This is a genomic window from Nocardioides ultimimeridianus, from assembly GCF_054777895.1.
The window spans coordinates 54620-110435 of record NZ_BAAHAB010000010.1 but is presented as its reverse complement, the minus strand read 5'-3'; the positions used below and the strand labels follow the sequence as shown (position 1 = coordinate 110435).

Genomic DNA, 55816 nt, shown 5'->3' with positions numbered 1-55816 from the left:
TCGTCATGACGCCCATGACGTCGTCGAGCGAGTCGTCGGGGGTGCAGGTGCGCACGACCTCGGTCATGATCGCGCCCACCGTGTTGTTGACGACCGTGCCGTCGGCGTGGAGGTGCCGCACGACGTCGCGCTCGCTCACGATCCCGTCCAGGGACGTGCCGTCGCTGCTGACGATCACGGCGCCGATGTTGCGCTCCGACAGCACCGCCAGGAGCTCGCGGACACCCGCGTCCGGCCGGATCGTCACGACCTCGGGGAAGGGCTTGGCGTGGAGGACGTCACCGATGCGCATGGGGACGACGTTACTCCGCCGGGGTTCCGGTGTCGCCGGAATCGGGGCGGCGGCGCGACCGCAGGTCGGACACCGACCCCGGCCCGTGCTGCGGCCAGTCCGGGTCGTCGTCGGTGCCCGCCACGCTCCCGACGAACGCCAGCGCGGCGTCGTGCAGATGCCCGTTGGAGGCCAGCGCGTTGCCGCCCCAGGGGCCGTCCTCGCCGGCGAGCGAGGTGAACCGGCCGCCGGCCTCGCGCACGATGATGTCGAGGGCGGCCATGTCGTAGACCTCGAGCTCGGGCTCCACCGCCAGGTCGACGGCGCCCTCGGCGAGGAGCATGTAGGACCAGAAGTCGCCGTACGCCCGGGTGCGCCAGCAGCGGCGCATCAGCGCCAGGAAGTCGTCGCCGAGCCCGGCGTCCTCCCAGCCGCCCAGCGAGGCGTAGGACAGCGAGGCGTCCTGGAGGCGGCGTACGTCGGAGACCTCGCAGCGGGTCGGCTTGATCAGCTTGCCCGTCCACGCGCCGCCGTCCTTGACCGCCCACCAGCGCCGCTGCAGGGCGGGCGCCGACACGACGCCCAGCACGACCTCGCCGTCGACGGCGAGCGCGATCAGGGTCGCCCACACGGGGACGCCGCGGACGAAGTTCTTGGTGCCGTCGATCGGGTCGACGATCCAGCGCCGCTGGGAGTGGCCGGAGGTGCCCTGCTCCTCACCGGTGACCGCGTCGCGGCTGCGTGCCTTGGCGAGGGTACGCCGGATCGACTCCTCCACGGCGCGGTCGGCATCGGTGACCGGCGTGAGGTCGGGCTTGCTCATCACGTGCAGGTCCAGCGCCTTGAACCGCGTCATCGTCAGGGAGTCCGCGTCGTCGGCGAGCAGGTGCGCGAGCCGAAGGTCGTCGGTGTAGTCGGTGCCAGCCACGGGCCCACCCTAGTAGTGGCGAAGTCCCGCAGGAGCGGGCCCGCGACGGGCATGCTGTGCCCATGACCGCCGACGGCCTGCCGCTGCACCCGCTGATCGTCCACCTGACGGTGGTCGCGCTGCCGGTGACGGCGGTGGTGGCGCTCATCTACGTCTTCCGGGTCAACACCGGCCGGCGGTTGCAGCAGCGCGACGAGAGCAAGCTGCGACTGGCGCTGATGGTCCTCGGCCTGGTGTGTGCCGCCCTGGTCTGGCTGACCAGCCGCAGCGGCCAGGACCTGCGCTCCGAGCGGGGGTTCCCCACCTCCTTCGTGCACGACCACGAGCGGTGGGCGAGCCTGCTGTCGCTGGCGACGTACTGCTTCGCCGTCCTCGCCGTCGTGGTCGGCCTCCGTGACCAGCGGGCCGACTGGCTCCGGGGCCTGCTGCACGCGCTGCTCATCGTCGGAGCGCTCGCGATCGTCGTGCTCTGCTACCTCACCGGCGAGGCCGGCGCCCGGATGGTCTGGGCTCAGTAGTCCGTGACCGAGCGGGCGGCCAGCAGCCGCCGGAAGGACGAGACGCGGTCGGCGTCGGCGTCGCCGCGCTCGATCGCCTCGTCCAGGCCGCACTCGGGCTCGTCCTCTCCGTGGGTGCAGCCGCGCGGGCAGTCCTCGGTCATCTCGTCGAGGTCGGGGAACGCCTCGATGAGCTGCTCGGGCTGCACGTGCGCGAGCCCGAAGGACCGGATGCCGGGGGTGTCGATGATCTGGCCGGCGCCGTCGGGCAGCTCCAGCAGGTACGCCGAGGTCGAGGTGTGCCGTCCGCGTCCGGTGACCGCGTTGACGTGGCCGGTCTCGCGGCGGGCCTCGGGCACCAGCGCGTTGACCAGGGTCGACTTCCCGACGCCGCTGTGCCCGACCAGCACGCTGGTGTGGCCCTCGAGCACCTCGCGGATCGCGGCCAGCTCGGCGCCGCGCTGCGTGACGACGTACGGGACCCCCAGCGCGCGGTACGTCGCCAGCAGCGACTCGGGGTCCTTCAGGTCGGCCTTGGTCAGGCACAGCACCGGCTTCATGCCCGAGGCGTACGCCGCCACCAGGGCCCGGTCGATCAGCCGCGGCCGCGGCTCGGGATCCGCGAGCGCGGCCACCACGACGAGCTGGTCGGCGTTGGCGACGATGATCCGCTCGACCGGGTCGTCGTCGTCCGCCGTACGCCGCAGCGTGGTGGTGCGGGGCTTCACCTCGACGATGCGCGCCATCGTGCCGTCGTTGCCCGACACGTCGCCGACGACGCGCACGTGGTCACCGACCACGACCCCCTTGCGGCCCAGCGGCCGCGCCTTCATCGCGTAGACGGACCGGCCGTCGATGAGCAGCGTGAAGCGGCCGCGGTCGACGGTGATGACCAGCCCGTCGACGGCGTCGTCGTGGCTGGGGCGGTCCTTGGTCCGGGGGCGGGTACGCCGGCGCGGTCGGTCGTAGTGCTCGACGTCGTGCTCGTCGTACCGCGCCATCAGAAGAGCCCGGCCCAGAAGGTCGCGAAGTCGGGGAAGGTCTTGCCGGTGGTGGCGATGTCCTCGACCTCGACGCCGGCCACCGCCGCGCCGATGATCACGCCCGCCTGGGCCATCCGGTGGTCGGCGTAGGTGTGGAAGACCCCGCCGTGCAGCGGCGCGGGGCGGATCTCCAGGCCGTCGTCGAGCTCGGTGACGTCGGCGCCGAGGGCGCCCAGCTCGCGCGCCAGCGCGGCCAGCCGGTCGGTCTCGTGGCCGCGGATGTGGGCGATGCCGGTGAGCCGCGAGGGGGTGGTGGCCAGCGCGCAGAGGGCGGCGACCGCGGGCGCGAGCTCGCCGACGTCGTGCAGGTCCAGGTCGACGCCCTCGAGCGTCGCCGGGCCGGTCACCGTCAGGCCGTCGGCGGACAGCGAGACCGAGCAGCCCATGTCGGCGAGGATCTGGCGCAGCGCGTCGCCGGCCTGGGTGGTGTGCCAGGGCCAGTCGCGGACCGTCACGGTGCCGCCGGAGACGGCGGCGAGGGCCAGGAAGGGCGCGGCGTTGGAGAGGTCGGGCTCGATCGTCTCGTCGTGCGCCTTGATCGGGCCGGGCGCGACCGCCCACCGGTTCGCGTCGGCGTCGTCGACCTCGACCCCACGGTCGCGCAGCATCGCGACGGTCATCTCGATGTGGGGCAGCGACGGGATCGGCTTGCCGTCGTGGCGTACGTCGACGCCCTCGTCGAACCGCGCCCCGGCCAGCAGCAGCGCCGACACGAACTGCGAGGACGCGCTCGCGTCGATCACCACGGTGCCGCCCCGGACCGAGCCGGTGCCGGTGATCGTGAAGGGGAGCCGGTCGCCCTCGGAGATGTCGATGCCCAGGCCGCGCAGGGCGGTGAGGATCTCGCCCACGGGCCGGTTGCGCATGTGCTCGTCGCCGTCGAAGGCCACCGCGCCGCTCACCAGCCCCGCGACCGGCGGCACGAACCGCATCACGGTGCCCGCCAGGCCACAGTCCACGCTCGTGCCGGTCGGGGTCCCGGACAGCGGCGTCACCGACCAGTCCACGCCCTCGGTGTCGACCGTCGCGCCCAGCGCGGTCAGCGCCCGCGCCATCAGCATCGTGTCGCGCGACCGCAGCGCCCGTCGTACGACGGAGGGCCCGTCGGCCAGCGCCGCCAGGACCAGCGCGCGGTTGGTGAGCGACTTGCTGCCCGGCAGCCGCACCACGGCCTCGAGTCCGGGGGTGGCGACGGGAGCGGGCCAGAGGTCGGTAGTCATGTCCCGCGAGAGTCTACGGTTGGTCTCATGTGCGGTCGCTACGCATCCAGCCGCTCCCCGGAGGACCTGGTCGAGGAGTTCGACGTCCTGGACCCGCGGATCGAGGCGCCGCTGGCGCCGTCGTACAACGTGGCGCCCACCGACAAGGTCTATGCGGTGATGGAGCGAGCGCGGACCGAGGAGGACGGCACGAAGGGCGACCCCGTCCGGCAGCTCCGCGAGCTGCGCTGGGGCCTGGTGCCGTCGTGGGCGAAGGACGCGAGCATCGGCAGCCGGATGATCAACGCCCGGCTGGAGACGGCCGCGGAGAAGCCGGCCTTCCGCAAGGCCTGGGCGAGCCGGCGCTGCCTGCTGCCGGCCGACGGCTACTTCGAGTGGTACGACACCCAGCAGACCACCGCGAAGGGCAAGCCGGTCAAGCAGCCCTTCTTCATCACCCCGGCCGACGGGTCGGTGCTCGCCATGGCCGGTCTCTACGAGATCTGGCGCGACCGCAGCCTGCCCGACGACGATCCCGAGGCGTTCCGCTGGAGCTGCACGATCCTCACCACCGAGGCCGAGGACGAGATCGGGCGGATCCACGACCGGATGCCGCTGATCGTGCCCCGTGACCGGCGCTCCGACTGGCTCTCGCCGGCCACGACGCCCGACCACCTGACGGAGCTGGTGGTGCCGGCCCAGCAGAGCGGGCTGCACGCCTTCCCGGTCTCGCCGGCGGTGGGCAACGTCCGCAACAACAGCCCCGAGCTGGTCGAGCCGCTGGCGGCCGAGGGCGTCGAGGATGACGACGAGGGAGGCCTGTGGTGACCGAGAGGCTCATCGACACCGAGTACGGCGAGGGCCGGCTGGTCACCCACCGCGCGACCCGCCCGATCGCGACCCTGCTGCTCAGCCACGGCGCCGGCCGCGGCATCGACGCACCCGACCTCGAGGCGCTCGCCATCGCGCTGCCGCGGCTCGGGGTCAGCGTGCTGCTTTGGGAGCAGCCCTGGGTCCGCGCGGGCCGGAAGGTCGCCAGCCCGCCGGCCACCCTCGACGCCGGGCTGCGGGCGGCCGCCGCGACCCTGCGACCGAAGACCCCGCTGGTCGTGGGCGGCCGCAGCGCCGGCGCCCGCTCGGCCCTGCGCTGCGCGGCCTCCCTCGGCGCACGAGCCTGCCTGGCCATCTCCTTCCCGCTGCACCCGCCCGGCAAGCCGGAGCGCAGCCGTCTCGACGAGCTGGTCGCCGGCGGCGTACCCACGCTGGTGGTGCAGGGGGAGCGCGATCCGATGGGGCGGCCCGAGGAGTTCCCCGACCCGCTCCCGGCGGGGGTCGCGATGGCCGTCGTACCGGCCGCGGACCACGGCCTGAAGGTTCCCAGGGCCGCACCGCTGAGCCAGGAGGACGCCTTCGACCTGGTGGTCGAGTCGGTGGCCGAGTGGCTGATCCGCGACGTCATCGGGAATGACAGCGACCGATGAGGCGTTCCGGTTCACATGATGGCGACGTTGGAGCGGCCCGCGACGGGTGGAGCCGTAGGCTTGGGCACGATGCCCGATACTCCTGACCTCACCTCGCTGGACCTCGACCTCGACGACCTCTCCGCCCTCGAGGCCGAGGAGATCGACGTCGCGACCGAGACCCCCGAGGCCCGCGCCGCGCGGTTCGAGCGCGACGCCCTGCCCTACCTGGACCAGCTCTACTCCGCGGCGATGCGCATGACGCGCAACCCCGCCGACGCCGAGGACCTGGTGCAGGAGACCTTCGCGAAGGCGTTCTCCGCGTTCCACCAGTTCCGCCCGGGCACCAACCTCAAGGCGTGGCTGTACCGGATCCTGACCAACACCTTCATCAACTCCTACCGCAAGAAGCAGCGCCAGCCGCAGCAGTCGCTGACCGGCGACAGCGGTGACGTGGAGGACTGGCAGCTCGCGCGCGCCGAGGCGCACACCTCCGGCGGCCTGAAGTCCGCCGAGATGGAGGCGCTCGAGCACCTGCCCGACAGCCAGGTCAAGGACGCCCTGCAGCGCCTGCCCGAGGAGTTCCGGCTCGCGGTCTACCTGGCGGACGTGGAGGGCTTCGCGTACAAGGAGATCGCCGAGATCATGGACACCCCGATCGGGACGGTCATGTCCCGCCTGCACCGCGGTCGCCGCCAGCTGCGCGACATGCTCTCGGACTACGTCAGCTCCGGCGGAGACGCCCCGCTCGATGGAGATGCCCGATGAGCACCCACGGCCACGACCACCCCAGCGCTGCCGAGGAGGCCGACTGCGTCGACTTCCTGGACCGCATCGTCCGGCTGATCGACAACGAGCTGCAGGAGGGCGACTGCGCGATCGTGCGCGCCCACATCGACAGCTGCAACCCGTGCCTGGAGCGCTACAACCTGCAGCGCACCGTCAAGGCCATGGTGGCGCGGTCCTGCTCGGAGCAGGCGCCCGCCGACCTGCGGGAGCGGGTCCGGATCCAGATCTCGCAGATCAAGGTCCAGATCACCGAGTCCTAGTCGGGGGCACCGCGCCTGCGCGAGGATGAGCGCCATGAAGACCGTCCTCATCACCGGCTGCTCCTCGGGCATCGGCGCCGCGACCGCGTCCCTCCTCGCCGAGTCCGGCTGGGAGGTCTGGGCCAGCGCCCGCCGTCCCGAGACGCTCGCCGACCTCGAGGCCGCGGGCTGCCGCACGGTCGCCCTCGACGTCACCGACGAGGACTCGATGACCGCCGCCGTACAGACGGTGCTGGACGGCTCGGGCCGCATCGACGCCCTGGTGAACAACGCCGGCTACTCCCAGTCGGGCGCGCTGGAGTCGGTGGACGTCGCCGACGTACGCCGCCAGTTCGAGACCAACGTGTTCGGCCTGCTGCGCCTGACCCAGCTGGTGCTGCCGACGATGCGCAAGCAGCGCTCGGGCCGGATCGTCAACATCGGCTCGATGGGCGGCAAGATGACGTTCCCGGGCGGCGGCGCCTACCACGCCAGCAAGTACGCCATCGAGGCCATCTCCGACGCGCTGCGCTTCGAGGTCGGCGGCTTCGGCATCCAGGTCGTGCTCGTCGAGCCGGGCCTGATCACCACCGAGTTCGACGCCAAGGTCGCCGCCGGCATGCCCGAGGGCGAGGGTCCGTACGTCGCTTTCAACGCCGCCGTCCTCAAGGCCACCACCGAGGCGTACGCCGGCCCGATGGCCAAGCTCGGAGGGCCGCCCGAGGCGGTGGCGAAGGTGATCGCGAAGGCCCTCGGCGCGCGGAGCCCCAAGCCGCGCTACACGGTCACGCCCTCGGCGCCGGCGGCGATGCTGACGCGCCGCGTTCTGGGCGACCGGGGCTGGGACCTCGCCATGAAGGCGCAGTTCCCGCAGCCGCGTCCCTGAGCCCGGTGGGGGCCGATTTCGGTCCCGTCGCGGATGCTGGGACACTGGCCTGAACCGTACGTAGGAGGAACCATGGGCAAGACCGGCCGCAAGCGCCGCGCTCGCAAGAAGAAGGGCGCGAACCACGGCAAGCGCCCCAACGCCTGAGCGCTGTCGACGTCGACGAACCCCGGACCATCGGTCCGGGGTTCTCGCATGTCCGGAGGAGAATTTTGCTTTCGGGTGTGACGGCCGCCACGGGCTGCTAGCGTCCCCGGCGTTCGGCTCCCACCGTCTCGGGCACAACCCCAGAGGTCCTCCATGCCCGTTCCGCATCCTCTGCGCCGCCTCGCGGTCGCCGTCTCCCTCGCCGCCGCCACGACGGGGACCGCCCTCGTCGCGGCCGGACCGGCTCACGCCGCCTCCACCTGGTGGGTGGCCACCAACGGCAGCGGCACGAGCTGCACCCAGGCGGCACCCTGCGCCACCGTCACGACCGCCCTGACCAAGGCGGCCGCCGGCGACACCATCGACGTCAAGCCGGGCACCTACACCGACCGGCCGATCATCACCAAGGCGATCACCATCGCGGGCACCGGACCGGGCGTCGTCTTCCAGGGCACCACGAACACCAGCAACGGCTGGGCGATGACGGCGTACGCCACTGCCTCGACCCCGATCAACCTGTCCCAGTTGACGCTGACCGGCGGCCACTACGTCAACGGTGGCACGTTCCCGATCTTCTTCGGCGCCGTCACGGCGACCGACGTCGACATCACCGGCGGCGGCGCGACCAACGGCGCAGGCAGCTTCGTCAGCAGCGGGTCGCTCTCCATGATCCGTGGCTCGGTGAGCGGCAACACCGCCACCGCGGCCGCCGGCAACCAGGGCTGGGGCGGCGGCATCTACGTGGCCGCCACCGGATCGCTCAGCCTCAGCGGCACCACGGTCGCCAACAACACGGCCGACGGCAACAGCACCTCGATCGCGCTCGGCGGCGGCATCCTCACCGTGGGCCCGACCTCGATCGCGAACAGCACCTTCCGCAACAACGCCACGACGTCGTCGCTCAACCTCGGCTACGGCGGCGGTCTGTACGCCGGCAGCGCGGGCCTCAGCGTCACCGGCTCGACCTTCTCGGGCAACACCGCGTCGTACGGCGGCGCCGTCTCCAACAACCGCGCCATGACCCTGCAGGGCGACACCTTCGACGCCAACAGCGCCCTCGGCGGCGGCGCGATCTACGCCAACGCCGGCACCACGCTGACCGGCGGCGCGATGACCAACAACAAGGCGACCTCGAGCTACGGCGGCGCGGTCTGGGCGGCCGGCGGGCTGTCCCTGGTCGTCGACGGCACCGACGTCGAGCGCAACTCGGCGGCGGTGGTGGGCGGTGCCATCGCGACGACGAGCGTCGCGAGCGGCGCCAGCGCCGGCTCGGTCACCGCGACCATCCGCAACGGCGCGACCATCAGCGCCAACACCGCGCCGTCCGGCGCGGGGATCTACAACGCCACCACGCTCACCGTCGACCGGTCGACGCTGTCGGGCAACAACGCCTCGAACCAGGGCGGTGCGCTCTACAACGGCTCCTCGACCGCGTCCGACGCACAGACGGCGACGATCACGGCGAGTGACCTGACCGGCAACACCGCGGGCTTCGCGGGCGGCGCCATCTCCAACCTCGGCACGCTGACCCTCACCGGCGGCTCGTTGGGCGGCAACTCGGCCGTCGCGGGTGGCGCGGTGGTGAACGCAGGCACCGCGACCCTCTCCTCGACGACGGTGACGGGCAACACCGCCACCTCCCTGGGTGGCGGCGGGCTGTTCAACGGCGCCCGGCTGACCGTCTCCGACACCACCCTCGACAACAACACCGCGACGCACACCTCCGGCAACACCAGCGGCCTCGGCGGCGCGATCTACAGCGGCGCGACGGCCGCCAACAACACCTCCCAGCTGACGGTGAGGCGGTCGACGATCTCGCACAACCAGGCGTACGCCGGCTCCGCGATCAGCGCGTACTCGACCGGCACCAACGACGTGAACCAGGCGTCGGTCTCCGACTCGACGATCACCGCGAACAGCGCGTCGTCGACCAGCGGCGCGATCTTCGGGATCGGCACCACGCTCTCGGTCGCCCGCTCCACCCTGACCCAGAACACCGTGGCCGCGAACGGCTACAGCGTGCTGTCCTTCGCCGGCTCCACGGTCGGGGTCACCGGCTCGATCATCTCGGGCAACGCCGCGAGCGCCTGCTACGCGGCCGCGAACGACGGCGGCAGCAACCTGGTCGGACCCGGTACGTCGACCTGCGGCCTCGGTGCCGCCGGCCCCGACCCGCAGCTCGGTGCGCTCGCCGCGAACGGCGGTCCGACGAAGACGCAGCTGCCCGGCCCGGCCAGCCCGGCCCTCGACCGGATCGCCGCCGGCACCACCTCCTCGGTGAGTGACGCGGTCACCGGCACACCGGTGGCCCTCTGCGCGGGCACCGACCAGCGCGGCACGGCCCGCCCGCAGGGCGCGCGGTGCGACATCGGCGCGGTCGAGGCCGACCAGGTCGTCCCGACGGTCAGCGGACCGGCCCAGGTCGACGTCACGGTGGGCAGCGCGAGCGGCTCCACGACGTACACCTCGACGGGGAGCCCGCAGCCGACGCTGTCGGCCACCGGGCTGCCCGCGGGCCTGAGCCTCACCGACGGCCACGACGGCACCGCCACGCTCTCCGGCACGCCGACCGGCCCCGGCGGTCGCTACACCGTCACCGTGAACGCGACCAACGAGGCGGGCACCGGCACCACGTCGGTCACGGTCGTGGTGCACCAGGCGCCCACGCTCTCCGGCCCGTCCTCGGACACCTTCACGGTGGGTCAGGCGGGTGGGCCCGACGTGTTCACCCAGACCGGCGGCTACCCGGCGGCGACGCTGTCGACCGGCAGCACGCTGCCCGACGGCGTCACCTTCACGCCGGGCGTCGACGGGGACACCGGCAGCGGAACCATCGCCGGCACCCCGGCCGCGGGCTCCGGCGGCGTCTACCCGATCACGGTCACCGGCAGCAACGGCACCGGACCCGACGCGACCTGGCCGTTCACCCTGACCGTCGACGAGGCGCCGTCGCTGTCCGGCCCGGCCGCGGCGACGTACACCGCCGGCACGGCGGGCAGCACCGACCTGACCGTCGGTGGCTTCCCGGCCCCGACGCTGTCCGCGACCGGCCTGCCCGCGGGCCTGCACACCACCGGACACGGGGTCGCGGGCACGCCCGCCGCCGGCTCCGGCGGTGAGTACGACGCCACCGTCACCGCCACCAACGGCATCGGCTCCGACGCCACCCACGCCCTGCACCTCACCGTCGACGAGGCACCCTCCGTCGCCGGGCCGCAGTCGGTGCGGATGGTCACCGGGCAGTCCGCCACGGTCTCGTACGCCGCCGCCGGCTACCCGGTTGCCGGCCTGGCCCTCACCGGCTCCCTGCCGGCGGGCGTGACCTTCCACGACAACGGCAACGGCACGGCCATCCTGTCCGGCACCCCGGACACCGCCGCGACCGGCAGCTACCCGGTCACGATCACCGCGTCGAACGGCATCGGCCGCGACGCGTCGTACGACGTCACGATCGAGGTGGTGCCGCCGGTCGCGATCACCACCTCGGCGCTCGGCGACGCCACCTACGGGTCGAGCTACGACGCGGTGGTGACGGCGACCGGCGGGCTGCCGCCGTACACCTTCACGGTCGTCTCCGGCTCGCTCCCGGCGGGCCTGACGATGGGCACCGACGGGCACATCACCGGCTCGCCGACCGGGGACGCGGGCAGTTCCACGTTCACTGTCCGCGCGGCGGACTCCGGCGGCCAGGCCGTACAGCGGCAGCTGTCGATCACCGTCGCGAAGGGCGCCACGACCCTGGTGGGGCCGCCGGTCATCCTCGGCAACGGCCTCAACGTGGGCACGATCAGCGCGACGCTGACCGGGGGAGTGCCGTCTCACGGCATCGCCGGGCAGACGATCACCTTCAAGGCCAAGACCACGGTCCTGTGCACGGCGGTGACCGACGCGAACGGCTACGCCGCCTGCAACCCCGGCCTGCTCACCACGCTGCTGCAGCCCCTCCTCAACACCAACCTGGTGGGCTCCTACGCCGGAAGCAGCAAGTGGCTGCCGTCGACGGCCCAGATGGGCCTGCTGGCCTGACGACCGATGCGGGAGCCCCGCCCGATCAGCCCAGCAGGTCCGGGTGGAGCTCCCGCAGGAAGTCGACCAGGGTCAGGACCAGGTCCGCGCGGATCGGCGGCGGCTCCTGGCCGAGCGCGAGCACGAGGTAGAGCGAGCGCAGGAACGCGTCGGCGTTGAGCCCGGCGGGCGCCGGCCGGTCCCGCAGCGCGCGGGCGCCGATCCGGGCGGCCCAGCCCTCGACCTCGTCAAGCAGGAGCAGGTTGCGCCGCAGCAGTCGTACGGCGGCCAGCGCCAGCCGGTCCGCCTCGGTGCCGCGCCACGGCTCGGCCGCCTCGACGACGACCCGCTCGCCGAGCACGTCGAGCACCGCACGCAGCTCGCCGCGGCCGCAATGCGGCGACGCGACCAGCTCACCGAGCGCGTCCGCGCCCGCGCCGACGGCGCCGGCACCCAGATCGCGCTCGGCCAGCAGCCACGTGGCGATCCGGTCGCCCCACTCCAGCACCTTCTGGCGCGGCACCAGCGTCCGCCGGTTGTCGCGGGCGAGCACGGCGCCCAGCACCACCGCCGAGGACGTACGCCGCAGCGCGGCCCGGTCCGCCGGCCGGGTCGCGGTCAGTCCGGTCGCGATCCCGTCGCCGAGACCGACCATCAGGTCGTCGTACACGCCGCGCCCGATCCAGGTCGTCAGCACGGGGACGGCGACCTCGTCGCGCAATGCGGGGTCAGGGTCGCCGAGCAGGCCGGTCAGCTCGGCCGTCAGATCGGCCAGAGCCGGGCCCTCGGGCACGCGGAAGTCCGCCGCCGGCACCCGTCGCCAGTCCACCACCATCAAGGCCCTCCACGGCCACTTCCCCCACGAGCACGATCCCCGGGACGCCATTGTGCCTGATGGCCTAAGGTCGCCCACGTGCCGACCCTGCCAGCCATCGCGCGGCGCCACACCGCCCTCGGCGATGCCGACGTGGCGTGGCTGCAGCTGCTGCTGGCCGACTGGCAGATCATCGCCGACCTGTCCTTCGCCGACCTGGTGCTCTGGCTGCCGGACCGGCGCGGGGAGGGGTTCTGGGTCGGCGCGCAGGTGCGCCCGACGACCGGCCCGACGGCGTACGTCGACGACATCGTGGGCACCTCGCTGCCGCCCGGGCGGCGCCCGCTCGTCGACGCGGCGTACGAGCTGGGCCGGATCATGCGCGAGGGCGACCCCGAGTGGCGCGACGACGTGCCGGTGCGGGTCGAGGCGGTCCCCGTGCGCCGCGACGGGCGGGTCATCGCGGTCGTCAGCCGTACCACCAACCTGCTCGGCATCCGCACCCCCAGCCGGCTCGAGCTGAGCTACCTGCAGACCGCGGGCGACCTGAGCAAGATGATCGCGGCCGGGACCTTCCCCGCCGCGGGGCAGCGCAGCGACCACGCCGACTCCCCGCGGGTCGGGGACGGCTTCCTGCGCGTGGACGCCGCCGGCCGGGTCGTCTACGCCAGCCCCAACGCACTCTCGGTCTACCGCAAGCTCGGGCTGACCGACGACCTCGCCGGCCACGTGCTGGCCGACCTGACCCGCGACCTGGTCCCGGCGCGCTGGCGCCCCGATGAGGAGACCCTCAGCGCCGTCCTCGGTGCCCGCGCCTCACGCGACCTCGAGCTCGGTACGCCGGGACCGGCCGGCGCCGGCGAGGGGGCCGTGCTCATCGTGCGGTCGATCCCGCTGCGCTCGGGGGAGGAGCACGTGGGCGGGCTGATCCTGGTCCGCGACGTCACCGACCTGCGCCGCCGCGACCGCGAGCTGGTCACCAAGGACGCCACGATCCGCGAGATCCACCACCGGGTGAAGAACAACCTGCAGACCGTCGCCGCGCTGCTGCGGCTGCAGGCGCGCCGGATCGGACCGGGGGAGGCCGCGACGGCCCTGGAGGAGGCGGTACGCCGCGTCGGCTCGATCGCCATCGTGCACGAGACGCTCAGCCATGCCGTCGAGGAGACGGTCGACCTCGACGAGATCGCCGACCGGCTGGCGCGGCTGGTGACCGACGTCGGGGCGGCCGTGGCCCGGGTCGGGGTGCGACGGGAGGGGCGCTTCGGCGTACTCGACTCCGAGCGGGCCACCGCGGTCGCCATGGTCGTGATGGAGCTGATGCAGAACGCTGCCGAGCACGGCTACGAGGCCGGCGACGAGGGCGTGGTCGTCCTCGGGGCCGAGCGCACCGAGACCCAGCTGCTGATCCGGGTCTCCGACGACGGGGCCGGGCTCCCGGCCGGCTTCGACCTGGACACCACCAGCAGCCTGGGGCTCTCGATCGTGCGCACGCTGGTCGAGTCCGAGCTCCGCGGCTCGCTCACGATCGTGAACGCACCCAGCGGCGGCACACTCGCCGAGGTCACCCTGCCGCTGGATTGAGCGGCAGATGTCTTGCCGGCAGACCAAAGGCTGGACCTACGCAGGCCAAGCAAGGCGCCGATCAGCGGCGACGAGCTCGCGCCATCAAACTGTGGTGCGCACCCTCGCTCGAGCGTTGCGGCGCTTGAGGGCGCGGCGCTCGTCCTCGCTCAGGCCACCCCAGACACCGTGGTCCTGCCCAGCCTCGAGGGCCCACGCCAGACACTGCTCGCGCACGTCACAGCGTCGGCAGACCTGCTTCGCCTCCTCGATCTGGAGGATGGCGGGGCCGGTGTTGCCGATCGGGAAGAACAGCTCCGGATCCTCGTCGAGGCATGCGGAACGGTGTCGCCAATCCATGGGTGGAGATTTCCTCTTTCTAGCTGATCGTGCCCGTCGATGTCCGGGCACACGTGAAACCGCAAAAGTGAACGGTTTCACGATCGCCCCACAAGGTTTCCAAGGAAACGGTCTGGAATCAAGGGTTACGCCCGGTCGGTTATGTCACAAGCAAGTTTCGGCTTCTCTAGAGTGGCCCGGTGCCCGAGCCCCGTCCGACCGCCCCGCCGCCCCTCGTCGTCGCCTCCGCGCTCACGACCATGGAGGGTGTCGGCCTCATCATCGGGGCCGTGTTCGAGCTGGCCGACATCTCCTCGGGCCGCGCGTCGCTGGCCGTGGCGATGGCCGGGTGCTTCGGTGCGTACGGCGTCGCACTGGTCATCGGGGGGCTGGCCCTGCGCCGCCTGGTCACCTGGCCCCGCGGCCTGGCGCTGATCACCCAGCTGATCATGCTGGGCCTGGCGTGGGGTCTGCGGCACCACCCGCTGGACGCGATCGCGATCGGGGTCGTGGGAGCGATCGCGCTGGCCGGCATCATCCATCCGGCGAGCATCGAGGCGCTCGAGGGGAGCCGGGGCCGTCAGGACTCCTCGGACTCCAGCGACTGACGCAGCTGGGCGAGGGTCCGGGTCAGCAGCCGGGACACGTGCATCTGCGAGACGCCGATCTCGGCGGCGATCTGGGACTGGGTCATGTTCTTGAAGAAGCGCAGCATGAGGATCTTCTTCTCGCGTGGGGGAAGCCCCTCGAGCAGCGGCCGTACCGAGGCACGGACCTCGACCTGGTCCAGGGCCTCGTCCTCGATGCCGATCGCGTCCAGCATGCTCGGGCCGCCGTCGTCGGAGTCGTCGCCGGCGTCCAGGCTCAGCGTGGAGTAGGCGTTGCTGGACTCCAGGCCCTCGATGATCTCCTCGACCGAGCAGCCGATCGCGGTGGCGAGCTCGGCGGCGGTGGGGGAGCGCCCCAGCTTCTGGGTCAGCTCGGCGGTCGTGCCGCCGATCTGCATCCGCAGCTCCTGCAGCCGGCGCGGGACGCGGATCGCCCACCCCTTGTCGCGGAAGTAGCGCTTGATCTCGCCCAGGATCGTCGGCGTCGCGTACGTCGAGAACTCCACGCCGCGCTCGAGGTCGAAGCGGTCCACGGCCTTGATCAGCCCGATCGTGCCGACCTGGACCAGGTCCTCCATCGGCTCGCCGCGGTTGCGGAACCGGCGGGCGCAGTGCTCGACCAGCGGCATGTGCAGGTGGACCAGCGAGGTGCGGTGCTCGCCGCGCTCGCTCTCCGGGCACTCCGGGTCGCGCAGCTGCGCGAACAGGGCAGCGCTGCGTCGTTTGGTCTCGTCGATCGTGCCCGTGGGCAGATCGCCTTCCCGAGAGGTGATGGCCATGTCGTCGGTCAGGCCACCGCGGTCTCGAGCGTGGAGGTCGCCACCAGCCGCACCGAGTAGCTCCCCGCCACCGAGACGATGTCGGCCTCGGAGGTCAGCGTGGCCAGCACCTGCCAGCCGAAGCTCTCGTAGTCGGGCGCCTCGGGGGCCTCGGCGGGAGCGGTGATGGTCAGGGCGAGCTGCGAGGGGTGCAGGTCGAAGCGGCAGACGAGCTCGCTACCGATGTCGGCCTGGTCGAGCACCATCGCGACGGCCTCGCTCACGGCGATGCGGAGGTCCTCGATGTCGTCGAGGGTGAAGTCGAGGCGTGCGGCGAGACCTGCGGTGAGGGTGCGGAGGACGGAGACGTAGGCACCGCTGGCCGGCACCCGCAGCTCGACCCGCGCGTCGTCGGCCGCCTGTGTTCCGTCGATGGTCGCGCTGCTGGTCTCGGGCATCGGGTCCTCCACGGTCTGGGGTTGAGAGCTCCGCTGGTACGAGCCTACGACAACGACCGCACCCGCGTGGAGGGGTGCGGCCGTCGTACGTCCTCAGATCAGCTGGTCGAGCAGGTTGGTCAGGTCGCCGAGCCCGATGGTGGTGAGCAGGTCGGTGAGGCCGAGCCCGTCCAGGACCTGGGTGAGCACGCTCTGGAGGGCGGAGGTGTCCAGCCCGTCCGCCGCGCCGATGACGGCGTCGCAGAGCGCCTGCGCGCCGGGCACCTGGGCGCACAGCTGGCCGATGCTCAGGTCGCTCGGGATGCTGAAGGCGGCGGTCGCCAGGGCGTCGCAGATCGCCTGCGGGAGGCCTGCGTCGCACAGCGACTGCACGGGGCTGGCTGCGGTCACCGTCGGAGCGGCGTCCTGATCGCGCTTGCAGGCGTCACGGGACTCGCGGGCGTCGGCCAGCCGCTCCTTGGCGTGGGCGACGTGCCGCTTGGCCGCCGCGACCTTGTCCGCGCGGTGCGCCTGGTGGTGCGCGTGCTGCGTCCTGCGCAGCGCCCGCTCGGCCCGCGCGAGGTCGTGCCGGGCGCTGTTGACCCAGGCCTGCTGGTTCGCGCAGGCGGCCGGGGTGGTGGCGGCCTGGGCGCTGCCCGGGCCCGCCGTGAGGGTGAGGCCGGCGGCGAGCGCGAGGCTCACCAGGATCTTGATCAGGACGCGATGCATCGCGGGGTGTCTCCCTCCGGATGGGACATGGGCCCTCCCGATCGGTCCGCGCCGCGTCGTACCTGAGCAAAAGCAGGACCGCGCCCACCGCACAGCGGTGGACGCGGTCCCGGAGGAGCGGGTGCTCAGGCCTTCTTGGTCTCCCAGAAGATCGTGGAGATCTCCTCGATCTTGGCCAGGAGCTGGTCGGCGACCTCGAGGTCGAGGGTGCCCTTGGTGCCGGCAGCGCCGGCCAGCTTGGTGGCCTCGTTGACCAGCGTGTGCAGCTGCGGGTACTTCTCGAAGTGCGGCGGCTTGAAGTAGTCGGTCCACAGCACCCACAGGTGCTCCTTCACCAGGTTGGAGCGCTGCTCCTTGATGATGATGGCGCGGGTGCGGAAGTCGGGGTCGTCGCTGTCGAGCGCCTTGGCGATGACGGCGCGGACGGACTCGGCCTCGATGCGCGCCTGGGCGGGGTCGTAGACGCCGCACGGCAGGTCGCAGTGCGCAGAGACCTCGATGGTCGGGGCGAAGAGTCGCTGGAACATGCGGATCCTCTCAGTCGGTCGTGGGGACACAAGGGGAGTGTCGTTCACTGCGACACTACTCGGCGTGAGGAGTGGGGCAACGGGGGGTCGGGCGCTCGGCTTCGCGCTCGTGCGCGGCCCGTCCATGCAGCCGACGCTGCGGGAGGGCGATCGCCTGCTCGTGCGGTACGGCGCCACGCCGGCGCCCGGGCGCGTCCTCGTGGTCAGGTACGCCGACGGCGTGGTCGCGGTGAAGCGGGCCGTCGAGCGGCGTCGGCACGGGTGGTGGGTGCGGGGCGACGCCTCCGACGAGGTGGCTCCGGGCTCGGTCGACTCCCGGTACTGGGGCGAGATCCCCGATGCCGACGTACTGGCCGTCGCCCTGGCCCGGGTGTGGCCCCGTCCGCGCCTGCTGTGACCGGGCTCATCATGAGACCGCCCGACCGGGGCGGAGCGGTGTGGGAGACTCACCCCTTGTGGCTGACGCAGTTCCTACCTCACACCCGCGTGCCGGTGATCCGGTCTTCGACCTCCATGTCGGGGGGAAGCTCGCGACGGTAGCCACGGCCGAGGTCGGAACCCGTGAGCAGCTGTCGCTGGCCTACACCCCGGGAGTGGCCGACGTGTGCACCGCGATCGCGGAGGACCCGTCGCTGACCCGCTACTACACCTGGGTCCCGAACACGGTCGCCATCGTCACCGACGGCACCGCCGTCCTCGGCCTCGGCGACATCGGTCCCGCCGCGGCGATGCCGGTGATGGAGGGCAAGGCCGTCCTGTTCAAGCAGTTCGGCGGCGTCGACGGCATCCCGATCTGCCTGGACACCACCGACACCGAGGAGATCATCGAGACGGTCGCGCGGCTGGCGCCGAGCTTCGGCGGCATCAACCTCGAGGACATCTCCGCCCCGCGCTGCTTCGAGATCGAGGACCGGCTCAAGGAGCGCCTCGACATCCCGGTCTTCCACGACGACCAGCACGGCACCGCCGTGGTCAGCCTGGCCGCGCTGACCAACGCGCTGCGCCTGACCGGCCGTACGCCCGAGTCGACCCGCGTCGTGATCTCCGGTGCGGGCGCGGCCGGTGTCGCGATCGCCAAGATCCTGCTCGCCGCGGGAATCAAGGACATGGTCGTGACCGACCGCAAGGGCGTCGTGAGCTCCGCGCGGACCGACCTGACCCCGGTCAAGCGCGACCTCGCCGCCATCACCGCGGACGTGCACGGCCGCTCCGGGACCCTCGCCGACGCCTTCGCCGGCGCTGACGTCTACATCGGCGTCTCCGGCGGCACGATCCCCGAGGAGATCGTGGCCACGATGGCCGACGACGCGATCATCTTCGCGATGGCCAACCCGACGCCCGAGGTGCACCCCGACGTCGCGCACAAGTACGCGCGCATCGTCGCCACCGGGCGCTCGGACTTCCCGAACCAGATCAACAACGTGCTGGCCTTCCCGGGAATCTTCCGCGGCGCCTTCGACGTCAACGCCACGGCGATCACCGAGAACATGAAGGTCGCTGCCGCGAACGCCCTCGCCGAGCTGGTCGGCGACGCGCTGGCCGAGGACATGATCATCCCCACGCCCTTCGACCCGCGGGTGGGTCCGGCCGTGGCGGCCGCGGTGGCCGCGGCGGCGCGGGCCGACGGGGTCGCACGCGCCTGATCGCGGCTCGATAGCGTGGGCGTCATGTTCGCCGTCTACGCAGAGTCGTTCAGCACCGACAACCCGCTCGACGGGCTGGTGATCGGGGAGCGTCCCGACCCGGTCGCGCCCGACGGCTGGACCACGGTCACGGTCAAGGCGGCCTCGCTGAACCACCACGACCTGTGGTCGCTGCGCGGCGTCGGCCTCAAGGCCGAGGCGCTGCCGATGATCCTGGGCTGCGACGCGGCGGGGTACGACGAGGACGGCAACGAGGTCGTCGTCCACGCCGTCGTGTCCGATCCCGCGTGGAGCGGCGACGAGACCTTCGACCCGAGGCGCTCGCTGCTCTCCGAGCGCTACCAGGGGACGTTCGCCGACAAGGTGGTCGTGCCGCGGCGCAACGTGGTCCCGAAGCCGTCGTCGATGTCCTTCGAGGAGGCCGCCTGTCTGCCGACGGCCTGGCTGACGGCGTACCGGATGCTCTTCACCCAGGGCGGGCTCAAGGCCGGCGACACCGTGCTCGTGCAGGGCGCGGGCGGCGGCGTGGCCACGGCGCTGATCACCCTGGCGCGAGCCGGAGGCCTCAAGGTGCTCGCCACCAGCCGTGACGAGGCCAAGCGGGCGCGGGCGCTCGAGATCGGCGCGCACGAGGTCTACGGCTCGGGGGAGCGGCTGCCGGCCAAGGTCGACGCGGTCATGGAGACCGTCGGCCGCGCCACCTGGGCGCACTCGATCCGGTCGCTGCGGCCGGGCGGCAAGCTCGTCATCAGCGGTACGACGTCCGGGCCGAACCTCGACGACGCCCTGCTCACCAACATCTTCTTCCTGCAGCTCAGCGTCATCGGATCGACCATGGGCACCCGGGACGAGCTGGCCTCGCTGGTGACCATGCTGGACGCCACCGGCGTGCGGCCGCTCATCGACCGCACGCTTCCCATGGAGCAGGCGCGCGACGGGTTCGCGGCGATGGCCGCCGGCGACGTCTTCGGGAAGATCGTGCTCACGCGCTAAAGAATTCGCCCGATGTCGGTGGTCTCGGGAAGCATGGGCATGTCGAAATGCGTTGGGCCCGTTCGTAGACCTGGTGAACGCATTCCGCTCGCCCACGACCTGAGGACCTGACATGACTGCGCCCACCGAGGCAGACGACCTCGCCCCCAAGGCCTTCGAGGAGTACGACGCCGAGCTCGAGGCAGAGCTCGCCAGCGGGAAGACCCCGCTGGTGATCAAGCTGCTCGTCGCGTCCACGTTCGTGGTGATCCTGAACGAGACGATCACCGTCAACGCGATCCCGAAGCTGGCCGACCACTTCGACATCACCCTCGCCAGCGCCGGCTGGGTGACGACGGTGTTCATGCTGACCATGGCCGCGCTGATCCCGCTCACGGGCTGGTTCCTGCAGCGGGTGAGCACCCGCACGGCGTACGCCTCGGCGATGATCGCCTTCACGACCGGCACCGTCGTGGCCGCCGCGGCCCCGACCTTCGGGTTCCTGCTCGCGGGCCGGGTCATCCAGGCCAGCGGCACCGCGGTGATGATGCCGCTGCTGATGACCACGCTGATGACCGTCGTCCTGCCCCAGGACCGCGGGCGGGTGATGGGCCAGGTGACCCTGGCGATGTCCGTGGCGCCCGCCATGGGCCCGGCCGTCTCCGGCCTGGTGCTGCAGACCGGCAACTGGCGGATGATCTTCGTGGTGGTCCTGCCGATCGCGGCCGTCGTCGGCTTCTCCGGCTACCGACTGCTGGAGAACATCGGCGAGCCGAAGAAGTCCTCGGTGAGCTGGATCAGCGTCGTCCTCGCCGCGCTCGGCTTCGGCAGCCTGGTCTACGGCCTGAACAAGGTCGGCCACGCGAACTGGACCGAGCCGACGGGCATCATCGCGGTCGGCGTGGTCCTGGTGACCCTGTTCGTCCTCAACCAGCTGCGCCTGCAGCGCTCCGGCACGCCGCTGCTGGACCTGCGCACGCTGAAGCACCCGACCTACGCCAAGTCGCTGATCCTGATGGCCGCGGCGTTCCTGGGCTTCTTCGGCTCGATGATCCTGCTGCCCGGCTACCTGCAGAACCTGCGCGGCCTCAGCGCTCTGCAGAGCGGCCTGGTCGTGATGCCGGGCGGCCTGGCCATGGGTCTGCTCGGGCCGCGGGTCGGCAAGGTCTTCGACCGTCTCGGCTCCCGCCCGCTGGTCATCCCCGGCGCGATCGGCATGGTCGCCATGCTGCTGCTGCTCAGCCAGATCGGCACGGGCACCTCGTTCTGGCTGATCATCCCGATCCACGTGGTCCTGATGTCCTGCCTGGCAGCGATCTTCACCCCGGTCTTCTCGCTGGGCCTGGGCGACCTTCCGCAGCAGCTGTACTCCCACGGCAGCTCCCTGCTGGGCACGCTGCAGCAGGTCTCCGGTGCGATCGGTGCTGCGCTGCTGCTGGTGATCCAGAGCAACCGCGCCACCAGCCTCACCCACTCCGGGCACTCCCCGGCCGACTCCTTCGTCGGGGGCTTCGAGGCGGCGCTGCTCACCTCGGCCGCCCTCGGGCTGATCGTCGTGGTGATGGCGCTGCTGCTGCCGGCCCGTCCGGCCCAGGTCGAGGGCGCTCCGCAGGGCCACTGACCCGAACGCGAAGGAGGCCGGACCCGATGGGTCCGGCCTCCTTCTGCTGTGCCTCAGCGGGCGAGGAACTCGTCCAGCAGCGGCCAGCTGACCTGGGGCGCGGTGACGCCCGCGATCAGACCGAGGTGGGACAGGCCGTCGGCAGCGGCGTACGTCGCCCCCGGAACGACCCCGACGCCGGCCCGGACCGACGGGCCGGGGCCGATGTTGTCGGTGGTGGAGCCGATGAACAGCACCCGGGTGTCGATGCGCGACAGCTCCACGACGCGCTCACGGCTGAGCTCGACGCGGCCGGTGGCGAGCTCGTTGCGGGTCATCAGACGGCTGTGGATCTGGTGGTAGGCCCGGCCGGGGTAGCCGGGCATCGAGCCGATGAAGTCGTCGACCGCCTCGGTGCGGCTGAGTGCCTCGACGTCGAGGATGTTCTTGGCCAGGAAGACGGCCTTGGTGAGCTCCCGCTTGGGCGCCATCGCGCGGTAGGAGGTGCGCACCACCTGCTTCGGCACTCCGCCCATCGCGGCGGTCGGGAGGGTGGTGAGCCAGGTGCCGAGGTGCTTGTCGAGCATCGCGAACGGCTTGGTCGCCGGGTTCAGCGAGTACTCGATCGGGGTGCCGAAGGCGGTGATCGACGCGATCGGCAGCTCGGGGTGCGACGCGGCGGTGAGCAGGCTCATCGTGCCGCCCAGCGACCAGCCGACCACGTCGACCTCGCCGTTGCCGTGGGCCAGGGAGACCGCGTCGATCGCCGTGGGCAGGATGTCGTCGATCCAGTCCTCGAAGCCCATGGCGCGGTCGGCGAAGCCGATCTCCCCGTAGTCGATGACGTACGTCGCCCTGCCGCTCCCCACCAGGTGCGCGGCCAGGCTCTGGCCCGGGCGCAGGTCGTAGCAGCGGATCGAGACGGCCAGCGGCGGGACCAGCAGCACCGGACGCGTGCCCGGCGCAGCGTCCGGGGCCGCATCGGGGGCGGCGTACCGCATCAGGTGGCGGTGGGGGAGGTCGTAGACCGTGGTGGTGGCGAGGCCGTCGTACCTCTCGATGCCGTCGCCGAGCGGCGAGATCGCCCAGGCGTTGCGGACGGCCTGGCTGGTGAGGGTGGTGAGGCTCTGCAGGGTCGGCACGGACTCATGGTCCTGTCGCGGTGGCCGCGGGTCCAGCCGGCGTCAGCGTGACGAGTCCCACTGCCGCGCACCGATGATCAGCATCCGCACCTGGATGCGTGCCTGCTCGGCGACCGCGCGCTCCGCCGACGAGCCGGGGGCGGTGGCGATCAGCCGCTCGGCGGCAGCGACGAAGGTCGTGACGATCAGGTCGGAGAGCGTGCGCAGGTCGTCGGTGGACCACGGCTGCACGGCGGGCATCCGGGCGAGGTCGGTGGCGAGCTCGTCGACGAAGCGGGTCAGGTTGGTGCCGATGGCCTCCCGGACGGCGGGTGGGCCGGCGAAGCGCTCGCGCACGATGAACGCGAAGTGGTCGTGCTGCTTGCGGACGTGGTCGGCCATCGTGGCCAGCGAGCTGTCGATCAGGTTGCCGAAGGCCGGGTCGGTGTTGGTGCGCAGATCGCGCAGCATCGCCCGCAGACTGGCGAAGGAGTCGTCGACCAGGGCCAGGCCGAGGTCCTCGATGGAGTCGTAGTGCCGGTAGAAGGCGGTCGGGACGATGCCGACCTGCTTGGCGACCTGGCGCAGCGAGAGCGCCGCGAGGGGGACCTCCGTGCACAGCTGGAGGGTCGCCTCGAGGATCGCCTGGCGCGTGCGCTCCTTGCGCTCGGCGCGGGATCCGGTCTCACTCACCCCCTGATCATAGTCGGTGTACATGTGTGCACCATCACCGTGTGTCGCGGTTGACCGGGGATGGCCGCTCGGGAGAGTCTTTGGGTGTACGGATGTACACCCAAACTTTCGACCGAGAGGAGACCGCGATGTCGGTCCTCACCGAACCAGTGGCCCGGGTCGGCTCGCGCCTGGCGCGCTCGCGCCTCGCCGCCGCCCTGGCCTCGCCGCACAGCGTCGACACCTACCTCGCCCAGTTCAACCCGATGTGGGCCGCGCACGACGTGCGTGCCCGGATCGAGTCGATCCACCGCGAGACCGACACCGCCGGCGCGCCCGTCGCCACCCTGACCCTGCTCCCGACGCGCACCTGGCGCGGCCACCGGGCCGGCCAGCACGTGCTGGTCGGCGCCGAGCTGCCCGGCAGCTCCAAGCGCGTCACCCGCGCCTTCACGATCTCCTCGGCCGCCTCGCTGCCCGGCGAGACCATCACGCTGACGATCCGCTCCAACGCCGAGGGCCAGCTGTCGTCGTACCTCGTGGACGGCGCGCAGGTCGGCGACATCCTGCACCTGAGCCAGGCGCAGGGCGAGTTCACCCTCGACGAGTCGCCCGCGACGCCGACCAACAACCACCTGCTGTTCATCACCGGCGGCTCCGGCATCACCCCGGCGATGTCGATGGTCCGGACCCTGCTGCGCGACGGGTACGACGGGCACGCCGGCCGCAAGGTCACCTTCGTCCACTACGCCCGCAGCGCCGAGGACCAGATCTTCGCCGACGAGCTCGCGCAGATCGCCGCCGCCGACAACGGCGTCGAGGTCCACCTGCACCACGGCGACCTGTTCAGCGACTTCGGGCTGCGGCGGATCGTGCCGGCGTACCGCACCACCGACACCTACCTGTGCGGTCCGGCCGGGCTCGTCGAGCTCGTCACTGAGGCCTACACGACCGACGGCGAGGTCTCGCCGAAGCTGCGCACCGAGTTCTTCAAGCCGGCCGTGCTGCGCGCGGCCAAGCCGGGGGAGACCGCCACCGGCGAGATCACCTTCACCCACAGCGGCCGCACCGTCGAGAACGACGGCGCGAGCCTGCTGGAGCAGGCCGAGGCCCTCGGCCTCAACCCGGAGTCGGGCTGCCGGATGGGCATCTGCTTCTCCTGCACCCGCACCAAGACCAGCGGCTCGGTCCGCAACGTCCTCACCGGCGAGGAGTCCTCGCTGCCCGACGAAGACATCCGGCTCTGCGTCTCCACCGCTGCCGGCGACTGCCACATCGACCTCTAGGAGATTGTGATGACCACGACCACCACCCCCGCCACGACCGACGAGACCCTCTACCACGGCCTGACCATGGCCCAGCTGGACGCCTTCGGCGCCGAGCTGGACGCGATCCGGCAGCGCGTGATCAGCGACCTGGGCGAGGAGGACGCGGCGTACATCCGCAAGATCGTGAAGGCGCAGCGTCGCTTCGAGGTCGCCGGCCGTGCCCTGTTCTACCTGCCTGTCGTGGGCTGGCTGCCCGCCGTCGCCTGCCTGTCGATCTCCAAGATCATCGACAACATGGAGATCGGCCACAACGTGATGCACGGCCAGTACGACTGGATGGGCGACCCGCACCTGAACAGCCGGATGTTCGACTGGGACACCATGGCGCCGGCCGAGAACTGGAAGTACGGCCACAACTACATGCACCACACCTACACCAACATCGTGGGCAAGGACCGCGACGTGGGCTACGGGATCCTGCGCATGGACACCGACCAGGAGTGGCGCCCCTACTACCTGGGCAACCCGCTCTACGCCTTCCTGCTGATGACCTTCTTCGAGTGGGGCGTCGCGCTGCACGATCTCGAGGTCGACGAGCTGGTCGCGGGTCGGCGTACCTGGGCCGAGAACAAGGAGATCGGCGCGCGGATCCTGAAGAAGATGCGCAAGCAGGTGCTCAAGGACTACGTCCTCTACCCGCTGCTCACCGGCCCGCTGTTCCCGCTGACCCTGGCGGGCAACTTCACTGCCAACATCATCCGCAACCTGTGGACCTTCAACATCATCTTCTGCGGCCACTTCCCGGCCGGCGTGGAGACGTTCACGGTCGAGGAGACCGAGAACGAGACCCGCGGCCAGTGGTACCTGCGGCAGATGCTGGGCTCGGCGAACATCGACGGCGGCAAGCTGTTCCACATCATGAGCGGCAACCTGTCCTTCCAGATCGAGCACCACCTGTTCCCCGACCTCCCGGCGCGTCGCTACCCCGAGGTCAACGCCGAGGTCCGTGAGATCTGCGAGCGCTACGGCCTGCAGTACAACTCCGGCCGGCTGAGCAAGCAACTGTGGAGCGTCGCGAAGAAGATCTGCCGGCTGGCGCTCCCCGGTGGTGCGCCGGCGGCCGCCCCGGTCGACCGCGTGACCGACGACTCCTTGGCGGCGTAGCCGATCTCGCGGGAGGATGGCGTCATGAGCGACGGACGCGATCATCTGAGCAGTGCCGAGATCGGCAAGGACGCGGTCCAGGACGGCGTCGAGGCGGCCGCTCACGCGGTCGGCCAGGTCACCAACATCGTGGTCGGCGCCGTGACGGAGGTCGCCAGGACCGTCGGCGGCCTCGCCACCGAGCTGTTCGAGATCGGCGACGCGGCGCGCAAGGCGCGCGCCGACCAGGGCATGGAGAGTGACGACTAAGGGCTCGGCCCTGTCGGGGGTTCGGCTCGCCGAGCTCCTGGCCTCCCTGTCGCTGGCGACGGATCTGGGATTGGGTCTGCCGCAGGAGCACGTCCTGCGGCAGACCCTTCTCGCTGACCGGATCGCCGAGCTGTCCGGCTGGGACGACCTGCAGCGCTGCTCGGTCGTCCACGTCTCCCTGATGGCGTGGGTCGGCTGCGTGGCGGACTCCCACGAGCTGGCGCACTGGTACGACGACGACCTGGCCCTGCGCGCCGCCAGCTACGACCTCGACAAGGTCGGGCTGCCGATGATGCGCTTCATGGTCTCCCACCTCGCCGAGCGCGAGGGAGCCTTCGGCCGCGTCGGCGCGGTCGCCGGCTTCATGACCCGCGGTGCCCGCCAGGTCTCGGGCGGCTTCCTGGCCCACTGCCAGACGACCGGCGACATCGCGGAGCGGCTGGGCGTGGATCCGGCCGTACGCCGTGCGCTCGGCCAGGCCTTCGAGCGCTGGGACGGTCACGGCTACCCGGACCGGACCGCCGGCGAGGGGATCGAGCCGGTGATGCGGGTCGTGCACATCGCCGACGACCTGGAGGTCTTCCACCGGCGGCGCGGGTCCGAGGCCGCGCTGGAGATGCTGCGCGAGCGGCGCGGCACCGAGTTCGACCCGGCGCTGGTCGACCTGGTGCTCGCCCGGCCGGACGAGGTCCTCGCGGCCGTCGCGGTCGAGGACCCGTGGTCGGAGGTCCTGAGCCGGTGCACGCGCCTGGACCGGATCGTGCCGGACGCCGAGCTCGACTCGCTGCTCGGGATCGTGGCCGACTACGCCGACCTGAAGTCGCCGTGGTGGACGGGCCACTCCCGCGCCGTCGCGGAGCGGGCCGCGCTCGCCGCCGAGGCGCTCGGGCTCGACGCCGCCGCCGTGACGGCCGTGCGGCGTGCGGGCCTGCTGCACCGGCTCGGCGCCGTGGGCGTCTCCAGCGGCACGTGGGCCCGTCCCGGTGCCCTGAGCGCGGCCGAGGCCGAGCGCGTGCGCAGCGTGCCCTACCTGACCGGACGGGTGCTCGCCCGGCAGCCCGTGCTGGCTGAGATCGGCCGGCTCGCCGGCCAGGTCCGCGAGCGCCTCGACGGGTCCGGGTACCCCAACGGCCTGACCGCCCGTGAGCTCGGCACCGAGGCGCGCATCCTCGCGGCCGCGCAGCGCTACCAGGCGCTGGGGGAGGAGCGGCCGCACCGGCCCGCGGTCGAGGATCGCGCCGCGGCGCTCCGCGCCGACGTACGCGCCGGGCGGTTGGACGGCGACGCCGTCGCCGCGGTGCTGGCAGGTCCCGGGCGGGCCGTGCGCCGGCGTACCTCAGTGGCGGGGTTGACCGCCCGCGAGCTCGAGGTGCTGGGCCTGCTGGCCCGCGGCCGCTCCAACAAGCAGATCGCCGCCGAGCTGGGGATCAGTGCCCGGACCGTCGGCACCCACGTGGAGCACGTCTACGCGAAGGCGGGGGTCTCGACGCGCGGGGCCGTGACCATGTTCGCCATGAGCCACGGCCTGGTGGAGCCCTCCTGAAGATCCGGTGTTCGCCCGATGCGGGTGGGCGGCGTACGCCGGACGATCGGTCCATGGACACCCTCACCACCACCGCGGACCGCTTCCTCGAGGCCTTCTCCGCGCAGCGGTACGACGACCTCGCCGGCCTGATGACCCCCGATGCCCGCTTCCGGGCCCTGCTGCCGCCGCGCACCCTGGACGGCGGCCCGGAGCTCCTGGTCGGCTGCTACCGCCAGTGGTTCGGCACCGGCGCCACGGTCGTCTCCTCGGGGATCGAGCCGGCGGGCGAGAAGGCCTCGGTCACCTACAGCGTCGTCGTCGACGACGGCGAGCCGCGTCAGGCCGAGCAGCACCTCTACCTCTCGCTGGCCGGTGACCGGATCAGCGCCGTCGACCTGATCTGCTCCGGCTTCCACGCGGTGAGCCCGGTGAGCCCGGTGAGCGCGCCATGAGCGTGGACGTGGACGTCCGTGGGGCGAAGGCCGCCATCAGCCTGACGACCGGACTCGAGGACGCGGAGAGGGTGACCGTCGCGCTGCTCGTGGCCGTGGGCGCGGCGGAGTCGGGCCGGCCGACCGTCATGTTCCTGACCAAGGAGGCGGTCCGGATCGCGCTCGACGGCGTCGCGGTCGGTACGGCGTGCGAGGGGTGCCCGCCACTGCCGTCGCTGCTCGAGCGGTTCGCTGCCGCGGGCGGGAGGCTCCTGGTGTGCCCGATCTGCTTCGACGCGAAGGGACTCGACGCGGGCGACCTGCTCGCCAACGCCGAGCTCGGGGGAACGGTCCAGCTGTGGGGATGGATCGGCCCCGGGGCGACGACGTTCAGCTACTGACGCCGGCCGCTATCGGGCCGCCTCGAGCACCTCCCGCGCTGCCGCCCGGGCCTCCTGAGGGCTCGCGGCGGCCAGCGCGGCCTCGGCCATGGCGGCACACGTCGCGTCCGCGACGCCGCCGAGCTGGGCGCCCACGGCACGCACGGCGGTGACCGCCATCGACAGCGACGTCACGCCGAGGCCCACCAGGACGCAGGCCAGCAGCGGGTCGGCGGCGGCCTCGCCGCACACGCCGACCGGCTTCCCGGCGGCCCGCCCGGCGCTCGCCGTGGTGGCGACCAGGCGCAGGACCGCGGGCTGCCACGGATCGGTGAGCTCGGCCAGCGCGGTCGACATCCGGTCCGCGGCCATGGCGTACTGGGTCAGGTCGTTGGTGCCGATGGAGAGGAAGTCGACCTCGGCCAGGATCCGGTCGGCCAGCAGCGCGGCGCTCGGCACCTCGACCATCACGCCCGCGCGCAGGCCGCGCTCGCGGACGGCGCCCGCGAACGCACGGGCCTCCGCCACGGTCGCCACCATCGGCGCCATCACCCAGGTGTCGACGCCGGTGCGCGACGCGGCCAGGGCGATGCCGTCGAGCTGGTTCGCCAGCAGCTTCGGGTTGGATGCGGCCAGCCGCAGGCCCCGTACGCCGAGCGCCGGGTTGGCCTCGTCGGGCAGCGTGGCGTAGGCGATCGGCTTGTCGGAGCCGGCGTCGAGGGTGCGCACGACGACGTGCTGGTGCTCGTCGGCGAAGGCGGCCAGGACCTCGGCGTACAGGTCGGCCTGCTCGTCGACGGTGGGCTCGGTCTCGCGGTCCATGAAGCACAGCTCGGTGCGGAACAGCCCGACGCCGTCGACCGGGGCGGTGGCCGCCTGGACCGCCGTCGCGGGGTTCCCGACGTTGGCCATCAGCGCGACCGCGGTGCCGTCGGCGGTCCGACCGGGTCCGGTCCACGACTCCAGCGCCGTGCGGGCCGCACGGTCGGCGTCGGCGCGGCTGCCGGCGTCGGCCGGGTCGGGGTCGACCTCGACCACGCCGTGAGCGCCGTCGACGAGCAGGTGGGTGCCGGGGGCGCGCGCGACGATGCCGGCCGCGCCCACCACGCAGGGGATGCCGAGCTGGCGGGCGATGATCGCGGTGTGGCTGGTCGGGCCGCCCTCCTCGGTCACCAGCGCGAGCACGAGGGCGGGGTCCAGGCCGGCGGTGTCGGCGGGGGCGAGGTCGATCGCCACCAGCACCGACGGCCGATCGGGGGACGCGGGGCCCGGCTCCGGCTCGCCCACCAGCCGCGCCACGACCCGGTCGTGGATGTCGCGCAGGTCGGTGACCCGCTCGGCCATCAGGCCGCCGAGCTTGGTGAACGTCTCCACGAACGTCTCCGTGGCCGCGTCGACGGCGCCGATCAGGTCCTCCCCGGCGCGCAGGCCCTTGCGCACGGCGGTGCGCATGCCCCGGTCCGTGGCGAGGCCGGCGCTCGCGGTGAGCACCTCCGCGGCGGCGCCGCTGGCCCGGTCCGCCTTGGCGCGCAGGCCGTCGGCGACGGCGGCCGCCGCCTCGTCGTACGCGAGGAGCGCGGTGTCGGGATCGCTCCCGGCCGACGAGGCGCGGAAGCGCGCGATGGCGTCCGGTGAGACCTCGGTGGAGGCGACGAGCGCGGGTCCGTAGCCCACGCCGGGGACGACCGGAGTGCCTGGGAGGTGGGTGACCATGCTCACAACGTAACCCCCGGATCCCTTGACAAGCAACAGATTCGGGCATAAAACAACACAAACAAAGATTCGTGACGGAGGCCACACTGATGTACGCCGAGGAACGCCAGCAGGCGATGGTGCGAGCGGTCAGCGCCGTCGGCCGGCTGTCGGTCGCCGAGCTCGCCCAGCAGTACGACGTCACCACCGAGACCGTGCGCCGCGACCTGTCGGCGCTCGAGGGCGCCGGGCTGCTGCGCCGGGTGCACGGCGGCGCGGTGCCGGCCGGCACGCTCAACTCGATCGAGTCCGCGCTCAGCGAGCGCGACGCCGCGCAGGCCGCCGAGAAGGACCGGATCGCCCGCGCGGCCCTCGCGCAGCTGCCGGCCGCGGGCGCGTCCATCCTGATCGACGCCGGCACCACCACCGAGCGCCTCGCGGCGGTCCTGCCGCCCGGGCACCGGCTCACCGTGTTCACCCACTCGGTGCCGATCGCGGCGCGGCTGGTCGCCCACCCCTCCGTCGAGCTGCACCTGCTGCCGGGACGGGTGCGGCCGACCACCCATGCCGCCGTCGGGCCCGCCACCGTCGCCGCGATCGCCGACCTCCGCGTCGACGTCGCCTTCGTCGGCACCAACGGCGTGTCCGCCGCGCACGGTCTCTCGACGCCCGACCCCGAGGAGGCCGCGACGAAGCAGGCGCTGGTCGCCGCCGGGCAGCGGGTCGTCGTGCTCGCCGACTCGACCAAGATCGGGGCGGACAGCACGGTCCGGTTCGCGACGCTCGCGGACGTCGACGCGCTCGTGACCGACGACGCCCTCGCGCGCAACCAGCGCAAGCTGTTGATGGGTGCCGGCGTCGAGGTCGTGGTCGCATGATCCTCACCGTCACCCCGAACCCGAGCATCGACCGCACCGCGGTGCTCCCCGGCCGGCTCGAGCGCGGTGCGGTCCACCGCGCCGAGGCGGTCCTGTTCCAGCCCGGCGGCAAGGGCGTCAACATCTCGCGCGCCTGCGTCGCCGCCGGCGTACCGACCCTCGCGGTGTTCCCGGCCGCCGCCGACGACCCGTTCGTCGCCGAGCTCGGCGGGCTCGGCGTGGAGTGCCGCCCGGTCCGGCCGGCCGGCCCGCTGCGGATCAACCTGACCCTCACCGAGCCCGACGGCACCACCACGAAGGTCAACACCTCCGGAGCCACCGTCACCGCCGAGGACCTGCAGCGGCTGACCGACGCCACCCTCGCCGCCGTGGAGGAGCGCCGCCCGGGCTGGGTGGTGCTCGCCGGCTCGCTGCCGCCGGGCGCGCCCGCGGACTGGTACGCCGGTCTCACCGCCCGCCTGCGCGCCCTCGGCCCGCGGGTCGCGGTCGACACCAGCGACGCGCCCCTGGAGGCCACGGTCGCCGCCGCCGACGTACGCACCGGGCCGACGCTGCTCAAGCCGAACGCCGAGGAGCTCGCGGCCGTCACCGGCACCGACGAGGCGACCCTCGAGGGCGACCCGCTGGCCACCGCGCGCACAGCCCGCCTGCTGCTCGACCGTGGCGTCGAGGTCGTGCTGGCCACCCTCGGCGCGTCCGGCGCGGTGCTGGTCGACCGCACCGGTGCCTGGCACGCGAGCCCGCCGCCCATCAAGGTCGTCAGCACCGTCGGCGCCGGCGACGCCAGCCTGTTCGGCTACCTGACGGCCGATCTCTCCGGCGGTACGCCGGAGCAGCGGCTCGCCTCCGCCGTCGCGTACGGCGCCGCGGCGGCGGGCCTCGCCGGCACCACCCCACCCACCCACCACGACGTCCGGACCGAACTGGTCCGGGTCACCCGGCTCGACGTACCGGCCGACAACTCCGATGGAGGAAGCGCGACATGGAAGCACTGATGACCCCGGACCTGGTCCGGCTCGACGTCGATCTCGGGAGCACGAAGGAGGCGGTCATCGCCTCCCTGGCCGCCGTGGCGGTGGCCGCCGGGCGGGCGAGCGACGAGGCGCAGCTGGAGCGCGACCTGCTCGAGCGGGAGGCGAAGTCGGCCACCGGGATGAAGGGCGGCATCGCGATCCCGCACTGCCGCTCCGCGGCCGTCCGCGTCCCGACGCTCGTGTTCGCGCGGCTGGCGCCCGGCGTCGAGTTCGGGGCGAAGGACGGTGCGGCCGAGCTCGTCTTCTGCATCCTGGCGCCGGACGGCGGCGGTGACGCGCACCTGAAGATCCTGACCAAGCTGGCGCGGGCCCTGGTGCGCGCCGAGTTCACCGACGGGCTGCGGTCGGCCTCGACCCCGGCCGAGGTCGTGGCGCTGGTCGACGGTGTCGTGGGGGAGCAGCCCGCCGTTGCTGCCGCTCCGGCTCCGGCCGCGCCGGTGGCCGCCGAGAGGAAGCCCTCGCTGGTCGCCGTCACCGCGTGCCCGACCGGCATCGCGCACACCTACATGGCCGCCGAGGCGCTCGAGGCCGCTGCCGCGCGCGCCGGTGTCGAGATCGCGGTCGAGACCCAGGGCTCGGCCGGATCCACGCCGCTGTCGGCCGACACGATCGCCCGTGCCGGTGCCGTGATCTTCTCGGTCGACGTCGGGGTGCGCGACCGCGCCCGGTTCGCCGGCAAGCCGGTCGTCCAGAGCGGCGTCAAGCGCCCGATCGACGACGGCGACGCGATGATCGCCGAGGCGGTGCGCCTCGCCGGCGACCCGAACGCGCCGCGGGTCGAGGGCTCGGCCGACGCGGCCGCGGCCGCCGACACCGGCGGTGGCTCCTGGGGCTCGCAGGTACGCCGGGTCCTGATGACCGGTGTCTCCTACATGATCCCGTTCGTCGCGGCGGGTGGCCTGCTGATCGCCCTCGGCTTCCTGTTCGGCGGCTACGACAGCGCCTTCGTGTCCGGCGACATCCTGGTCAAGCACTCCCTGTCGAACCTGCCGTCGCCCTCGGCGTACGGCCTGCACCACGTGCTGTTCAACTCGCCGTTCATGCTCTACCTGGGTGTGCTGCTGTTCTTCATCGGCAAGACCGCTTTCGCGCTGTTCATCCCGGTGCTCGCCGGCTACATCGCCTACGCCATCGCCGACCGGCCCGGCCTCGCACCCGGCTTCGTGATGGGCGCGCTGGCCACCAACCTCGCGGGATTCACCGCGGACGACGGCACGGGAGCGGCCGCGACCGGCTTCCTCGGCGCCATCGTCGGCGGGGCGCTCGCGGGTGGCATTGCGCTGTGGATCTCCCGCTGGAAGGTGCCCACCTGGGCCCGCGGCCTGATGCCGGTGCTGGTCATCCCGCTGCTCACCAGCGTCATCGCCGGCCTGCTGATGCTGCTGCTCCTCGGCCGGCCCGTCGCCGCGCTGATGAACGGCCTCAACGACGGCCTGAACAGCATGAACGGCGGCTCCTCGGTCATCCTCGGCATCGTCCTGGGCCTGATGATGGCCTTCGACATGGGCGGTCCGCTGAACAAGGTCGCCTACGCCTTCGCCACCGCGGGCATCGGTACGGCGGCGGCCGCGGCCGGCGACGCCCCGCAGCTCAAGGTGATGGCTGCCGTCATGCTCGCGGGCATGGTGCCGCCGATCGCGCTCGCGCTGGCCACCGTCGTACGACCCAAGCTGTTCACGGCCGCCGAGCACGAGAACGGCAAGGCCGCGTGGCTGCTGGGCGCCTCGTTCATCACCGAGGGCGCCATCCCGTTCGCGGCGGCCGACCCGCTGCGCGTGATCCCCTCGATCATGCTCGGCAGCGCCGTCACCGGCGGCCTCGCCGAGGCGATGAACGTGACGCTGCGGGCTCCCCACGGCGGCATCTTCGTGCTGTTCGCGGTGGGCAACATCGGCGGCTTCCTGATCGCCCTCGTGGCCGGCGTCCTCGTCGCCGCGGCGTCCGTCATCCTGCTCAAGAGCACCTTCCGTGCCGGCGCCGTCGCCACGGCCTGACATCCCCCACGAAGAGGAGACACCCATGTTCACCAGGACCGTCGTCGTCGGCTCCGCCGTCGGCCTGCACGCCCGCCCCGCCGCGATCATCTCCGAGGCGGCCGCCGAGCTCGACTCCGAGGTGCTGCTCGCCGTGCCCGGTGACGAGCCCGTCGACGCCAGCTCCGCGCTGCTGATCATGACCCTCGGTGCCGGCAACGGCGCCCAGGTGGAGGTCTCCGGCGAGGACGAGGCGGACGTCGCCGCCATCGCGGCCCTCGTCGAGCAGGACCTCGACGCCGAGTAGCCGAGGCGTCACCTCTGCACCGCCGAGGCGTCACCTCTGCACCGCCGAGGCGTCACGCGAAGTGCAGCCGGAACCCTGACATCCGGAACGAGCCCAGCTGACGGGCCTCTCGCAGGAAGCCGAGGGGCCCGTCAGCGGCGAAGTGCCAGTGCGCGCGGCACGGCAGCGCCTTGGCGTTGCCCTTCATCACCACGTCGGCCACCTCGGGGTGCTCGGGGATCCCCGGCTGCTCCACCAGGCCGGTGAACGGCACCCGAGGGGCGGCGCGGGAGACGTCGGTGAAGGAGGCCTCCACGATCGGGCGCCGCTCCACCGACGCCGTCCACTCGGTGGAGGTCAGCGGGCCGCGGTGGGACGACATGAAGTCGAAGTCGCACAGGTCCTTGGGGATCGCCCACAGCTCGCGGCCGCCCGCCATCGACGCGGGGGAGTCGACCCAGATGTCGGTGATCGTCACCGCACGCTTGCCGGCGCGGTTCGTGCAGGTGCGCGCGAGCAGGAGCTCGCCGTAGGTCAGCGGGCTCGGCTCCTGGTAGTCGACCAGCGCGACGCCGTACGTCCCGGCGGGGTGTCGCTCGTCGACCGCGCGCCCGAGCCGGAAGACCGACAGCCACATCGAGCCGTGCATCTGCCACGGCGCGGGCGGGTACGCCGTCACTCGCCCTCCTCCAGGAACTGCTCGGCGGCCTGCTCGATCTCGGTGCGCAGCGCGTCGGGAAGGTCCTGGGTCATCTCGGCCGCGATCGTGCTCTCCTCCTTGGGTACGACGCCGCCCGCCGCGTGGTCCAGCGCCGTCCGTACGTCGATGACGCGGGCCGCCGCCACGTGCGGCTTCTCGATCTCGCGGGCGACGTACTTGGCCACGAACCGCTTGAGCTCGACGTCGACCCCGGCCGCGCGGCGGATCAGCGACGCGCGCAGCCCCTGCGGCACGAGGTCGACCACGATCTCGCGCGAGCTCGGGGGAGTGACGTCGATGGCGATCGACAGGTCGCTGCGACCGTGCGCGGTGATCACCAGCGGCACCTCGATGTGCGCGTCGAAGCGGTGCAGGTCCATGCCCAGGTCGATGGCGAACTCGATCCGCACCGGCAGCGTCACCTCGAAGCGCACCGGCATCCCGCCGACCCGTCGGCCCGTCGCGGTGCCGATCGCGCCCTTCGCGGTCACCTTGGCGATCCGGCCCGGCCCGACCCCGAGCGGCCCCACGTCGATGGGACGCCCGGCCAGGACGTTGACGCCGTCCAGGACCCGGTCGAGGGTGACGGCGTACTCGAAGAAGCGCTCGCCCCACTCGGCGTACGTGACCTGTGCGGGTGCCTGCTCGCTCACCCGACCGACCCTAGTGGTCCTCAGTCCTCGGGGTCATGCAGCACTCCGTGCTGCTGACTCGTCGTTCGGCGCAAGCGCAGAAGCGCACCGCTGAATTCTCGTCAGCGGATCGTTTTCGAGCGCGCTCCTGCGCTTGGCCTCACTCCTCATCATCCAACCGCGCCAGCCAGGTCGCGAACCGCTCGATCGGGTTCTCGAACTCGGGGTGGGTGTCGACGAACTCGATCAGCCGCTCGGCGAGCCAGGCCAGGGTGACCTCCTCGTCACCCCGGCGCTGCTCGAGCTCCTCGATGCCTCGATCCGTGAAGTACATGGATCAGCTGAAGGCGCGGGCGATCAGGTCCTGCTGCTCGGCCATGTGCCGCTTGACCGTGCCGACCGCGGTGGTCGACGACGCGGCACGGGTGACCGGCTGCACCGCACGCCCGAGGTCCGGGACGATGTTCAGGTAGAACGTCGGCCACGGGCCCTGGTTGTACGGCTCGTCCTGGACCCACTTGACCTTGGCGTTGGGGTACTTCGCCAGCTCGGCCCGGATGGCCTCGGTCGGCCACGGGTAGAGCTGCTCGACCCGCAGGATCGCGACGTCGTCGCGCTCGCTCTTCTTCCGCTCCACCATGAGGTCCCAGGTGAGCCGGCCGGAGACCAGCAGCACCGTGGTGACCTTGGCCGCGTCGACGCTGTCGTCGGCGATGACCGGCTGGAAGGTGCCCGAGGTGAAGTCGGACGGCTGCGAGGCCGCCTCCTTGCGCTTGAGCATCGACTTGGGCGTGAAGACCACCAGCGGCTTGTGGTCGCCGCCGAGGGCGTGCCGCCGCAGCAGGTGGAAGTACGACGCCGGGCTGCTGGGCTGGGCCACCACCATGGCCTCGTCCGCGCACAGCGTGAGGAACCGCTCGATGCGCGCCGAGGAGTGGTCGGCGCCCTGGCCCTCGTAGCCGTGCGGGAGCAGCATGACCACGCCGGAGTCCTGGCCCCACTTGGTCTTGCCCGCGGAGATGTACTCGTCGATGACCGACTGGGCTCCGTTGACGAAGTCGCCGAACTGGGCCTCCCAGAGGACCAGCGCCTCGGGGCGGGCCACGGAGTAGCCGTACTCGAAGCCGAGCGCGGCGTACTCGCTGAGCAGCGAGTCGTAGACGAAGAACTTCGCCTGGTCTTCGGTGAGGTTGGCCAGCGGCGTCCACTCGTCGGCGTTGACCCGGTCGATGATGGTCGCGAACCGCTGCACGAACGTGCCGCGGCGGCTGTCCTGGCCGGCGAGGCGGACCGGGCGGCCCTCCATCAGCAGCGAGCCGAAGGCCAGGATCTCGCCGGTGCCCCAGTCGATCGGGCCGTCGGCGATGGCCGCGGAGCGACGCTGCAGCTGCGGCATCACCTTGGGGTGCACGGTGAAGCCCTCGGGCGGGGTGACGTAGGCGTCGGCGATCCGCTTGAGGACCTCCGGCGTGACCGCGGTCGTGGCCTCGTAGACCTGCTTCTCCGGGTAGTCCGGGACGGTCGTCCAGGCGTCCGGCTTCGCGTCCGCCTCCCGTACGTCGGTGAAGACCTTCTCCAGCTGAGCCTGGTAGTCGCGCAGGACCTGCTCGGCCTCCTCGATCGTGATGTCGCCACGACCGATCAGGGACTCGGTGTAGAGCTTGCGCACCGAGCGCTTCTGCTCGATCAGGTCGTACATCAACGGCTGGGTGTAGCTCGGGTCGTCGCCCTCGTTGTGACCGCGGCGGCGGTAGCAGACCAGGTCGATGACGACGTCCTTGTGGAACGCCTGGCGGTACTCGAACGCCAGCCGGGCCACGCGGATGCAGGCCTCCGGGTCGTCGCCGTTGACGTGGAAGATCGGCGCCTGGACCATCCGAGCCACGTCGGTCGCGTAGAGCGAGGAGCGCGACGCGGCGGGGGAGGTGGTGAACCCGACCTGGTTGTTGATGACCAGGTGGATCGTGCCGCCGGTGCGGTAGCCGCGCAGCTGGGACAGGTTCAGCGTCTCGGCGACCACGCCCTGGCCGGCGAACGCGGCGTCACCGTGCAGCAGCATCGGCAGCACCGGGAAGTCCTCGGCCTGGTTGAGGACGTCCTGCTTGGCGCGGGCGATGCCCTCGAGCACCGGGTCCACGGTCTCCAGGTGGGAGGGGTTCGCGGCCACGGAGACGGCGATGGTCTCGCCGCTGCCGGCCACGAACGTGCCGTCGGCGCCGAGGTGGTACTTGACGTCGCCCGAGCCCTGGACCGTGCGCGGGTCGATGTTGCCCTCGAACTCGCGGAAGATCTGGTTGTAGGACTTGCCGACGATGTTGGCGAGCATGTTGAGCCGGCCGCGGTGGGCCATGCCGATCGCGACCTCGGCCAGGCCGGCCTGGGCGGCCGCCTCGCAGATCTCGTCGACGACGGGGACCGTGGTCTCGCCGCCCTCGAGCGAGAACCGCTTCTGCCCGACGAACTTGGTCTGCAGGAAGGTCTCGAAGGCCTCGGCCTGGTTCAGCTTGAGCAGGATCCGCAGCTGCTCCTCGCGGGGCATCTTGGTGTGCGGCTGCTCGACGCGCTCCTGGATCCAGCGGCGCTGGTCGGGATCCATGATGTGCATGTACTCGATGCCGGTGGTGCGGCAGTAGGAGTCGCGCAGGATGCCGAGGATGTCGCGCAGCTTCATGAACCGCCGGCCCGAGCCGCCGAAGGAGCCGGTCGGGAACTCGCGGTCGAGGTCCCACAGGGTCAGGCCGTGCGACTCGATGCGCAGGTCCGGGTGGCTGCGCTGCTTGTACTCCAGCGGGTCGGTGTCGGCCATCAGGTGACCGCGGACCCGGTAGGCGTGGATCAACTCGAGGATCCGCGCCTGCTTGTCGATCTCGTCGTCGTGCGACGTGGCGATGTCGTTGTTCCAGCGGATCGGCTCGTACGGGATCCGCAGCGACCGGAAGATGTCGTCGTAGAAGTTGTCCGCGCCCAGCAGGTACTGGTGCACCTGGCGCAGGAACTCACCGGACTGCGCGCCCTGGATGACGCGGTGGTCGTACGTCGACGTCATCGTCATGATCCGCGAGATGGCGTTGCGCGCGATGGTGTCGTCGGAGGCGCCCTGGAACTCCGGCGGGTACTCCATCGAGCCGACGCCGATGATGGCCGCCTGGCCCTGCATCAGCCGCGGCACGGAGTTGTTGGTGCCGATGCCGCCGACGTTGGTGAGGCTGACGGTCGTGCCGGAGTAGTCCTCCATGGTCAGCTTGTTGTTCTTGGCCTTGCGCACGATCTCCTCGTACGCCGTCCAGAACTGCGCGAAGTCCATCGACTCGCACGCCTTGATCGACGGGGCGACCAGCTGGCGGGTGCCGTCGGGCTTCTGCTGGTCGATCGCCAGGCCCAGGTTGACGTGCGGCGGGGTCACCATCGACGGCTTGCCGTCGACCTCGGCGTAGGTGTTGTTCATCTCCGGCATCGAGCCGATGGCCCGCACGATCGCGTAGCCGATGAGGTGGGTGAAGGAGACCTTGCCGCCGCGCGCCCGCTTGAGGTGGCTGTTGATGACGATCCGGTTGTCCCACAGCAGCTTGACCGGGATGTTGCGCACCGAGGTCGCGGTCGGCACGGACAGCGAGATGTCCATGTTCTTCGCGGTCGCGGCGGGGATGCCGCGCAGGACGGTGACGGTGGCCTCGTCGTTGACGGGCACCGGCGCCGGCTTGGGCGCGTCCTTCGGCGTCGGCTTGGACTCGGCGGTGGGCTTGGTCGGCATCGTCTTGGCCGCCGGGCTCACCTCGGCGCGCGAGCTGGCCTTGGGGATCGGGATGCTGCCGGTGGGCGGGGCGGGCTGCGCGGCTTGCGTGGCCGAGGCGGCAGGCGCGGCTGAGGCGGCAGGTGCCGGCGTACCGTTCCCGCTGCCCTTGAAGTACGCCGCCCAGGCCGGGTCGACGCTGGAGGGGTCGGCGTCGAAGCGCGACTTCATCTCCTCCACGAGCCACTCGTTGGCGCCGAAATCGATCCCCGACGGCGCTCCCGAGCCGTTGGAGCTGGTGGACTGCTGGTCTTTCGACTGCGTCACGACGTGCTTCGCCTCTTCCGCTTTCACAAGCCACCGGAGTGCTTGGGATCCGGCGTACCCCCGGAGCCGACCCCGGACCGGTCGGCGCCCATGGGCAAGGCTAGACCCATCGGCAACCAAATGCGGCGAGTGGTCACGACTGTCGGGCAGGCTGTAGGTCCACGCCCGTTCAGGCGCCCGATCTGGAGGTTGTCCGATGCTCGGAACGCACCGGCTCACGCGGCTCGTCGCCGTGGTGATCGTGCTCGCAGCGGCCCTGTCGGCGGCGGGTTGCTCCCATCTCGACAGCTCCTCGACGGCCCCCAGCCCCACGCCCGCAGCGCAGGGCGTCCCGCTGGTCGTCCGGCTGAGCACCATCACCGGCAAGCTGCCGGTGGCCGGGCGCGGCCGGCTCCGCAGCGACGTCGGCGGGGTGATCGACCGGTGGTGGCGGGCGGCGTACCTCTCGACGGGCGGTGCCGACCCGTTCGCCGGCTCGTTCACCGCCGGTGCCGCGAAGCTCGCCAAGCGTGACGCCGACCTGCTGAGCAACGCGGGCATGGGCGGCGTCACCGCGGTGGAGGCGAAGCGGCGCGAGGCCGACCTCGACATCCTCGCCGTCAAGGGAGCCGCCCGGGGTATCACCGCGGTGCTGCACCTGACCTACGACACCACCGGCGGCGCGTCGCAGCGCTGCGTCGTCGGCGGCACGGTGAGCCTCACCCGGTCCCAGCCCGGCTGGCGCATCTTCGGGTACGACGTCACCCACACCTGCCACCCCAGGAAGGCCGGCTCATGAGCACCCGCACCGCCACCGTCGTACGTCGCTCGCTCCGCACCGCGCTGCTGGCGCTGATCCTGGCCGTCGCCGCCCTCGTCGTCCCGAACGGAGCCGTCAACCCGACGTACTCCGCCCTGGTGAGGATGCAGACCGCCGAGGGGACCGACCTGGGCAAGCTCGCGCACGGCAAGGACGTCATCGTCATCCTGGCCGTCGGTTCCGACGCGCGCCCGGGCGAGAACATGCTGCACACCCGCGGCGACGCGCTGCACCTGATCGTGATGAACACCAAGACCCACGCGGCCGCCGACATCGGGGTCGCGCGCGACTCGTGGGTCGACATCCCCGGGGTCGGGATGAGCCGGATCAACGCGGCGCTCTACTACGGCGGCCCGCAGCTGCTCGGCCGCACCGTCGGCAACCTGATCGGCCTGCAGCCCGACTACGTGTTCGTGACGCGCTTCCACTACTTCCAACACATGATCCGCGCCATCGGCGGCATCACGGTGAACAACCCCTACGCCTTCAACGACCCCGAGATCTGGCCGCAGGGCTTCAAGAAGGGCCGGATCCACCTCAACCAGCTCACGGCCCTCAAGTTCTCGCGGATCCGGCACACCCTGCCGCGCGGCGACTTCGACCGCGACCTCAACCAGGACCGCGTCATCCGGGGCATCCAGGCCAAGGTGCACCGGATGCGCGCCCGCCCGGGCTTCCTCGCCCGCGGCATCCTGTCGGTGATGAAGAACCTCGCGACCGACCTCGGCCCGACCGAGCTGTTCACGCTCGCGCACGCCGTCGCGGACGTCGACCCGGCCAAGGTCACCAACTGCGTGGTCCTCGGCCACGGGATGGTGATCGGGGGTGCCGACGTCGTGGCTCCGGACGTCGCCATGGCGCGGCGCTTCGGCGACGACGCCCGCAACGACGCCACGCTGCACTGCTGATGGCGCGAGCGCGGACGACGGTCAGCGCTCGACCAGCACAGCCAGGTGGTCGCTCGGGGTGGTGATCGTGCGGACCGAGGTCGCCGGACCCGGCCCGTGCACGTCGTCCAGGGTGTTGCCGCCGCAGGTGGGCTCCGGGGAGCGGCCCTCCCACGCGGAGGTCAGGCCGCGGAAGGTCTGCAGGGTGTGGTTGGAGTCGCCGACGGCGTACACCCGGTGGCCGGCGGCGCTCAGGCCCGCGGTGATCTCCTCGACCCGGCGCACCTCGTGCGCGTGCCGGCGGACCAGCCGCGGGCGGTCCGGGCGCGGGTCGGGGCCGCTGAACGCGCCGGAGACGAGGTGGTAGCTGAGGATCGCCACGGTGTCGCCCGCCTCGCGGTCGCGGAAGATGCCGACGGTGGCCTCGCGGGGCGGCTCCAGGCCCAGCAGCCGGTCGTCGCGGTCGGTCGGGCCCGGCAGGCTCAACCAGGGCTGGTGGGCGTGCAGCAGCTCGAAGCGGTCCGCGCGCGCCCCGACCGCGTTGCCGCCGCCGAGCCCGGTGATCCAGTGGTAGCGGTCCCCGCCGGGCACCGCGAGCGGCAGCCCCGGCGTGATCCGGACCGAGCCGGTGGGACGCAGGAGCGGCAGGCGGACGACGTACCACTCCTGCAGGCCGACCAGGTCGGGCTCCGGAGCGAGGACGTCGGCGAGGACCGCGGCGGCCTGGTCGCGCGGGAGCTTGTACAGGGTGTTGGCGGTGACGATCCGAGTCGTGGTCACCGCGCCATTGTCGCGGCGCCGCGGATCAGTCGGCGAGGTTGGCCGACCAGCGGTCCTCGATCTGGCCGAAGTGCCAGATCGCGAGGGCGATCAGCCACGAGCCCACGAACAGCGCCACGACGGCGTAGCCGGCGTAGTCGATCGGGATGTGCGCGATGGCGGCCATCGGACCGGTCGTGATCGACAGCCGGTCGGCGAGGACGCCCACCAGCTCGATGGTGCCGATGACGAGGGCCACCAGGACCGAGATCGCGGTGATGATCAGGTTGTAGAAGATCTTGCGGACCGGCTGGGTGTTGGCCCAGCCGTACGCCGCGTTCATCAGCACCCCGTCCGCGGTGTCGGCCAGGAGCATCCCGGCCGCGAACAGGATCGGCAGCACCAGGATCGACCAGAACGGCAGCTGGACGGCGGCCGCGCCGCCCGCGAGGACGAGCAGGCCGACCTCGGTGGCCGTGTCGAAGCCGAGGCCGAAGAGCACGCCGACGGGGTAGATGTGCCACGGCTTGGTGACCGCGCGCGTCAGCGGCGCCAGCAGCCGGTTCATCAGGCCGCGGTGGTGCAGGTGGTGCTCGAGCTGCGCCTCGTCGTACTCACCCGAGCGCAGGCGCCGCGCCACCTTGAGGATGCCCAGCAGCGCGGCGAGGTTCAGCAGCCCGAGGAGCCACAGGAACGTCCCCGACACGCTCGGCCCGATGACGCCGGTGATCGCGTGCAGGGTGGAGCCGTCGTCCTCGAGCGGGCCCACGAGCGACTTCACGCCGGCTGCGAGCGCGAGTGCGAGCAGGAACACGATCGTGGCGTGGCCCAGGGCGAACCAGAAGCCCACCGACAGCGGCTGGCGCTCGCCGCCCTCGCCGACCAGCTTGCGGGTCGTGTTGTCCACCGCCGCGATGTGGTCGGCGTCGAGCGCGTGCCGCAGGCCGAAGGTGTAGGCCAGGACGCCGACGCCCGTGCTCAGCAGGTGGTTCGGGGCGACGTACGCGAGCAGCAGGCCGAACCCGGCGAGGTGCAGGGCGACGATCACGGTCCCCATGGCCCACAGGCTCCGCCGGTCCGCGGCGCCGAGGGTGGCGCGGAACGAGGCGAGTCGGGGCACATGCCCACTCTAGGTTGTTGCAAGTCGTTTGCAACAAGGGGGCTCCGGTACGCCGAAGGCCCGGACTCTGATGAGTCCGGGCCTTCGTGCTGCGCGCCTTCGGCAGGATTCGAACCTGCGACACCTGGTACCGGAAACCAGTGCTCTATCCCCTGAGCTACGAAGGCATCCGCATGCGATGCCGCGTGGTCACGAACAGTACCGGGGGATATCGACGCGAGGGAAACCGAGGTCGCTCGATACGCTTCGGGCGTGACTCCTGACCAGCTCTCCGCCGCCATCGTCGATGTCCTGACCGGGCTGGTGGGCCGAGGCGAGGTCGCGCTGCCCGACGGGGTGCCGGCCGAGGTCACCATCGAGCTGCCCCGGCAGAAGGGCCACGGCGACTACGCCACCAATGTCGCGCTGCAGCTGGCGAAGAAGGCCGGCACCAACCCGCGCGCGCTCGGCGAGCTGATCGCCTCGGCGCTGCGCGAGGCCGAGGGGATCGCCGAGGTCGAGGTCGCCGGTCCGGGCTTCCTCAACGTGACCGTGGAGGCCGGCGCCCAGGGCCAGGTCGCCGCCGAGGTGGTGGCCGCCGGATCGGCGTACGGGCACAACGACGCGCTGGCCGGGCAGCGGATCAACGTCGAGTTCATCTCCGCGAACCCGACCGGCCCGCTGCACCTGGGGCACACCCGCTGGGCGGTCCTCGGCGACGCCATCGGCCGCGTGCTCAGCGCCGCCGGCGCCGACGTCACCCGCGAGTTCTACATCAACGACCGCGGCGTGCAGATGACCAACTTCGCGCGCTCGATCATCGCCAGCGCACTGGGGGAGCCCAAGCCCGAGGACGGGTACGCCGGCGGGTACATCGACGACCTCGCCAAGGCCGTCGAGGCGGCCCGGCCGGGCATCTTCACGCTCGCGGAGCCCGAGCGGACCGCCGCCGTGCGCGAGGTCGGCTACGCGATCCAGCTCAAGGAGCAGCAGGACCAGCTCGAGCGCTTCCACACCCACTTCGACGTCTGGTTCTCCGAGCTCTCGCTGCACGAGGAGGGCCAGGAGACCGGCGGCGTCCCGAACACCCTCGCGCGGCTCAAGGACCTCGGGCACGTCTACGAGGAGGGTGGCGCGCTGTGGATGCGCACCACCGACTTCGGCGACGACAAGGACCGCGTCCTCATCAAGAGCGACGGCGAGCTGACCTACTTCGCCAGCGACACGGCGTACTACCTCAACAAGCGCGCCCGCGGCTTCGAGCACTGCATCTACCTGCTCGGCGCCGACCACCACGGCTACGTGGGCCGGCTCAAGGCCATGGCCGCGTGCGTCGGCGACGACCCCGCGCAGACCCTCGACGTCCTGATCGGCCAGCTGGTCAAGATCATCAAGGACGGCGACGAGCTGAAGATGTCGAAGCGCAAGGGCACCTTCATCACCCTGGAGGAGCTCGCCGACGAGATCGGCGTCGACGCCCTGCGCTACTCGCTGGTGCGCTACCCGGCCGACTCGCCGCTCGCCCTGGACGTCGCCGAGATCACCAAGGCGTCCAACGACAACCCCGTCTACTACGTGCAGTACGCCCATGCGCGCACCTGCCGGATGCTCGCCAACGCCGCCGACCTCGGCATGGAGCTGCCGACCGGTGACGCCTTCGACCCGAGCCTGCTCGACCACGAGCGGGACGGGGAGCTGCTGCGTGCGCTGGCGGAGTACCCCCGGGTCGTCACGAGCGCGGCCGAGCTGCGCGAGCCGCATCGGATCGCCCGCTACCTCGAGGACACCGCCTCGGTCTTCAACAAGTGGTACGACACCAGGGAATGCCGGATGCTGCCGCAGGGCGACGAGCCTGCCGGTCCCGCCAACCTGGCGCGGATGCTGCTCGCCAAGGCCACCCAGACGGTCCTGGCCAACGGCCTCGACCTGCTCGGCGTCACGGCACCGGAGCGCATGTGAGCGGCAGGGTCCCGCCGGGCGACTTCGCCGGTACGTCGCCGCACTGGCTGCGCGAGCCCGCTGACGTCAACGCGCTCGTGCCCGGCCTGTGGCCGAGCAGCGCGCGCAAGGACGAGGCCGGGGTGGTGCACATCGGCGGCATCGCGATCCCGGACCTCGTGGCGAACGTCAACACGCCGGCGTACGTCATGGACGAGGAGGACTTCCGCGAGCGGGCGCGCGCCTTCAAGGTGGCGTTCGAGGGCGCCGACGTCTACTACGCCGGCAAGTCGTTCCTCTGCACGACGGTCGCGCGGTGGATCGCCGAGGAGGGCCTGTTCCTCGACGTGTGCTCCGACGGCGAGCTGACCGTGGCGCTGCGCGGGGGAGTCGAGCCCGAGCGGATCGGCTACCACGGCAACAACAAGTCGCCGATGGAGCTGCGGCGGGCGATCACCCTCGGCGTCGGCCGGATCATCCTCGACTCCTTCCACGAGATCGAGCGGGTCGCCGCGATCGCGGCCGAGACCGGTACGCCGGCGCGCGTCATGATCCGCGTGACGGCCGGCGTGGAGGCGCACACCCACGAGTTCATCGCGACCGCGCACGAGGACCAGAAGTTCGGCTTCTCCATCTCCAGCGGCGACGCCTTCGAGGCCGCGCGTCGGGTGGTCGAGTCCCCGGGCGTCGAGCTGCTCGGCCTGCACTCACACATCGGCAGCCAGATCTTCGACACCTCCGGCTTCGAGGTCGCGGCCAAGCGGGTCCTCGCCCTGCACGCGCGGATCGCCGCCGAGCTCGGCCTGGTCCTGCCGGAGATGGACCTCGGTGGCGGCTTCGGCATCGCCTACACGACCCAGGACGACCCCAAGCCGGCCGCCGAGCTCGCGGCGAACATGCGCGAGATCGTCATCCAGGAGTGCCGCGGCCTCGGCGTCGAGGTGCCCCGGCTCTCGATCGAGCCGGGTCGCGCGATCGTCGGCCCGTCGATGTGCACGGTCTACACCGTCGGGACCGTCAAGGAGGTCGCCCTCGACGGCGGCGCCACCCGCACCTACATCAGCGTCGACGGCGGCATGAGCGACAACATCCGTCCGGCGCTGTACGACGCCGACTACTCCTGCACCCTCGCCTCCCGCACCTCCGACGCTCCCGCGGTCCTGTCGCGGGTCGTCGGCAAGCACTGCGAGTCGGGCGACATCGTGGTCAAGGACGAGTTCCTGCCCGGTGACATCCGCCCCGGCGACCTGCTGGCCGTTCCCGGCACCGGCGCCTACGGGCGCTCGATGGCCTCGAACTACAACCACGCCCTCCGTCCGCCGGTGGTCGCGGTCAAGGACGGTCAGGTGCAGGTGATCGTGCGGCGCGAGACGGTCGACGACCTGCTCGCCACCGACATCGGCTGACGTTCCTCAGGTCGTCCGGTCCAGCCGGACCGGCCCCGGGCCCTCGTCGGCCAGCTCGTCCGCTCGGTTGAACAGCGTGCACGCCTTGAGCGACAGGCAGCCGCAGCCGATGCAGCCGTCCAGCTCGTCGCGGAGCTGCAGCAGCCGGGTGATGCGCTGGTCGAGGTCGGTGCGCCAGGTCCGGGAGAGCCGCGACCAGTCGGCCTTCGTCGGCGTCCTCGCCTCCGGCAGCGTCGCGAGTGCCGAGCGGATGTCGGCCAGGCTGATCCCGACCTGCTGCGACACCTGGATGAACGCCAGCCGGCGCAGCACGTCGCGGTGGTAGCGGCGCTGGTTGCCGGCGTTCCGCACGCTCTCGATCAGCCCCTCGCGCTCGTAGAAGTGCAGCGCGGACACGGCCACCCCGGAGCGCCGGCTCACCTCGCCGGGTGGCAGGTCGTGGTGGCGCATGCGGCTGTGCTCGGACATTTGACCTCAACAATAGTTGAGGTTGTCGGATGGGTGTCGTGCACGCGATCAGACACCACACCTTCGGTCCCGCCGACGTGCTCCGCCTGGAGGAGCTGCCGGACCTCGAGCCGGGGCCTGGGCAGCTGCGGATCGCCGTCGAGGCGGCGGGCGTCCACCTGGTCGACACCGCCCTCCGTTCCGGCGGCGGCTACGCCGGCGGACCGTCTCCCGCGCTGCCCGTGATCCCCGGGCGCGAGGTGGCCGGCCTCGTCGACCGGGTCGGTGCCGGTGTCGACCCGGATCTCGTCGGCCGTCGGGTCGTGGCGCACCTCGGCCCCGCCGGTGGTGGGTACGCCGAGCAGGCCGTCGTCGCCGCGGAGCGGGCCTATCCCGTGCCGTCCGCGCTCGACGCCCCGACCGCGGTGGCGACGATCGGCACCGGTCGGACGGCCGCGGCGATCCTGGAGCTGGCCGCCGTCGTACCGGAGGACGTGGCGGCCGTGACCTCCGGCGCGGGCGGCCTCGGCCTGCTCCTGCTGCAAGGCGTGCGCAACGCCGGCGCGACCGCCGTCGGGCTTGCCGGCGGACCCCACAAGATGGCGCTCCTGGCCGATGCCGGCGCCGCGGGCATCGACTACCGCCGCGACGACTGGCGGCAGCGACTGCGTGCCCACGAGCCGCTCTCCGTGGTGTTCGACGGCGTGGGTGGCGAGATCGGCCGCGAGCTCTACGGCGCTCTCGCGCCGGGCGGGCGCCTGGTCCGCTACGGCTGGGCCTCCGGCGAGCAGAACACCTACGACGACCCGGACCGACCGGTCGTCGACGTGCTCGGCCCGGGCCTGATGGCGCGCATCGAGCACTTCGAGCGGGCCGCCCTGGCCGCGGCCGCGGACGGCACCCGGGTGCCCCATGTCGGGACCTTGCTCCCGCTGGAGCGCGCCGCCGACGCGCACCGCGCGCTCGAGACGCGGTCCTCGGTCGGCAAGGTCGTGCTGGTGGTGCGGCGATGACCGCCGTCGCCGAGCCCGTCGCGCTCTCCCCGTGGCGCGGCCGGCACGGGCGTACGACGGTCGGGGTGTTCTCGCTGTCGTTCCTGTTCGCCTTCGAGGCGCTCGCCGTCTCCACCGTCATGCCGCGGATCGCGACCGACCTGCACGGGCTGCGCTGGTACCCGGTCGCCTTCGCGGCGCCGCTCGCCGCCGCGGTCGTCGCACTGGCCACCGCCGGTCCGGACGCCGACCGGCTCGGGCCCGGCCCGGTGCTGCGCCGGGGCCTGCTGGCGTTCTGCCTGGGCGCGATCCTCGCGGGGCTGGCGCCCGACATGCCGCTGTTCCTCGTCGGCCGGCTCGTGCAGGGGTACGGCGGTGGCGCGATCGGAGTGGCCCTCTACGTCGTCATCGCGCAGGCCTACCCGGAGGACCTGCGGCCGCGGGTCTTCGCCGTGCTCACCACCGCCTGGGTGCTGCCGTCGCTCGTGGGGCCGGTGGTCGCCGCCGCGGTCGCCGACGCGTTCGGCTGGCGGTGGGTGTTCCTCGGCGTACCGCTCATCGCGGTCGCCGCCTGGGTGCTCGTCGCGGATGCCCCGTCCCACGCCGCACCCGCCGCTCGCGCTCCGGGCCGGCTCGTGCCCGCGCTGACGGCCGCCGGGGGAGCGCTCCTGGTCAGCCTGGCGGGCCAGCGGGTGCCGGGGTGGCCGGCCCTCGTCGCGCTCGGTCTCGTCCTGGTCGTCCTCGGCGGCCGGCGCCTGCTGCCGCCGGGCGCCTGGAGCCTCCGGGCCGGGCTCCCGGCCGTGCTCGGTGCCCGCGGCGCCATCGGCACGGCGTTCGCGTCGGCCGAGGTCTACGTGCCGCTGCTCCTGGTCCTGCATCGCCACCTGAGCATCACCCAGGCCGGCTGGGCGTTGACGACCGGCGCGGTGACCTGGACGGCCGGCGCCCATCTCGCGGCGCGCTGGCGGGTGCTGGCCGACCCTGCGCTCCGGGTCCGGGCCGGCGCGGTGCTGGTCGCCGCCGGGGCCGCCGGGTTCGCCTCCGTCGTGGTGCCGGGCCTCCCGCTCGTCGTACCGATCCTCGGGTGGGGCGCCTGCGGCCTCGGGATCGGCATGGCGTTCTCGACGCTGTCGGTGCTCGCGCTGGCCGTCGCGGAGCCGGGCGAGGAGGGCCGGGTGTCCTCGGCGCTGCAGGTCAACGACTACCTGCTCAACGGCGCGGGCCTCGCGATCGGCGCCGTCGTGTTCGCCGGCTTCGCGGGCACGGCACCCGTCGCCGCGGCCACCGGGCTGGTCCTCGCTGCGGCCGTCCTGGCCGCGCTCGCACTCGTCCCCGCGGCCCGCCTCGGCCGCTGACGCGTCGGCCGGTGGGTGCGTCAGTGGGCGAAGCCGCTCGTCGCCGACTCCGGCCGGGCTCCCGCCTGGAGCCGTGAGTACGCCGCCCGGAACGCGTCGTACAGCTGCCCGGCGAGGTCGCGGCTGAACCCCTCGCGCACCACGATCCGCAGCACCGAGATCGCCTGTGCGTCGTCCGGCATCGGGTAGGCCGGCACCTGCCAGCCACCGGTGCGCAGCTCGTGGGAGATGTCGTAGACCGTGAAGCCCGGGTCCCCGGTGAGGGTGAAGGACACGACCGGGATGGCTGATCCGTCGGTGATGACCTCGATGCCGTCGACCTCGGCCAGCCGCGCGCTGAGCCAGGTGGCCGTGTCGCGGAGGGTCTCCATGATCGAGGTGTAGCCGGCGCGCCCGAGCCGGATGAAGTTGTAGTACTGCCCGATCACCTGGTTGCCGGGCCGCGAGAAGTTCAGCGTGAAGGTCGGCATGTCGCCACCGAGGTAGCTCACCCGGAAGACCAGCTCCTCGGGAAGGCACTCCGCGTCGCGCCACACGACGAAGCCGATGCCGGGGTAGGTGAGGCCGTACTTGTGCCCGCTGACGTTGATCGACGCCACCCGCGGGAGTCGGAAGTCCCAGGCCAGCTCCGGCCGCAGGAACGGTACGACGAAGCCGCCGCTCGCCGCGTCCACGTGGACCGGCACGTCGGGGCCGCCCTGGGCCGCCAGCTCGTCCAGCGCCGCGCAGATCTCCTCGATCGGCTCCAGCTCGCCGGTGAACGTCGTACCGAGGATGCCGACGACGCCGATCGTGTCCTCGTCGACCGCGGCCACGACCTGCTCGGGGGTGATCACGTAGCGACCCGGGGCCATCGGCAGGTAGCGCGGCTCGACCTCGAAGTAGCGGCAGAACTTCTCCCAGACGACCTGGACGTTCGAGCCGAGCACCAGGTTGGGGGTGCCGCCGGCCGTTCCGCGGCGGGCCCGCCAGCGCCACTTCAAAGCCAGCCCGGCGAGCATCACGGCCTCCGAGGAGCCGATCGTCGAGACGCCGGTGGCGGACGAGGGATCGGTCGCCGACAGCCCCGGCGCGTGGAACAGGTCGGCCACCATCGCCACGCACCGCTGCTCGATGGCGGCCGTCGCGGGGTACTCGTCCTTGTCGATCATGTTCTTGTCGAGGGCCTCGGTCATCAGCCGGCCCGCCTCGGGATCCATCCAGGTGGTCACGAAGGTCGCCAGGTTCAGCCGGGAGGAGCCGTCGAGCATCAGCTCGTCGTGGATGAACTGGTACGCCGCGCGCGGGGCGATCGAGTCGTCGGGGAGCCGGAGCGCGGGGAGCGCCTCGATCCCCAGTCGGCCGGTGTAGGCGGGTGCGATGTCGGCTGCTTCGTCGTCGCGAGGGCTCACGCTGCCGAAGATAGCCCCGAGGAGTGGACGGGGATCGGGCCCGGGACCCCACCGCCGATAACCTTGGCCCGTGAGCAATCCCCTCAAGGTGGCCGTCCTGGGCTGCGGGTCCGTCGGGTCGCAGGTGGTGCGACTCCTCGGCGAGCAGTCCGCAGATCTGGCCGCACGGGTGGGTGCGCCGATCGAGCTCGCCGGCGTCGCCGTACGCCGCCTCGACGCGGCCCGTGAGGTCGACGTACCTGCCGACCTGCTGACCACGGACGCCGCGGCGCTCGTCGCGCGCGACGACATCGACCTGGTCATCGAGGTGATCGGCGGCATCGAGCCGGCCCGCACGCTGATCCTCAGCGCCCTGGAGAACGGCGCCAGCGTCGTGACCGCCAACAAGGCGCTCCTGGCCGAGGACGGCCCGACGCTTTTCGAGGCCGCCGAGAAGGCGGGCCGCGACCTCTACTACGAGGCCGCCGTCGCCGGCGCCATCCCGATCCTGCGCCCGCTGCGCGAGAGCCTCGCCGGCGACCGCGTCACCAAGGTGATGGGCATCGTCAACGGCACCACGAACTTCATCCTCGACAAGATGGACTCCGTCGGCGCGGGCTACGAGGAGACTCTCGAGGAGGCCCAGGCGCTGGGGTACGCCGAGGCCGACCCGACCGCCGACGTCGAGGGCTTCGACGCCGCCGCCAAGGCCGCGATCCTGGCCAGCTTGGCCTTCCACAGCCGGGTCACCGCCGCCGACGTGCACCGCGAGGGCATCTCCGAGGTGTCCGCGGGCGACGTGCGCTCGGCCCGCGAGATGGGCAGCGTCGTGAAGCTGCTCGCGATCGCCGAGCTCGTCGAGGACAAGGGTGTGAGCGTCCGTGTCCACCCTGCGATGATCCCGAGGAGCCACCCGCTCGCCAGCGTGCGCGAGGCCTACAACGCGGTGTTCGTGGAGTCCGAGGCCGCGGGCCAGCTGATGTTCTACGGCCCCGGTGCCGGCGGTGCGCCGACGGCGAGCGCCGTCCTGGGCGACCTGGTCACGGTCGCCCGCAACCGGCTCGCGGGCACCCGCGGCACCGGCGAGTCGGCGTACGCCGACCGGGTGGTGCTGCCGATGGGGGAGACCCGCACCCGCTATCACGTGGCGATCGACGTGGACGACAAGGCCGGCGTACTCGCCGCGGTCGCCAACGCGTTCGCCGCCCACGGCGTCTCGATCCAGACCGTCCGGCAGGAGGGGCGCGGCGACGACGCCCAGTTGGTCGTGGTCTCCCACGAGGCGACCGACGCCCAGCTGTCGGCGACCGTCGACGAGCTGCGGGGCATGGACATCGTCCGCGAGGTCACCTCGGTGATGCGCGTTGAAGGGGGCCTGGAGTGAGCGGGATGAGCGGCGTGAGCGCGCTGACCCACCAGTGGAGGGGCGTGATCGAGGAGTACCGCGACCTCCTCGACATCCCCGCGGACACCCCGGCGGTGACCCTGCGCGAGGGCGGCACGCCGCTGGTGCACTCCGGCTGGCTGTCCGGCCTGACCGGCGCGCACGTGTGGCTCAAGGTCGAGGGCAACAACCCGACCGGCTCGTTCAAGGACCGCGGCATGACCACGGCGCTCTCGGTCGCCGTGCACCAGGGCGCCGAGGCCGTCGTCTGCGCCTCCACCGGCAACACCTCCGCCTCGATGGCCGCGTACGCCGCCAAGGCCGGTGTCACGCCGATCGTGCTCGTGCCCGAGGGCAAGATCGCCGCGGGCAAGATGGCGCAGGCCGTCGTGCACGGCTCGAAGGTGATCCAGGTCCGCGGCAACTTCGACGACTGCCTGCGGATGGCCCGCGGCATGTCCGAGAAGTACCCCGTGGCGCTGGTCAACTCGGTCAACCCGCACCGCCTCGAGGGGCAGAAGACGGCCGCCTTCGAGATCGTCGACTTCCTCGGCGACGCCCCCGACTACCACCTGCTGCCCGTCGGCAACGCGGGCAACATCTCGGCGTACTGGCTCGGCTACCAGCAGTACGCCGACCTCGGGCGCGCCACGCGCAAGCCCATCATGCGCGGCTTCCAGGCCGCCGGCGCTGCGCCGCTCGTCGACGGTGCGCCGGTCGACGACCCGGAGACCAAGGCGACCGCGATCCGGATCGGCAACCCCGCGTCCTGGCAGCTCGCGGAGAACGCCGCCAAGGAGTCCGGCGGCCGCTTCGCGAAGGTCACCGACGAGCAGATCCTCTCCGCGCAGGCCGAGCTGGCCCGCAACGACGGCGTCTTCGTCGAGCCCGCCTCCGCCGCCGGCGTCGCCGGGCTGCTGCAGGAGCTCGCGGCCGGTGAGACGTACGCCGGCACGACCGTGGCGATCACCGTCACCGGCCACGGGCTCAAGGACATCGCCACCGCGCTCGAGGGCGTCGTGCTCCCCGACCTCGTGGTGGACGCCGACGTCGACGCGGCGGCCGCGGCGGCCGGTCTCTGAGCGCTCCGATGACCTTCGTCGACGGCCCGGTGCGGGTCTCGGTCCCCGCGACCTCCGCCAACCTCGGTCCCGGCTTCGACGCCCTCGGGCTCGCGCTGGACCTGCGCGACGAGCTCGAGGCGGAGGTGCTGCCCGAGGGCCTCGTCGTCGAGGTCTCGGGTGTCGGCGAGGGCGAGGTCCCGCTCGACGAGCGGCACATGGTCGTGCGGTCGATGCGCGCGGTGTTCGAGCGGATCGGCGTACAGCCTCCGGGCCTGCGGCTCTCGTGCACCAACGTCATCCCGCACGCGCGCGGCCTCGGGTCCTCCTCGGCGGCGATCGTCGCCGGTGTGTGGCTGGGTCGCGAGCTCGTCGCGGGTGGCCGGCTCTGGCTCGACGACGCCGCGCTGCTCGACCTCGCCGCGCGGATCGAGGGGCACCCCGACAACGTCGCCCCGGCCCTGTACGGCGGCTTCACCATCGCCGGTCACGACGCGGACGGCTCGTTCTGGGCGACTCCCGGTGGGGTCGACCCGCGGATCAGCGTGGTGGTCTTCGTGCCGCCGACGCCGGTCTCGACCGAGGAGGCGCGTGGCCTGCTGCCCGCGACGGTGCCGCACGCGGACGCCGCGGCCAACGCCGGTCGGGCCGCACTCCTCGTGGCCGCGCTCGGCAGCGCGCCCGAGCTGCTGCTGCGCGCGACCGAGGACCGCCTCCACCAGGACTACCGCCGTCCCGCCATGCCGGAGAGCCTGGCCCTGGTCGACGCGCTCCGCGCCGACGGCATCGCGGCGATCGTCTCCGGCGCCGGCCCGACCGTGCTGGCCTTCGCCGACGGCACCGACGCCGCGACCCTGCTCGCCCGGTGCCCGCAGGGATGGGCGGGACACGCCCTCGCCATCGACGCCACCGGCGCTCGCCCCGCCTGACCCCACCCACCCGCGAGACGTCACCTCTGCACCCCCGAGGCGTCACCTCTGCACCGCCGAGGCGTCACCTCTGCACCGCCGAGGCGTCACGTCTGCATCGCCGAGGGGTCACATCCGCGACCCGGCGGGACGGCTCGCGCAGAGTTGACGTCTCGACGCGGCAGATGTGACGCCTCGAGGGTGCACAGGTGACGCCTCGCGAGCGGGGGTGGTGCTAGGTTGGCCGTACGCCGCCGCGCCCGACCGATCCGGAACGGGCAGCTCGGGCGGCGATCTGTTCAAGAGCCGCACACGTCTGTGCGGCCGTCATCCGTGAAGGAACTCACGTGACCGAATCTCTCGACGCTTCGGCGGGCCAGGCCGACCAGGCTCCCGCGAAGAAGCGCGCCGGCGGGCTCAACTCGATGCTGCTCGCCGACCTCAAGGCCATGGCCGGCGGCATGGGCATCTCCGGCGCCGGCAGCATGAAGAAGGCCCAGCTGATCGACGCGATCAAGGAGTCGCAGTCCGGTCAGGGCCGCCCCGCGAAGGCCGAGCCGGAGAAGAAGGCCGAGCCGGAGAAGAAGAACGAGCCGCAGAAGGACTCCCAGCCCGAGCAGGAGGCCCCGGCTGCGAAGTCCGGCGCGCCCACGACGAAGGTCGAGCAGCGCCCGCTGCGGACGGCGAAGCCGGCACCCGAACCGGCCGAGAACGCCGAGAACGCCGAGGACGCCGAGAAGGCCAAGGAGGAGCGTCCCGCCCAGCAGCGGCCGCGCCAGAACCAGCCCGCGAAGAAGACCGCCCAGCAGCAGCCGCAGCAGGACAAGCAGGCGCAGCAGGACCGGCAGGCCCAGCAGGAGAAGGCCCAGCAGGACCGGTCCGAGCCCCATGACGACGATGACGACAACGACGACGACGGCGAGGGCGGCGCCCGCCGCAACCGCCGCCGCCGCGGCCGCGACCGCAACCGCACGGTCCGCGAGCAGGAGAACGAGGTCCGCGAGGACGACGTACTCGTTCCCGCCGCCGGCATCCTCGACGTCCTGGACAACTACGCCTTCGTGCGTACGTCGGGCTACCTGGCCGGTGTCGACGACGTCTACCTCTCGCTCTCGCTGGTCCGCAAGTACGGCCTGCGTCGCGGTGACGCCGTCGCGGGCCAGGTCCGCCAGCCGCGCGAGGGCGAGCGCCGCGAGAAGTTCAACCCGATGGTGCGCATCGACGCGGTCAACGGCGCGGACCCCGAGCTGGCCAAGAGCCGCCCGGACTTCGCGACCTTCGTGCCGACCCACCCGACCGACCGGCTCCGCATGGAGACGACGCCGGACAACCTGACCGGCCGGCTGCTCGACCTGGCCGCGCCCATCGGCAAGGGCCAGCGCGGCCTGGTGACGGCTCCCACCAAGTCCGGCCGCACCACGCTGCTGCGCTCGATCGGCTCCTCGATCACCGCGAACAACCCCGAGGCGCACCTGATGGTGGTGCTGCTCGACGAGCGCCCCGAGGAGGTCACCGACTTCCAGCGGGCGATCAAGGGCGAGGTCATCGCGAGCACCTTCGACCGTCCGGCGCTGGACCACGTCACGGCGGCCGAGCTGGCCGTCGAGCGGGCCAAGCGGCTGGTCGAGCTGGGACACGACGTCATCGTGCTGTTCGACGGACTGACCCGCCTGGGCCGGGCCTACAACCTGGCGGGCGCGGCCAACGGCCGGGTCGCGACCGGCGGCGTCGAGGCGAACGCGCTCTACGGGCTCAAGCGGCTCTTCGGTGCGGCCCGCAACGTCGACAACGGCGGCTCGCTGACCATCATCGCCACGGTGGTCAACGGCTCGACCTCGGCCATCGACCAGCTCCTGTTCGAGGAGATCGACGGCACCGAGAACCTCGAGATCCGG

At 72.2% G+C, this 55816-nt stretch carries 55 protein-coding genes and 1 tRNA gene (2 of these 56 cut by a window edge); 34 read left to right on the top strand and 22 right to left on the bottom strand.

The window, feature by feature from the left end:
- Together ACYU8V_RS11180 and hisN are read right to left on the bottom strand one after the other, a co-directional pair.
- Window positions 1-292 carry the 5' portion of a CBS domain-containing protein gene (locus tag ACYU8V_RS11180; RefSeq protein WP_460847385.1) on the bottom strand. The gene continues 140 nt to the left of window position 1, outside the view, so the window shows 292 of its 432 coding nt (coding positions 1-292); its start codon is at window positions 290-292; its stop codon lies beyond the left edge, outside the window.
- Window positions 293-302: 10 nt separating this feature from the next.
- Window positions 303-1199, bottom strand: a complete 897-nt coding sequence (gene hisN, locus ACYU8V_RS11175; RefSeq protein ID WP_460847383.1) for a histidinol-phosphatase — start codon at window positions 1197-1199, stop codon at window positions 303-305.
- Window positions 1200-1261: 62 nt separating this feature from the next.
- Between hisN and ACYU8V_RS11170 the strand changes: the two genes are divergently transcribed.
- Window positions 1262-1717, top strand: a complete 456-nt coding sequence (locus tag ACYU8V_RS11170; RefSeq protein ID WP_460847381.1) for a DUF2231 domain-containing protein — start codon at window positions 1262-1264, stop codon at window positions 1715-1717.
- Here ACYU8V_RS11170 and rsgA read toward each other — a convergent pair.
- Window positions 1711-2697 carry a ribosome small subunit-dependent GTPase A gene (rsgA, locus tag ACYU8V_RS11165; protein ID WP_460847380.1) on the bottom strand — a complete coding sequence of 329 codons (987 nt, stop codon included), beginning with the start codon at window positions 2695-2697 and terminating at the stop codon, window positions 1711-1713. The two genes, ACYU8V_RS11170 and rsgA, sit on opposite strands and share 7 nt — an antisense overlap.
- Window positions 2697-3959 (bottom strand): 3-phosphoshikimate 1-carboxyvinyltransferase, encoded by a 1263-nt coding sequence (gene aroA / locus ACYU8V_RS11160; protein ID WP_460847379.1) that lies wholly within the window; start codon window positions 3957-3959, stop codon window positions 2697-2699. The genes rsgA and aroA overlap by 1 nt, the downstream gene beginning before the upstream one ends.
- Before the next feature lie 27 nt (window positions 3960-3986).
- Between aroA and ACYU8V_RS11155 the strand changes: the two genes are divergently transcribed.
- The 7 genes from ACYU8V_RS11155 (at window position 3987) to ACYU8V_RS11125 (ending at window position 11485) form a co-directional block, all read left to right on the top strand.
- Window positions 3987-4766, top strand: coding sequence for an SOS response-associated peptidase (locus ACYU8V_RS11155; protein WP_460847377.1), 780 nt, complete (start codon window positions 3987-3989; stop codon window positions 4764-4766).
- The gene (locus ACYU8V_RS11150; protein WP_460847376.1) at window positions 4763-5419 is read left to right on the top strand and encodes an alpha/beta hydrolase family protein; all 657 of its coding nucleotides are present in this window, start codon (window positions 4763-4765) and stop codon (window positions 5417-5419) included. The genes ACYU8V_RS11155 and ACYU8V_RS11150 overlap by 4 nt, the downstream gene beginning before the upstream one ends.
- A 69-nt stretch (window positions 5420-5488) precedes the next feature.
- Complete coding sequence (locus ACYU8V_RS11145; RefSeq protein ID WP_460847374.1) at window positions 5489-6166, top strand: sigma-70 family RNA polymerase sigma factor; 678 nt, start codon at window positions 5489-5491, stop codon at window positions 6164-6166.
- On the top strand, window positions 6163-6447 hold the full coding sequence (rsrA, locus tag ACYU8V_RS11140) for a mycothiol system anti-sigma-R factor (protein ID WP_460847372.1): 285 nt from the start codon (window positions 6163-6165) through the stop codon (window positions 6445-6447). Before ACYU8V_RS11145 ends, rsrA begins: the two co-directional genes overlap by 4 nt.
- A gap of 34 nt (window positions 6448-6481) precedes the next feature.
- Window positions 6482-7312: an SDR family NAD(P)-dependent oxidoreductase gene (locus tag ACYU8V_RS11135; RefSeq protein WP_460847371.1), complete on the top strand. Its 831-nt coding sequence runs from the start codon at window positions 6482-6484 to the stop codon at window positions 7310-7312.
- A gap of 72 nt (window positions 7313-7384) precedes the next feature.
- Window positions 7385-7459 (top strand): 50S ribosomal protein bL37, encoded by a 75-nt coding sequence (locus ACYU8V_RS11130; protein ID WP_369759046.1) that lies wholly within the window; start codon window positions 7385-7387, stop codon window positions 7457-7459.
- A gap of 153 nt (window positions 7460-7612) precedes the next feature.
- Window positions 7613-11485 (top strand): beta strand repeat-containing protein, encoded by a 3873-nt coding sequence (locus tag ACYU8V_RS11125; RefSeq protein WP_460847369.1) that lies wholly within the window; start codon window positions 7613-7615, stop codon window positions 11483-11485.
- 25 nt (window positions 11486-11510) lie between these two features.
- On the opposite strand, the gene ACYU8V_RS11120 is transcribed toward ACYU8V_RS11125, so the two are convergent.
- Entirely contained in the window at window positions 11511-12299 is a 789-nt protein-coding gene (locus ACYU8V_RS11120; protein WP_460847368.1) for a DUF2785 domain-containing protein, read from the bottom strand.
- 78 nt (window positions 12300-12377) lie between these two features.
- Here ACYU8V_RS11120 and ACYU8V_RS11115 point away from each other — a divergent pair, with 78 nt between their 5' ends.
- Window positions 12378-13862, top strand: a complete 1485-nt coding sequence (locus ACYU8V_RS11115) for a histidine kinase N-terminal domain-containing protein (protein ID WP_460847367.1) — start codon at window positions 12378-12380, stop codon at window positions 13860-13862.
- An 84-nt stretch (window positions 13863-13946) separates the two neighbouring features.
- On the opposite strand, the gene ACYU8V_RS11110 is transcribed toward ACYU8V_RS11115, so the two are convergent.
- Window positions 13947-14201 (bottom strand): WhiB family transcriptional regulator, encoded by a 255-nt coding sequence (locus ACYU8V_RS11110; protein WP_460847365.1) that lies wholly within the window; start codon window positions 14199-14201, stop codon window positions 13947-13949.
- 179 nt (window positions 14202-14380) lie between these two features.
- Here ACYU8V_RS11110 and ACYU8V_RS11105 point away from each other — a divergent pair, with 179 nt between their 5' ends.
- On the top strand, window positions 14381-14788 hold the full coding sequence (locus ACYU8V_RS11105) for a hypothetical protein (RefSeq protein WP_460847363.1): 408 nt from the start codon (window positions 14381-14383) through the stop codon (window positions 14786-14788).
- Here ACYU8V_RS11105 and ACYU8V_RS11100 read toward each other — a convergent pair.
- From ACYU8V_RS11100 to sodN, 4 genes are all read right to left on the bottom strand, one after another.
- Entirely contained in the window at window positions 14761-15567 is an 807-nt protein-coding gene (locus ACYU8V_RS11100) for an RNA polymerase sigma factor SigF (protein WP_460847362.1), read from the bottom strand. The two genes, ACYU8V_RS11105 and ACYU8V_RS11100, sit on opposite strands and share 28 nt — an antisense overlap.
- A gap of 8 nt (window positions 15568-15575) precedes the next feature.
- Window positions 15576-16004, bottom strand: coding sequence for an ATP-binding protein (locus ACYU8V_RS11095; protein ID WP_460847361.1), 429 nt, complete (start codon window positions 16002-16004; stop codon window positions 15576-15578).
- A 93-nt stretch (window positions 16005-16097) separates the two neighbouring features.
- Window positions 16098-16712, bottom strand: a complete 615-nt coding sequence (locus ACYU8V_RS11090; RefSeq protein WP_460847359.1) for a hypothetical protein — start codon at window positions 16710-16712, stop codon at window positions 16098-16100.
- A gap of 125 nt (window positions 16713-16837) precedes the next feature.
- Window positions 16838-17239, bottom strand: coding sequence for a superoxide dismutase, Ni (gene sodN / locus ACYU8V_RS11085; protein ID WP_460847357.1), 402 nt, complete (start codon window positions 17237-17239; stop codon window positions 16838-16840).
- A 64-nt stretch (window positions 17240-17303) separates the two neighbouring features.
- Between sodN and ACYU8V_RS11080 the strand changes: the two genes are divergently transcribed.
- From ACYU8V_RS11080 to ACYU8V_RS11065, 4 genes are all read left to right on the top strand, one after another.
- The gene (locus tag ACYU8V_RS11080) at window positions 17304-17636 is read left to right on the top strand and encodes a S24/S26 family peptidase (protein ID WP_460847355.1); all 333 of its coding nucleotides are present in this window, start codon (window positions 17304-17306) and stop codon (window positions 17634-17636) included.
- Between the two features lie 58 nt (window positions 17637-17694).
- A complete protein-coding gene (locus ACYU8V_RS11075; protein WP_460847353.1) occupies window positions 17695-18882 on the top strand; it encodes an NAD(P)-dependent malic enzyme in 1188 nt (395 codons plus the stop codon).
- Window positions 18883-18906: 24 nt separating this feature from the next.
- A complete protein-coding gene (locus tag ACYU8V_RS11070; protein WP_460847351.1) occupies window positions 18907-19875 on the top strand; it encodes a zinc-binding dehydrogenase in 969 nt (322 codons plus the stop codon).
- Between the two features lie 112 nt (window positions 19876-19987).
- The gene (locus tag ACYU8V_RS11065) at window positions 19988-21475 is read left to right on the top strand and encodes an MDR family MFS transporter (RefSeq protein WP_460847349.1); all 1488 of its coding nucleotides are present in this window, start codon (window positions 19988-19990) and stop codon (window positions 21473-21475) included.
- 53 nt (window positions 21476-21528) lie between these two features.
- On the opposite strand, the gene ACYU8V_RS11060 is transcribed toward ACYU8V_RS11065, so the two are convergent.
- Together ACYU8V_RS11060 and ACYU8V_RS11055 are read right to left on the bottom strand one after the other, a co-directional pair.
- Window positions 21529-22596 (bottom strand): alpha/beta fold hydrolase, encoded by a 1068-nt coding sequence (locus tag ACYU8V_RS11060; protein WP_460847347.1) that lies wholly within the window; start codon window positions 22594-22596, stop codon window positions 21529-21531.
- Window positions 22597-22638: 42 nt separating this feature from the next.
- The gene (locus ACYU8V_RS11055) at window positions 22639-23268 is read right to left on the bottom strand and encodes a TetR family transcriptional regulator (protein ID WP_460847346.1); all 630 of its coding nucleotides are present in this window, start codon (window positions 23266-23268) and stop codon (window positions 22639-22641) included.
- A 128-nt stretch (window positions 23269-23396) separates the two neighbouring features.
- Here ACYU8V_RS11055 and ACYU8V_RS11050 point away from each other — a divergent pair, with 128 nt between their 5' ends.
- From ACYU8V_RS11050 to ACYU8V_RS11025, 6 genes are all read left to right on the top strand, one after another.
- Entirely contained in the window at window positions 23397-24533 is a 1137-nt protein-coding gene (locus tag ACYU8V_RS11050) for a ferredoxin reductase (protein ID WP_460847344.1), read from the top strand.
- A gap of 9 nt (window positions 24534-24542) precedes the next feature.
- The gene (locus ACYU8V_RS11045; RefSeq protein WP_460847343.1) at window positions 24543-25679 is read left to right on the top strand and encodes a fatty acid desaturase family protein; all 1137 of its coding nucleotides are present in this window, start codon (window positions 24543-24545) and stop codon (window positions 25677-25679) included.
- Window positions 25680-25703: 24 nt separating this feature from the next.
- The gene (locus ACYU8V_RS11040; RefSeq protein ID WP_460847342.1) at window positions 25704-25928 is read left to right on the top strand and encodes a hypothetical protein; all 225 of its coding nucleotides are present in this window, start codon (window positions 25704-25706) and stop codon (window positions 25926-25928) included.
- A gap of 70 nt (window positions 25929-25998) precedes the next feature.
- Window positions 25999-27471, top strand: coding sequence for an HD domain-containing phosphohydrolase (locus tag ACYU8V_RS11035; protein ID WP_460847340.1), 1473 nt, complete (start codon window positions 25999-26001; stop codon window positions 27469-27471).
- 53 nt (window positions 27472-27524) lie between these two features.
- Window positions 27525-27905: a hypothetical protein gene (locus ACYU8V_RS11030; protein ID WP_460847339.1), complete on the top strand. Its 381-nt coding sequence runs from the start codon at window positions 27525-27527 to the stop codon at window positions 27903-27905.
- Window positions 27902-28285, top strand: coding sequence for a DsrE family protein (locus ACYU8V_RS11025; RefSeq protein WP_460847338.1), 384 nt, complete (start codon window positions 27902-27904; stop codon window positions 28283-28285). The genes ACYU8V_RS11030 and ACYU8V_RS11025 overlap by 4 nt, the downstream gene beginning before the upstream one ends.
- A gap of 9 nt (window positions 28286-28294) precedes the next feature.
- Here ACYU8V_RS11025 and ptsP read toward each other — a convergent pair whose 3' ends face one another.
- Window positions 28295-29977, bottom strand: a complete 1683-nt coding sequence (gene ptsP, locus ACYU8V_RS11020) for a phosphoenolpyruvate--protein phosphotransferase (RefSeq protein ID WP_460847337.1) — start codon at window positions 29975-29977, stop codon at window positions 28295-28297.
- An 89-nt stretch (window positions 29978-30066) separates the two neighbouring features.
- Between ptsP and ACYU8V_RS11015 the strand changes: the two genes are divergently transcribed.
- The 4 genes from ACYU8V_RS11015 to ACYU8V_RS11000 are packed head-to-tail and all read left to right on the top strand — an operon-like array spanning window position 30067 to window position 34148.
- Window positions 30067-30834 (top strand): DeoR/GlpR family DNA-binding transcription regulator, encoded by a 768-nt coding sequence (locus ACYU8V_RS11015; protein ID WP_460847456.1) that lies wholly within the window; start codon window positions 30067-30069, stop codon window positions 30832-30834.
- A complete protein-coding gene (locus ACYU8V_RS11010) occupies window positions 30831-31829 on the top strand; it encodes a 1-phosphofructokinase family hexose kinase (RefSeq protein ID WP_460847336.1) in 999 nt (332 codons plus the stop codon). The genes ACYU8V_RS11015 and ACYU8V_RS11010 overlap by 4 nt, the downstream gene beginning before the upstream one ends.
- Entirely contained in the window at window positions 31817-33862 is a 2046-nt protein-coding gene (locus ACYU8V_RS11005; protein WP_460847334.1) for a PTS fructose transporter subunit IIABC, read from the top strand. The genes ACYU8V_RS11010 and ACYU8V_RS11005 overlap by 13 nt, the downstream gene beginning before the upstream one ends.
- Window positions 33863-33887: 25 nt before the next feature.
- Window positions 33888-34148: an HPr family phosphocarrier protein gene (locus ACYU8V_RS11000; protein ID WP_460847333.1), complete on the top strand. Its 261-nt coding sequence runs from the start codon at window positions 33888-33890 to the stop codon at window positions 34146-34148.
- Between the two features lie 52 nt (window positions 34149-34200).
- Here the strand turns inward: ACYU8V_RS11000 and ACYU8V_RS10995 are convergent, their stop codons facing one another.
- The 4 genes from ACYU8V_RS10995 to ACYU8V_RS10980 all read right to left on the bottom strand — a co-directional run bounded on the left by ACYU8V_RS10995 (window position 34201) and on the right by ACYU8V_RS10980 (window position 39456).
- Complete coding sequence (locus ACYU8V_RS10995) at window positions 34201-34806, bottom strand: acetoacetate decarboxylase family protein (RefSeq protein WP_460847332.1); 606 nt, start codon at window positions 34804-34806, stop codon at window positions 34201-34203.
- Entirely contained in the window at window positions 34803-35480 is a 678-nt protein-coding gene (locus ACYU8V_RS10990; RefSeq protein ID WP_460847331.1) for a hypothetical protein, read from the bottom strand. The genes ACYU8V_RS10995 and ACYU8V_RS10990 overlap by 4 nt, the downstream gene beginning before the upstream one ends.
- Window positions 35481-35619: 139 nt before the next feature.
- Complete coding sequence (locus ACYU8V_RS10985) at window positions 35620-35793, bottom strand: DUF6104 family protein (protein ID WP_460847330.1); 174 nt, start codon at window positions 35791-35793, stop codon at window positions 35620-35622.
- 3 nt (window positions 35794-35796) lie between these two features.
- Window positions 35797-39456, bottom strand: coding sequence for a multifunctional oxoglutarate decarboxylase/oxoglutarate dehydrogenase thiamine pyrophosphate-binding subunit/dihydrolipoyllysine-residue succinyltransferase subunit (locus ACYU8V_RS10980; protein WP_460847454.1), 3660 nt, complete (start codon window positions 39454-39456; stop codon window positions 35797-35799).
- A gap of 256 nt (window positions 39457-39712) precedes the next feature.
- Here ACYU8V_RS10980 and ACYU8V_RS10975 point away from each other — a divergent pair, with 256 nt between their 5' ends.
- Window positions 39713-40294, top strand: coding sequence for a hypothetical protein (locus ACYU8V_RS10975; protein ID WP_460847328.1), 582 nt, complete (start codon window positions 39713-39715; stop codon window positions 40292-40294).
- Window positions 40291-41223 (top strand): LCP family protein, encoded by a 933-nt coding sequence (locus ACYU8V_RS10970; RefSeq protein WP_460847327.1) that lies wholly within the window; start codon window positions 40291-40293, stop codon window positions 41221-41223. The genes ACYU8V_RS10975 and ACYU8V_RS10970 overlap by 4 nt, the downstream gene beginning before the upstream one ends.
- Before the next feature lie 21 nt (window positions 41224-41244).
- Here the strand turns inward: ACYU8V_RS10970 and ACYU8V_RS10965 are convergent, their stop codons facing one another.
- From ACYU8V_RS10965 to ACYU8V_RS10955, 3 genes are all read right to left on the bottom strand, one after another.
- Complete coding sequence (locus ACYU8V_RS10965; RefSeq protein ID WP_460847325.1) at window positions 41245-41982, bottom strand: exonuclease/endonuclease/phosphatase family protein; 738 nt, start codon at window positions 41980-41982, stop codon at window positions 41245-41247.
- Window positions 41983-42007: 25 nt separating this feature from the next.
- Window positions 42008-43081: a Nickel transporter NicT gene (gene nicT, locus ACYU8V_RS10960; protein ID WP_460847323.1), complete on the bottom strand. Its 1074-nt coding sequence runs from the start codon at window positions 43079-43081 to the stop codon at window positions 42008-42010.
- A gap of 94 nt (window positions 43082-43175) precedes the next feature.
- Window positions 43176-43248, bottom strand: a tRNA-Arg gene (locus ACYU8V_RS10955).
- An 85-nt stretch (window positions 43249-43333) separates the two neighbouring features.
- On the opposite strand from ACYU8V_RS10955, the gene argS reads away from it, so the two are divergent.
- Entirely contained in the window at window positions 43334-45019 is a 1686-nt protein-coding gene (argS, locus tag ACYU8V_RS10950; protein WP_460847321.1) for an arginine--tRNA ligase, read from the top strand.
- Window positions 45016-46404, top strand: a complete 1389-nt coding sequence (gene lysA / locus ACYU8V_RS10945) for a diaminopimelate decarboxylase (RefSeq protein WP_460847320.1) — start codon at window positions 45016-45018, stop codon at window positions 46402-46404. The genes argS and lysA overlap by 4 nt, the downstream gene beginning before the upstream one ends.
- 6 nt (window positions 46405-46410) lie before the next feature.
- Here the strand turns inward: lysA and soxR are convergent, their stop codons facing one another.
- Window positions 46411-46872, bottom strand: a complete 462-nt coding sequence (soxR, locus tag ACYU8V_RS10940) for a redox-sensitive transcriptional activator SoxR (protein ID WP_460847319.1) — start codon at window positions 46870-46872, stop codon at window positions 46411-46413.
- A gap of 38 nt (window positions 46873-46910) precedes the next feature.
- Between soxR and ACYU8V_RS10935 the strand changes: the two genes are divergently transcribed.
- Entirely contained in the window at window positions 46911-47864 is a 954-nt protein-coding gene (locus tag ACYU8V_RS10935) for a zinc-binding dehydrogenase (protein ID WP_460847317.1), read from the top strand.
- Window positions 47861-49198, top strand: coding sequence for an MFS transporter (locus tag ACYU8V_RS10930; RefSeq protein ID WP_460847315.1), 1338 nt, complete (start codon window positions 47861-47863; stop codon window positions 49196-49198). The genes ACYU8V_RS10935 and ACYU8V_RS10930 overlap by 4 nt, the downstream gene beginning before the upstream one ends.
- 20 nt (window positions 49199-49218) lie before the next feature.
- Here the strand turns inward: ACYU8V_RS10930 and ACYU8V_RS10925 are convergent, their stop codons facing one another.
- Entirely contained in the window at window positions 49219-50589 is a 1371-nt protein-coding gene (locus tag ACYU8V_RS10925) for a glutamate decarboxylase (RefSeq protein WP_460847314.1), read from the bottom strand.
- Between the two features lie 70 nt (window positions 50590-50659).
- Between ACYU8V_RS10925 and ACYU8V_RS10920 the strand changes: the two genes are divergently transcribed.
- The 4 genes from ACYU8V_RS10920 to rho form a co-directional block, all read left to right on the top strand.
- Window positions 50660-51952, top strand: a complete 1293-nt coding sequence (locus ACYU8V_RS10920) for a homoserine dehydrogenase (RefSeq protein ID WP_460847313.1) — start codon at window positions 50660-50662, stop codon at window positions 51950-51952.
- Window positions 51953-51957: 5 nt separating this feature from the next.
- A complete protein-coding gene (gene thrC, locus ACYU8V_RS10915) occupies window positions 51958-53034 on the top strand; it encodes a threonine synthase (protein ID WP_460847312.1) in 1077 nt (358 codons plus the stop codon).
- Between the two features lie 8 nt (window positions 53035-53042).
- The gene (gene thrB, locus ACYU8V_RS10910) at window positions 53043-53942 is read left to right on the top strand and encodes a homoserine kinase (protein WP_460847310.1); all 900 of its coding nucleotides are present in this window, start codon (window positions 53043-53045) and stop codon (window positions 53940-53942) included.
- Between the two features lie 326 nt (window positions 53943-54268).
- Window positions 54269-55816, top strand: partial view of a transcription termination factor Rho gene (rho, locus tag ACYU8V_RS10905; protein ID WP_460847308.1) — the 5' portion only. Its footprint extends 228 nt past the window's final position; the window shows 1548 of its 1776 coding nt (coding positions 1-1548); the start codon lies at window positions 54269-54271; its stop codon lies beyond the right edge, outside the window.

What these genes read in the sequence shown, in the direction of transcription:
- ACYU8V_RS11170 (WP_460847381.1), top strand. Translation starts at nt 1,262, where the DNA reads ATGACCGCCGACGGCCTGCCGCTGCACCCGCTGATCGTCCACCTGACG.
- rsgA (WP_460847380.1), bottom strand. Translation starts at nt 2,697, where the DNA reads ATGGCGCGGTACGACGAGCACGACGTCGAGCACTACGACCGACCGCGC.
- aroA (WP_460847379.1), bottom strand. Translation starts at nt 3,959, where the DNA reads ATGACTACCGACCTCTGGCCCGCTCCCGTCGCCACCCCCGGACTCGAG.
- ACYU8V_RS11155 (WP_460847377.1), top strand. Translation starts at nt 3,987, where the DNA reads ATGTGCGGTCGCTACGCATCCAGCCGCTCCCCGGAGGACCTGGTCGAG.
- ACYU8V_RS11145 (WP_460847374.1), top strand. Translation starts at nt 5,489, where the DNA reads ATGCCCGATACTCCTGACCTCACCTCGCTGGACCTCGACCTCGACGAC.
- rsrA (WP_460847372.1), top strand. Translation starts at nt 6,163, where the DNA reads ATGAGCACCCACGGCCACGACCACCCCAGCGCTGCCGAGGAGGCCGAC.
- ACYU8V_RS11135 (WP_460847371.1), top strand. Translation starts at nt 6,482, where the DNA reads ATGAAGACCGTCCTCATCACCGGCTGCTCCTCGGGCATCGGCGCCGCG.
- ACYU8V_RS11125 (WP_460847369.1), top strand. Translation starts at nt 7,613, where the DNA reads ATGCCCGTTCCGCATCCTCTGCGCCGCCTCGCGGTCGCCGTCTCCCTC.
- ACYU8V_RS11120 (WP_460847368.1), bottom strand. Translation starts at nt 12,299, where the DNA reads ATGGTGGTGGACTGGCGACGGGTGCCGGCGGCGGACTTCCGCGTGCCC.
- ACYU8V_RS11110 (WP_460847365.1), bottom strand. Translation starts at nt 14,201, where the DNA reads ATGGATTGGCGACACCGTTCCGCATGCCTCGACGAGGATCCGGAGCTG.
- ACYU8V_RS11100 (WP_460847362.1), bottom strand. Translation starts at nt 15,567, where the DNA reads ATGGCCATCACCTCTCGGGAAGGCGATCTGCCCACGGGCACGATCGAC.
- ACYU8V_RS11095 (WP_460847361.1), bottom strand. Translation starts at nt 16,004, where the DNA reads ATGCCCGAGACCAGCAGCGCGACCATCGACGGAACACAGGCGGCCGAC.
- ACYU8V_RS11090 (WP_460847359.1), bottom strand. Translation starts at nt 16,712, where the DNA reads ATGCATCGCGTCCTGATCAAGATCCTGGTGAGCCTCGCGCTCGCCGCC.
- sodN (WP_460847357.1), bottom strand. Translation starts at nt 17,239, where the DNA reads ATGTTCCAGCGACTCTTCGCCCCGACCATCGAGGTCTCTGCGCACTGC.
- ACYU8V_RS11070 (WP_460847351.1), top strand. Translation starts at nt 18,907, where the DNA reads ATGTTCGCCGTCTACGCAGAGTCGTTCAGCACCGACAACCCGCTCGAC.
- ACYU8V_RS11065 (WP_460847349.1), top strand. Translation starts at nt 19,988, where the DNA reads ATGACTGCGCCCACCGAGGCAGACGACCTCGCCCCCAAGGCCTTCGAG.
- ACYU8V_RS11050 (WP_460847344.1), top strand. Translation starts at nt 23,397, where the DNA reads ATGTCGGTCCTCACCGAACCAGTGGCCCGGGTCGGCTCGCGCCTGGCG.
- ACYU8V_RS11045 (WP_460847343.1), top strand. Translation starts at nt 24,543, where the DNA reads ATGACCACGACCACCACCCCCGCCACGACCGACGAGACCCTCTACCAC.
- ACYU8V_RS11040 (WP_460847342.1), top strand. Translation starts at nt 25,704, where the DNA reads ATGAGCGACGGACGCGATCATCTGAGCAGTGCCGAGATCGGCAAGGAC.
- ACYU8V_RS11030 (WP_460847339.1), top strand. Translation starts at nt 27,525, where the DNA reads ATGGACACCCTCACCACCACCGCGGACCGCTTCCTCGAGGCCTTCTCC.
- ACYU8V_RS11025 (WP_460847338.1), top strand. Translation starts at nt 27,902, where the DNA reads ATGAGCGTGGACGTGGACGTCCGTGGGGCGAAGGCCGCCATCAGCCTG.
- ptsP (WP_460847337.1), bottom strand. Translation starts at nt 29,977, where the DNA reads ATGGTCACCCACCTCCCAGGCACTCCGGTCGTCCCCGGCGTGGGCTAC.
- ACYU8V_RS11015 (WP_460847456.1), top strand. Translation starts at nt 30,067, where the DNA reads ATGTACGCCGAGGAACGCCAGCAGGCGATGGTGCGAGCGGTCAGCGCC.
- ACYU8V_RS11010 (WP_460847336.1), top strand. Translation starts at nt 30,831, where the DNA reads ATGATCCTCACCGTCACCCCGAACCCGAGCATCGACCGCACCGCGGTG.
- ACYU8V_RS11005 (WP_460847334.1), top strand. Translation starts at nt 31,817, where the DNA reads ATGGAAGCACTGATGACCCCGGACCTGGTCCGGCTCGACGTCGATCTC.
- ACYU8V_RS11000 (WP_460847333.1), top strand. Translation starts at nt 33,888, where the DNA reads ATGTTCACCAGGACCGTCGTCGTCGGCTCCGCCGTCGGCCTGCACGCC.
- ACYU8V_RS10985 (WP_460847330.1), bottom strand. Translation starts at nt 35,793, where the DNA reads ATGTACTTCACGGATCGAGGCATCGAGGAGCTCGAGCAGCGCCGGGGT.
- ACYU8V_RS10975 (WP_460847328.1), top strand. Translation starts at nt 39,713, where the DNA reads ATGCTCGGAACGCACCGGCTCACGCGGCTCGTCGCCGTGGTGATCGTG.
- ACYU8V_RS10970 (WP_460847327.1), top strand. Translation starts at nt 40,291, where the DNA reads ATGAGCACCCGCACCGCCACCGTCGTACGTCGCTCGCTCCGCACCGCG.
- soxR (WP_460847319.1), bottom strand. Translation starts at nt 46,872, where the DNA reads ATGTCCGAGCACAGCCGCATGCGCCACCACGACCTGCCACCCGGCGAG.
- ACYU8V_RS10930 (WP_460847315.1), top strand. Translation starts at nt 47,861, where the DNA reads ATGACCGCCGTCGCCGAGCCCGTCGCGCTCTCCCCGTGGCGCGGCCGG.
- thrC (WP_460847312.1), top strand. Translation starts at nt 51,958, where the DNA reads ATGAGCGGCGTGAGCGCGCTGACCCACCAGTGGAGGGGCGTGATCGAG.
- thrB (WP_460847310.1), top strand. Translation starts at nt 53,043, where the DNA reads ATGACCTTCGTCGACGGCCCGGTGCGGGTCTCGGTCCCCGCGACCTCC.